53 protein-coding genes and 1 pseudogene (1 of these 54 only partly in view) are annotated in these 55,350 nt (G+C 65.6%); 37 read left to right on the top strand and 17 right to left on the bottom strand.

Annotated elements, in window-relative coordinates; genetic code table 11:
* Positions 1-826 carry the 3' portion of an aldo/keto reductase gene (locus tag BW39_RS09105; RefSeq protein ID WP_043821244.1) on the top strand. Its footprint begins 200 nt before the window's first position, so 826 of the gene's 1,026 nt are visible here — the last part of the coding sequence; its start codon lies beyond the left edge, outside the window; the stop codon is at positions 824-826.
* Between the two features lie 16 nt (positions 827-842).
* Here the strand turns inward: BW39_RS09105 and BW39_RS09100 are convergent, their stop codons facing one another.
* Complete coding sequence (locus tag BW39_RS09100; RefSeq protein WP_235264182.1) at positions 843-1,358, bottom strand: nuclear transport factor 2 family protein; 516 nt, start codon at positions 1,356-1,358, stop codon at positions 843-845.
* Between the two features lie 446 nt (positions 1,359-1,804).
* Here BW39_RS09100 and BW39_RS09095 point away from each other — a divergent pair, with 446 nt between their 5' ends.
* From BW39_RS09095 to BW39_RS32285, 6 genes and pseudogenes are all read left to right on the top strand, one after another.
* On the top strand, positions 1,805-3,043 hold the full coding sequence (locus tag BW39_RS09095; RefSeq protein WP_043821241.1) for an MFS transporter: 1,239 nt from the start codon (positions 1,805-1,807) through the stop codon (positions 3,041-3,043).
* Positions 3,044-3,294: 251 nt separating this feature from the next.
* Positions 3,295-4,041, top strand: coding sequence for a class I fructose-bisphosphate aldolase (locus BW39_RS30230; protein WP_081816168.1), 747 nt, complete (start codon positions 3,295-3,297; stop codon positions 4,039-4,041).
* Positions 4,034-5,044 carry a 3-dehydroquinate synthase II gene (locus BW39_RS30225; RefSeq protein WP_161786982.1) on the top strand — a complete coding sequence of 337 codons (1,011 nt, stop codon included), beginning with the start codon at positions 4,034-4,036 and terminating at the stop codon, positions 5,042-5,044. The genes BW39_RS30230 and BW39_RS30225 overlap by 8 nt, the downstream gene beginning before the upstream one ends.
* Positions 5,044-5,883, top strand: coding sequence for a shikimate dehydrogenase (gene aroE / locus BW39_RS30220; protein WP_097202012.1), 840 nt, complete (start codon positions 5,044-5,046; stop codon positions 5,881-5,883). The genes BW39_RS30225 and aroE overlap by 1 nt, the downstream gene beginning before the upstream one ends.
* Before the next feature lie 30 nt (positions 5,884-5,913).
* Positions 5,914-6,291 carry a hypothetical protein gene (locus tag BW39_RS31650; RefSeq protein WP_141441589.1) on the top strand — a complete coding sequence of 126 codons (378 nt, stop codon included), beginning with the start codon at positions 5,914-5,916 and terminating at the stop codon, positions 6,289-6,291.
* A gap of 106 nt (positions 6,292-6,397) precedes the next feature.
* Positions 6,398-7,147, top strand: a pseudogene (locus BW39_RS32285) (IS110 family transposase); the annotation flags it as partial.
* A 256-nt stretch (positions 7,148-7,403) separates the two neighbouring features.
* Here the strand turns inward: BW39_RS32285 and BW39_RS09085 are convergent.
* Positions 7,404-8,174: an IclR family transcriptional regulator domain-containing protein gene (locus tag BW39_RS09085; RefSeq protein WP_013801825.1), complete on the bottom strand. Its 771-nt coding sequence runs from the start codon at positions 8,172-8,174 to the stop codon at positions 7,404-7,406.
* A 259-nt stretch (positions 8,175-8,433) separates the two neighbouring features.
* Here BW39_RS09085 and BW39_RS09080 point away from each other — a divergent pair, with 259 nt between their 5' ends.
* The 6 genes from BW39_RS09080 (at position 8,434) to BW39_RS09055 (ending at position 14,863) form a co-directional block, all read left to right on the top strand.
* Positions 8,434-9,822, top strand: a complete 1,389-nt coding sequence (locus BW39_RS09080) for an MFS transporter (protein ID WP_013801826.1) — start codon at positions 8,434-8,436, stop codon at positions 9,820-9,822.
* A gap of 33 nt (positions 9,823-9,855) precedes the next feature.
* A complete protein-coding gene (locus BW39_RS09075; RefSeq protein WP_043821238.1) occupies positions 9,856-10,689 on the top strand; it encodes a shikimate dehydrogenase family protein in 834 nt (277 codons plus the stop codon).
* A gap of 91 nt (positions 10,690-10,780) precedes the next feature.
* Positions 10,781-11,932, top strand: a complete 1,152-nt coding sequence (locus tag BW39_RS09070) for a porin (protein WP_043821236.1) — start codon at positions 10,781-10,783, stop codon at positions 11,930-11,932.
* A gap of 10 nt (positions 11,933-11,942) precedes the next feature.
* Positions 11,943-13,001 carry a Gfo/Idh/MocA family protein gene (locus tag BW39_RS09065; protein ID WP_043821233.1) on the top strand — a complete coding sequence of 353 codons (1,059 nt, stop codon included), beginning with the start codon at positions 11,943-11,945 and terminating at the stop codon, positions 12,999-13,001.
* Positions 13,002-13,057: 56 nt separating this feature from the next.
* Positions 13,058-13,495 (top strand): type II 3-dehydroquinate dehydratase, encoded by a 438-nt coding sequence (gene aroQ / locus BW39_RS09060; RefSeq protein WP_043821232.1) that lies wholly within the window; start codon positions 13,058-13,060, stop codon positions 13,493-13,495.
* Between the two features lie 84 nt (positions 13,496-13,579).
* Positions 13,580-14,863 carry an MFS transporter gene (locus tag BW39_RS09055; protein WP_043821230.1) on the top strand — a complete coding sequence of 428 codons (1,284 nt, stop codon included), beginning with the start codon at positions 13,580-13,582 and terminating at the stop codon, positions 14,861-14,863.
* 6 nt (positions 14,864-14,869) lie between these two features.
* Here BW39_RS09055 and BW39_RS09050 read toward each other — a convergent pair whose 3' ends face one another.
* A complete protein-coding gene (locus BW39_RS09050) occupies positions 14,870-15,526 on the bottom strand; it encodes a GntR family transcriptional regulator (RefSeq protein ID WP_043821229.1) in 657 nt (218 codons plus the stop codon).
* A 188-nt stretch (positions 15,527-15,714) separates the two neighbouring features.
* Between BW39_RS09050 and BW39_RS09045 the strand changes: the two genes are divergently transcribed.
* Genes BW39_RS09045 through BW39_RS09035 form a run of 3 tightly spaced genes read left to right on the top strand, consistent with a single transcriptional unit; the run spans position 15,715 to position 18,360 of the window.
* The gene (locus tag BW39_RS09045; RefSeq protein WP_081816164.1) at positions 15,715-16,611 is read left to right on the top strand and encodes an NAD(P)-dependent oxidoreductase; all 897 of its coding nucleotides are present in this window, start codon (positions 15,715-15,717) and stop codon (positions 16,609-16,611) included.
* A gap of 47 nt (positions 16,612-16,658) precedes the next feature.
* The gene (locus BW39_RS09040) at positions 16,659-17,645 is read left to right on the top strand and encodes a Bug family tripartite tricarboxylate transporter substrate binding protein (protein WP_043821225.1); all 987 of its coding nucleotides are present in this window, start codon (positions 16,659-16,661) and stop codon (positions 17,643-17,645) included.
* Positions 17,646-17,685: 40 nt separating this feature from the next.
* On the top strand, positions 17,686-18,360 hold the full coding sequence (locus tag BW39_RS09035; protein WP_043821223.1) for an RraA family protein: 675 nt from the start codon (positions 17,686-17,688) through the stop codon (positions 18,358-18,360).
* 44 nt (positions 18,361-18,404) lie between these two features.
* Here the strand turns inward: BW39_RS09035 and BW39_RS09030 are convergent, their stop codons facing one another.
* Complete coding sequence (locus tag BW39_RS09030) at positions 18,405-18,743, bottom strand: DUF6616 family protein (protein WP_043821222.1); 339 nt, start codon at positions 18,741-18,743, stop codon at positions 18,405-18,407.
* Between the two features lie 145 nt (positions 18,744-18,888).
* Between BW39_RS09030 and BW39_RS09025 the strand changes: the two genes are divergently transcribed.
* From BW39_RS09025 to BW39_RS09000, 6 genes are all read left to right on the top strand, one after another.
* Positions 18,889-20,004, top strand: a complete 1,116-nt coding sequence (locus BW39_RS09025) for a saccharopine dehydrogenase family protein (RefSeq protein WP_013801836.1) — start codon at positions 18,889-18,891, stop codon at positions 20,002-20,004.
* Positions 20,001-20,576: a DUF4166 domain-containing protein gene (locus tag BW39_RS09020; protein ID WP_043821221.1), complete on the top strand. Its 576-nt coding sequence runs from the start codon at positions 20,001-20,003 to the stop codon at positions 20,574-20,576. The genes BW39_RS09025 and BW39_RS09020 overlap by 4 nt, the downstream gene beginning before the upstream one ends.
* Positions 20,573-20,962: a thiol-disulfide oxidoreductase DCC family protein gene (locus BW39_RS09015; RefSeq protein ID WP_013801838.1), complete on the top strand. Its 390-nt coding sequence runs from the start codon at positions 20,573-20,575 to the stop codon at positions 20,960-20,962. Before BW39_RS09020 ends, BW39_RS09015 begins: the two co-directional genes overlap by 4 nt.
* 188 nt (positions 20,963-21,150) lie before the next feature.
* Complete coding sequence (locus BW39_RS09010) at positions 21,151-22,575, top strand: leucyl aminopeptidase family protein (RefSeq protein WP_235264181.1); 1,425 nt, start codon at positions 21,151-21,153, stop codon at positions 22,573-22,575.
* A 115-nt stretch (positions 22,576-22,690) separates the two neighbouring features.
* Positions 22,691-24,361 carry an ABC transporter substrate-binding protein gene (locus BW39_RS09005; RefSeq protein WP_043821218.1) on the top strand — a complete coding sequence of 557 codons (1,671 nt, stop codon included), beginning with the start codon at positions 22,691-22,693 and terminating at the stop codon, positions 24,359-24,361.
* Positions 24,362-24,471: 110 nt separating this feature from the next.
* Positions 24,472-25,341, top strand: a complete 870-nt coding sequence (locus tag BW39_RS09000; RefSeq protein WP_043821216.1) for a DMT family transporter — start codon at positions 24,472-24,474, stop codon at positions 25,339-25,341.
* Between the two features lie 66 nt (positions 25,342-25,407).
* Here BW39_RS09000 and BW39_RS08995 read toward each other — a convergent pair whose 3' ends face one another.
* A complete protein-coding gene (locus tag BW39_RS08995) occupies positions 25,408-26,295 on the bottom strand; it encodes a LysR substrate-binding domain-containing protein (protein ID WP_043821215.1) in 888 nt (295 codons plus the stop codon).
* 201 nt (positions 26,296-26,496) lie between these two features.
* On the opposite strand from BW39_RS08995, the gene BW39_RS08990 reads away from it, so the two are divergent.
* Complete coding sequence (locus BW39_RS08990; RefSeq protein WP_043821213.1) at positions 26,497-32,523, top strand: DUF4011 domain-containing protein; 6,027 nt, start codon at positions 26,497-26,499, stop codon at positions 32,521-32,523.
* Between the two features lie 138 nt (positions 32,524-32,661).
* On the opposite strand, the gene ppk2 is transcribed toward BW39_RS08990, so the two are convergent.
* A complete protein-coding gene (ppk2, locus tag BW39_RS08985; RefSeq protein ID WP_043821211.1) occupies positions 32,662-33,582 on the bottom strand; it encodes a polyphosphate kinase 2 in 921 nt (306 codons plus the stop codon).
* 114 nt (positions 33,583-33,696) lie between these two features.
* On the bottom strand, positions 33,697-34,671 hold the full coding sequence (gene corA / locus BW39_RS08980) for a magnesium/cobalt transporter CorA (RefSeq protein ID WP_012206223.1): 975 nt from the start codon (positions 34,669-34,671) through the stop codon (positions 33,697-33,699).
* Positions 34,672-34,895: 224 nt separating this feature from the next.
* On the opposite strand from corA, the gene BW39_RS08975 reads away from it, so the two are divergent.
* Positions 34,896-35,597 (top strand): alpha/beta fold hydrolase, encoded by a 702-nt coding sequence (locus BW39_RS08975; protein ID WP_161786981.1) that lies wholly within the window; start codon positions 34,896-34,898, stop codon positions 35,595-35,597.
* Between the two features lie 274 nt (positions 35,598-35,871).
* Positions 35,872-36,765, top strand: coding sequence for an amino acid ABC transporter substrate-binding protein (locus BW39_RS08970; RefSeq protein WP_013801845.1), 894 nt, complete (start codon positions 35,872-35,874; stop codon positions 36,763-36,765).
* 31 nt (positions 36,766-36,796) lie between these two features.
* Here the strand turns inward: BW39_RS08970 and BW39_RS08965 are convergent, their stop codons facing one another.
* The 6 genes from BW39_RS08965 to BW39_RS08940 all read right to left on the bottom strand — a co-directional run bounded on the left by BW39_RS08965 (position 36,797) and on the right by BW39_RS08940 (position 42,810).
* Positions 36,797-38,164 (bottom strand): LLM class flavin-dependent oxidoreductase, encoded by a 1,368-nt coding sequence (locus BW39_RS08965; RefSeq protein WP_043821210.1) that lies wholly within the window; start codon positions 38,162-38,164, stop codon positions 36,797-36,799.
* A gap of 47 nt (positions 38,165-38,211) precedes the next feature.
* Complete coding sequence (locus BW39_RS08960) at positions 38,212-38,937, bottom strand: ABC transporter ATP-binding protein (RefSeq protein ID WP_043821209.1); 726 nt, start codon at positions 38,935-38,937, stop codon at positions 38,212-38,214.
* A complete protein-coding gene (locus BW39_RS08955) occupies positions 38,934-39,797 on the bottom strand; it encodes an ABC transporter permease (protein ID WP_043821206.1) in 864 nt (287 codons plus the stop codon). Before BW39_RS08955 ends, BW39_RS08960 begins: the two co-directional genes overlap by 4 nt.
* A 19-nt stretch (positions 39,798-39,816) precedes the next feature.
* Positions 39,817-40,809 (bottom strand): ABC transporter substrate-binding protein, encoded by a 993-nt coding sequence (locus tag BW39_RS08950; RefSeq protein ID WP_034395739.1) that lies wholly within the window; start codon positions 40,807-40,809, stop codon positions 39,817-39,819.
* Between the two features lie 112 nt (positions 40,810-40,921).
* Positions 40,922-41,227 carry an NIPSNAP family protein gene (locus BW39_RS08945; protein ID WP_012206218.1) on the bottom strand — a complete coding sequence of 102 codons (306 nt, stop codon included), beginning with the start codon at positions 41,225-41,227 and terminating at the stop codon, positions 40,922-40,924.
* A gap of 26 nt (positions 41,228-41,253) precedes the next feature.
* Positions 41,254-42,810: a methyl-accepting chemotaxis protein gene (locus BW39_RS08940; protein ID WP_043821204.1), complete on the bottom strand. Its 1,557-nt coding sequence runs from the start codon at positions 42,808-42,810 to the stop codon at positions 41,254-41,256.
* Positions 42,811-43,016: 206 nt separating this feature from the next.
* Here BW39_RS08940 and BW39_RS08935 point away from each other — a divergent pair, with 206 nt between their 5' ends.
* Together BW39_RS08935 and BW39_RS08930 are read left to right on the top strand one after the other, a co-directional pair.
* Positions 43,017-43,280, top strand: coding sequence for a VF530 family DNA-binding protein (locus BW39_RS08935; RefSeq protein ID WP_043821202.1), 264 nt, complete (start codon positions 43,017-43,019; stop codon positions 43,278-43,280).
* A gap of 103 nt (positions 43,281-43,383) precedes the next feature.
* Positions 43,384-43,884 (top strand): hypothetical protein, encoded by a 501-nt coding sequence (locus tag BW39_RS08930; protein ID WP_152547208.1) that lies wholly within the window; start codon positions 43,384-43,386, stop codon positions 43,882-43,884.
* Positions 43,885-43,919: 35 nt separating this feature from the next.
* Here BW39_RS08930 and BW39_RS08925 read toward each other — a convergent pair whose 3' ends face one another.
* Positions 43,920-44,621 carry a pentapeptide repeat-containing protein gene (locus BW39_RS08925; RefSeq protein WP_043821199.1) on the bottom strand — a complete coding sequence of 234 codons (702 nt, stop codon included), beginning with the start codon at positions 44,619-44,621 and terminating at the stop codon, positions 43,920-43,922.
* Between the two features lie 435 nt (positions 44,622-45,056).
* Here BW39_RS08925 and BW39_RS08920 point away from each other — a divergent pair, with 435 nt between their 5' ends.
* From BW39_RS08920 to BW39_RS08895, 6 genes are read left to right on the top strand one after another with little or no spacing between them, the layout of a single operon-like run.
* Complete coding sequence (locus tag BW39_RS08920) at positions 45,057-45,899, top strand: STAS domain-containing protein (protein ID WP_043821197.1); 843 nt, start codon at positions 45,057-45,059, stop codon at positions 45,897-45,899.
* A 7-nt stretch (positions 45,900-45,906) separates the two neighbouring features.
* Positions 45,907-46,281, top strand: a complete 375-nt coding sequence (locus tag BW39_RS08915) for an STAS domain-containing protein (protein ID WP_012206213.1) — start codon at positions 45,907-45,909, stop codon at positions 46,279-46,281.
* Entirely contained in the window at positions 46,271-46,675 is a 405-nt protein-coding gene (locus BW39_RS08910; RefSeq protein ID WP_012206212.1) for an anti-sigma regulatory factor, read from the top strand. Before BW39_RS08915 ends, BW39_RS08910 begins: the two co-directional genes overlap by 11 nt.
* A 47-nt stretch (positions 46,676-46,722) precedes the next feature.
* Entirely contained in the window at positions 46,723-47,709 is a 987-nt protein-coding gene (locus BW39_RS08905) for an ATP-binding protein (RefSeq protein WP_235264180.1), read from the top strand.
* A complete protein-coding gene (locus BW39_RS08900) occupies positions 47,706-48,566 on the top strand; it encodes a sensor histidine kinase (RefSeq protein ID WP_043821193.1) in 861 nt (286 codons plus the stop codon). The genes BW39_RS08905 and BW39_RS08900 overlap by 4 nt, the downstream gene beginning before the upstream one ends.
* A 45-nt stretch (positions 48,567-48,611) precedes the next feature.
* The gene (locus tag BW39_RS08895) at positions 48,612-50,573 is read left to right on the top strand and encodes a hybrid sensor histidine kinase/response regulator (RefSeq protein WP_043821191.1); all 1,962 of its coding nucleotides are present in this window, start codon (positions 48,612-48,614) and stop codon (positions 50,571-50,573) included.
* Here BW39_RS08895 and BW39_RS08890 read toward each other — a convergent pair.
* Entirely contained in the window at positions 50,545-51,441 is an 897-nt protein-coding gene (locus tag BW39_RS08890) for a LysR family transcriptional regulator (protein WP_013801859.1), read from the bottom strand. The two genes, BW39_RS08895 and BW39_RS08890, sit on opposite strands and share 29 nt — an antisense overlap.
* A gap of 140 nt (positions 51,442-51,581) precedes the next feature.
* Between BW39_RS08890 and BW39_RS08885 the strand changes: the two genes are divergently transcribed.
* From BW39_RS08885 to BW39_RS08870, 4 genes are all read left to right on the top strand, one after another.
* Positions 51,582-52,577 (top strand): NAD(P)H-quinone oxidoreductase, encoded by a 996-nt coding sequence (locus tag BW39_RS08885; protein ID WP_097202034.1) that lies wholly within the window; start codon positions 51,582-51,584, stop codon positions 52,575-52,577.
* Positions 52,578-52,744: 167 nt separating this feature from the next.
* On the top strand, positions 52,745-53,050 hold the full coding sequence (locus BW39_RS08880) for an antibiotic biosynthesis monooxygenase family protein (protein ID WP_043821188.1): 306 nt from the start codon (positions 52,745-52,747) through the stop codon (positions 53,048-53,050).
* Between the two features lie 217 nt (positions 53,051-53,267).
* Entirely contained in the window at positions 53,268-53,543 is a 276-nt protein-coding gene (locus tag BW39_RS08875) for a type II toxin-antitoxin system ParD family antitoxin (RefSeq protein WP_043821187.1), read from the top strand.
* Positions 53,540-53,848, top strand: a complete 309-nt coding sequence (locus BW39_RS08870) for a type II toxin-antitoxin system RelE/ParE family toxin (RefSeq protein ID WP_043821185.1) — start codon at positions 53,540-53,542, stop codon at positions 53,846-53,848. Before BW39_RS08875 ends, BW39_RS08870 begins: the two co-directional genes overlap by 4 nt.
* A 49-nt stretch (positions 53,849-53,897) precedes the next feature.
* Here BW39_RS08870 and BW39_RS08865 read toward each other — a convergent pair whose 3' ends face one another.
* Together BW39_RS08865 and BW39_RS08860 are read right to left on the bottom strand one after the other, a co-directional pair.
* A complete protein-coding gene (locus tag BW39_RS08865; RefSeq protein ID WP_013801864.1) occupies positions 53,898-54,536 on the bottom strand; it encodes a LysE family translocator in 639 nt (212 codons plus the stop codon).
* Positions 54,533-55,350 (bottom strand): MFS transporter (locus BW39_RS08860; RefSeq protein WP_235264179.1); only part of this gene is annotated, 818 nt, incomplete at its 5' end. The genes BW39_RS08860 and BW39_RS08865, both read right to left, overlap by 4 nt.

Below are 55,350 nucleotides of genomic sequence, written 5' to 3'. Positions count from 1 at the left end.
CGGCCCCGTGCTCAAGTCCCACCGCAACCACATCACCCTGGCCAGCAAATGCGGCATGGCCGGCGTGCGCGGCGAAGACGGCGTGGTGCGCCGCGTGATCGACGGCCACCCCAGGACCCTGCGCCGCAATTGCGAAGACAGCCTGCAGCGCCTGGGCACCGATGTCATCGACCTCTACTACCTGCACCGCTGGGACCGCCGCGTGCCCATCGAGGAATCGGTGGGCGAGATGTCGCGCCTGGTGGAAGAGGGCAAGGTGCGCGCCCTGGGCCTGTCCGAGATCGGCGCCGACGCGCTGCGCCGCGCCCATGCCACCTTCCCCATCGCCGCGCTGCAAAGCGAGTATTCGCTGTGGTCGCGCAATGCCGAGCTGGGCACGCTGCAGGCCTGCAAGGAACTGGGCATTGCCTACGTGGCCTTCAGCCCGCTGGGCCGCGCCTTCCTCACGGGCAAGCTCCAGGAGGTCGAGGGCCTGGTCAAGGGCGATATCCGCGCCGCCATGCCGCGCTTCGCGCCCGAGGCCTATGCGAAGAACCTGCAACTGCTCGCGCCCATGCAGTCCATTGCCGAGCGCGCCGACTGCACGCTGGCCGAGCTGGCCATCGCCTGGGTGCTGCACCAGGGCGAGCATGTGATTGCCCTGCCGGGCACCACCAGCGTGGACCACCTGCACGAAGACCTGCGCGGCGGCGCCGTGCGCCTGGATGCGGCCCTGCTGGCCGAACTGGACGACCTCTTCAAGCCCGAGCGCATCCAGGGCGACCGCTATGCCGTGGCTTCGCAGCGCGAGGTGGATACGGAAAAGTACGCGTTCGAGACCGTCTGAACACGCCGCAGGCCGCTCATGGCATGGATGCGGCCAGGTCGAATGGCGCCGTGGGCGTGCCCTGGTGGAAGCGCATCTGCCAGCCCAGGGCCGTGCGCAGCCAGACCGAGGAGCGCAGCGTATGCCGGCCGGCCGTTCCATCCTCGGCCACGCTGGCCGAGCGGTAGGTCAACAGTGCGCTGTCCGGCCCCAGGCGCGCCAGCGCAAAGCCGCCTGACACCAGCCGGGCAGGGGGCCCTGCTGGCAAGGCGGCCGCCAGGCTGTCCACGGTGGCGGCCCGGTCGTGCACGCCGCCCGATCGGCCGAATTCCAGGAAGTCTTCATGCAGCAGCGCCTGCAGCTGGCCTGCATCCGATCGCACCTGCGGATCGTGCAGCCGCACTTCCAGTGCCTGCAGATGCTGCAGCAGACGGTCGTCGCCGCCATGCACGCCGGGGGTCGTGACCTGTGCCGACGTGCGTGCGCCCAGCACAGGGCAGTGGGCAGCGTCGGAGGGTTGGGGCGGTGGCGAGGGGACATGGCGTGGGTGCATTGGGCGTGTCAACAGGGTAGCGGCGCGGGGATGTCGAGATCAACTATGCACGATCCGTAGCGGCACTAGGCGCGCATGCCCGGATGTCGCGACCGCGCGAAGCTTGTGGAAGTGGCAGCGTGCTTGATTTACAACGACAAGCCTTCGGTACTGCGCGGTGCGCGGATCGTCGCCTGCGATCGCCGGTCCGAAACCCCCGCCCTGACGTGCGGCGGTTGTGTGGCCGGCACCACTGCGATGACTCCACACGGATAGTTTTCGGCATTCGCTGGCTTGGGATAAACCCGCAATCTGAGCGATCAATGGACTATTGTGTTCGATGAGCGAACGCGAGCCGCTGCTCCATGCTAGGAGAGCGCGGTCTTCGTTTCTACAGTCGTGCTCATGCATCTGCTTTTGCACTTCCACGTTCGACGCGTTCTGCGCGGTAACCAAGCTCCATTGAAATGAGCTGTACCGACTACGGCCCGTGCCGCACCGTCTCCTTTGCATTACTGCTGCCGCTGCTACTGGCCGCGCAGGTGGTTGCCACCGATAGTTATCTGCCGGCGTTGCCTGAGGTCGCCCGTGACCTGGGCTCGGCCAGCAGCAGCCTGACCGTGTTCATGCTGGCCTTCGGCGTCGCCCAACTAGCATGGGGGCCGTTGGCCGACCGCTTCGGGCGCCGGCCGGTGCTGCTAGTGGGGCTGGCCTGCTATGCGGTCGCGGCGGCCGGCTGCGCGCTGGCGGGCAGTGCGAACGCCCTGGTGGCCTGGCGGGCCCTGCAGGGCGCGGCCATGGCGGCCATACTAGTGTGCGCACGGGCCGCGGTGCGCGACCTATATCCGGCCCATGAAGGGCCGCACATCATGGCCCGCGGCCTGACGGGCTTGGGCATAGTGGCCCTGGTGGCTCCGATAGCCGGCGCATGGGGCGTCCAGACGGCCGGTTGGCGGTGGGTGCTGGGGGCGATGGGGGTCTACTCGCTCGCGTTGCTGGTGCTGTGCTGGCGCACCTTCAGCGAGACGCAGCAAGCGGAGGAGGAGGTGGCCCCTGTCTTCGCATCTGTATCCACTGGCGGAGTGCGCCAGGTGTTCGCCAGCCCCAGCTTTCGCGCCTGGACGGCGCTGGCCGCAACCACCTACGGCGGCATCTTTTGCTTTTTGCTGCTGTCGCCAATGGTGTACGTCGACCTGTTTGGCCTGTCGCCTGCGCGCTATGGCTGGATTCCAGCGGGCGGCTCGCTGGTTTACATCCTCAGCACCACATGGTGCCGGCGTTTGCTGTCACGGCGCGGTCCGGTGCGCACGGTGCAGTTGGGCGCTTCGCTCAGTCTGCTAGGGCCGTGCATTCAGATCACCGGCTGCGTACTGGCGCCGACCTCGCCCATTCCATTGTTGTTAGGGCATGCGGTGTACGCGTTGGGAAATGGCATCCACCAGCCTTGCGGCCAAGCGGGCGCGGTGGGTGAACTGCCGCCGCAGCTGGCCGGGAGGGCTGTGTCGTGTTCGGGCTTTGTGATCATGTGTGTGGCCTTCTGTGCCGGCCAGCTGGCGGCGCAATTTGTTGATCCGACGATGCCCCACGGTGCCTGGCCGATGGTGTTGCCTATGGCGCTGGCGGGCGTTGTGCTGGTTCTGATCGCCTTTGTCTGGCTGCCGTGGTTGTATCGGGCGCGGGCGGCGGAAATGGTTCAGCCATCATGAGTTTGCTGCTGTAGTTCAAATCCGATAAAGCCTTGGCTTTGCTCAAACTAAAGGAGTATTCGGCTCGAAAAATTAATAAAAGATATTTTTTATAGTCCGCGCCTGATTTATGTTAGTTGTATTTGTGTAGAACTATATTTCGCCTAAAAGTGAATTAAGATCGGGCTTTAAAATCTTAAAAAATGGGAGGTTTCAGGAGTATCAGAGGTCTGATCTATTTTTGAGAGATTCTGTGTGGAAATATTGTTTAAATGGAATTAAATATGTTAAATCATAATTCAAGTTATATTTTTGTGGCACTTGATCATGGCATATCTATGGGGTCAATAGATGGGTTGCATGATATGGGTAAAACGATAGGAGACATCCTAGATGGGCCGGTGGATTTTTTGGTTGTCAATAAAGGCACGTTCCGCCGGTACAGGAATATCATTGAAGACGCTCGTTGTTTCATAAATATTTCTGCGGCTTACCGGAACTCTCTCGAAAAGGTATTGGTTGCAACACCTGAAGAAGTGGCGGCGATGGGTGCTTATGGCGTTTCTGTACATGTTAACCTTGGAAACGAGCATCAAAGTAATATGCTCAGAGACTTAGGTGGCGCTGTGGAGCAATGTGCAAGGTTGAATCTAAAATTATTGGCAATGATGTACCATCGTTCCTATAGTCAGAACGGCGAAGTGGTCGAACTACGGGACCCCGAAACCTTGAGCCATCTCTGCACCGTTGCTGCAGAGCTAGGTGCAGATTTTGTGAAAATTGCAGCTCCAAACCCAGCCTCTGGGTTAAGCGAAGTTGCCCGTAGTTGCCCTATCCCGATTTTAATCGCCGGTGGATCCAAAACAACTACGAATGAAGTAATTTGGAATGTGAAGCAGGCGATTAAAGCGGGTGTTGCCGGTGTGTCATTCGGCCGAAACATATTTCAAAGCGAAAACATTGCGCTAGTTCTCGAGAATATTAAAAATGCGATGCGAGAGGAAATTTGTCATGGCTAGGGAATTTTGGCTTCTGGTAAAAGATTGGAAGAAAGAAGTTGTAATGGATGCGATAGAAATTGGATTCAATGGTATCTTCACGCCACCGGAATATATAGCTCAAATCAGAGAATTGGCTCGCGTGAAAATAATCTCTGCCGATCCTGAAGCCGACATGATTTTAGGTACCGACGTTTTTGAGTTGCACCTTGACGAGAAAAACGCAGGATCAACGCTCAAGACCTCAAGCAGTGATGCTCCCGTTATTCTTTATAGCGATGATTGGCGTGTGATACCAATGGAAAATCTTTTGGCTTCTAGGTCAAATGTTATTCAGCATGTTCGGTGTTATGAAGAAGCGGAATTAAGCCTTGAGTCGCTTGAGCGAGGCGCCGATGGTATCCTTCTTGAAACTAGCTCGGTAGAAGAGATTAGGCGGGTCGGTCAACTTATTACAAGAGGAAATACTGAACGCGTCTTGTTCGACACGGCGCAAGTAACTTCGATTTCTCAGGTTGGTGTTGGCGATAGAGTGGCAGTTGATTTTTGCTCGCTACTTGAGGATGGTCGGGGGGTGCTGGTTGGTAATTCCTCTTCTTTTCTTTTTCTAGTTCAGAACGAAAATGTCGATAATCCTTATTGCGATAAAAGGCCGTTTAGAGTCAATGCGGGTGGCGCACATTCTTATGTGCGTATGCCATTTGATGAAACAAAATACCTCATAGAGCTTCAGACTGGTATGTCAGTTTTGACAGTTGATCCCAATGGGGAATCTAGGTCGACCCTGGTTGGTAGAAGCAAGATGGAAAAAAGATCTATGTTGCTTATTAATGCTAAAGTTGGTGATAGATTAGGTTCCATCTTGCTTCAGAATGCGGAAACCATAAGGCTAACGAAGCCTGGTGGTGAAAGTGTTTCGGTTACTAAAATTGAACCTGGAGACGAAATCTTGGTTCAGTTGGATGCACTTTCTTTTGGGAGGCATTTTGGTAAAAGGGTAAAAGAAACGATTAGGGAGAAGTGATGAATGTAAAGATTGCTGGACATACTTCTATTTGTGTGGTTGTTGGTGATCCGATAGAATTTACCTTGTCACCAAAAATGCACAATGCAGCTTATCGTACTCTTGGTATCGATGATAAATTTGTATTTGTTTGCTGCGAAGTCAATAAAGAATATACCTCGAAGATTGCAGATTTTGCTCGCGTAATGGGTGTTTGTGGGCTAGCAGTTGCAAACCCTCACAATACTAAGATTGTCCAGTACCTAGATGAAGTCGACCCTGTTGCTGAATTGATCGGTTCGGTCAATACTGTTGTGAATAGAAAAAACAGATTGATTGGGTACAATACCGACTGGGTCGGCGCTGTTACTGCTCTTGAGCTAATCACCACGCTAGATAAGAAGAAGGTTGCTATTCTTGGCGCGGGCGGGGCTGCTAGAGCGATTGCGTTTGGATTGCGCGAGCGTGGATCGGATATTTCTATTTTCGCGCGAGACATCAAAAAAGCTTCGGCCTTAGCAAGGCGCGTCGGCGCTGTCTCATTGACGTTCGAGGAGATAGCTGGTGTGGCTGACTATGACATTATCGTCAATGCGACTCCCATTGGTAAATCTCCATTTCAAAATATATCGCTGGTGCCAGCTTCTTGTCTTAATTCCGATCAGGTTGTGATGGATGCAGTTTACCTTCCCCTGAAAACTCGACTCCTGGTCGAAGCGGAAAAAATAGGTGCAAAAATAGTACCTGGGATGGAAATGCTTTTGCACCAAGGAGCGGCGCAATTTGAGATACATACAGACTGCAAAGCTCCTCTTGATGCCATGCGAAGCAGCTTACTGAATATTTTTCAGGCCGTTTAATCTAACTGCAAAGGGAGCCTCCTCGGCTGTGTGCAACTCACATTCAAGGATGCCGCATACCAGAGCACAGGAACCAGTCGAATTTTGGCCGATGGTGTTGTCTATGGCGCTGGCGGGCGTTGTGCTGAGCAAAATGGATGGGCACCTCGCCGCAATCCGCTCAAGGGCGCGCTGGGCGATGCACTGCATGCAGTGATGTGCGTCGCCGAGCACAACCTGCGCCTGAACCTGGCCGCGCCGCGGCTTTATTGCACCCGCTTCGGGCTACCGATGCAGTGGGCCATTGCTGCACTGGCCCCGCGCCCGGTGAGCGCAAACCTGCCTGTGGCTGAGAACGGAATTGTTCAGTGCGTACTCTTTAAGTATCGGACCGGCTCGGGTAGCCCTAGTGGGCTCTGGGATTTTTGAAGCCTATGACTGAGCACTGGGTGCCTGAGCCGTACCGTCCTTATCTGCAGCCCAAACGCTTGTAGGAACTTGAAGTTCGCATAGACAAGCATGGGAGTGAGAAGACGTGTCCGACTCTGTTTTTATCGGTATTGATGTCTCCAGCCACACGCCGGAGATCGCCAGTAGCGACCAGTTCAAGACCTGGCAGGTCGCCAACGACGTCAGTGGCATCGAACAACTCGTCCACCAAGCCATAGCCCTGGCGCCGGCCCTGGTGGTGCTGGAGGCTACCGGCGGCTACGAGTTCGAGGCGGCCTGCAGGCCGCGGGCCTGGCGGTGGCCGTGGTCAACCCGTGCACGGTACGTGACTTCGCCCGCGCCACGGGGGCATTGGCCAAGACCGACGCACTGGTTGCGCGCATGTTGGTGGCCTTCGCCCACGTGCTGCACCAACATGCCGAGCGCAAACGCTTCGTTAAGCCGCTGGCCGACGCCGAGCTCCGCACGCCCGAGCATCGAGCGGGTCATCGAGTTCCTCAAGCACGAAATCGGCGATAGCGAAGCGCAGGCGACCACGCATTTGCAGCGCCTTCATGCCGCGCTGGTCGGCGTGGCGCCCTTGAACCGCGACTCTGGCCAGATGCGTGGGCAGCGTTGCATCTGGGGTGGGCGCGCCGATGTGCGACAAACGCTGTACATGACCACCATCACGGCAGTACGACACAACTCGGCACTCCACGCCTGCTACGAGCGCCTGCGGGTGGCCGGCAAGCGCAAGAATGTTGCCCAGGTCACCTGCATGCGCAAGCTGCTGACGATGCTCAACGACATTGCCAAACATGGCTCAATGTGGGATTCGACTATGCATAGTGCTTGGCGAGCAAGACGGTTGCTCAGTCGCACCAACGCGACCCCTCTGACACAGGCGCTGGACAAGCCCTCGGTCCCCAGGCTGCTCACGATGTTGCCCTGGGCATGTAGGCCGGTCGAGCTGACGAACTACAGGAAGAGCGGCAGCAGTCCGGAGGCGTCGCAGTGCAGTCCCAGATTGTGCAATCGCTGTCCCATCGCCTGAAGATGCAGCAAAAGCGCGAGGTCGCAGTCGCATCCCTGCCTAGCCGGCGCATGCATCAGATCAGATCCCGCATGGCCTGCGCCGTCTCACGCAGCACGGGCAGCACGCGGGCAACGGCGTCCTTGCCGGTTTCGTGGCCCATGGGCATGGTTACGTTGAGCGCGCCCGCCAGCGTGCCGTGGCGGTCACGCAGCGGCACGGCAATGCCGCGCGAGTCCAGGTTGAGCTGCTGTTCGCACAACGCCCAGTCCTGTGAGCGGATCAGCGCCAGCTCACGGCGCATCTGGCTAGCGCTGGTGATAGTGTGAGGTGTGAAGACGGTAAGCGTGTGGTTTCCTAACCAGTGCTCCAGCTCATCGTCGGGGCGTAAAGACAGCATCAGCATACCTGCGGCCGTGACCTGGGCCGGCACGCGCGCGCCCAGCACATAGCCGGTATTCATGTTGCGGTTGGGGCCGTTACGCGCGATGTAAACCACCTCGTCGTCGTCCAGCATCGCCAGGTAGGCAGTCTCATAGGTGCCGGCCGCAACGCGCTGCAAGAAGGGCTGGACGATGCGCGGCAGCCGTGCCGACTCCAGGTAGGACTGCCCCAGCCGCAGCACGCGCGGCGTAAGCCAGAACAGCTTGCCGTCCCCCGCGACATAGCCCATGTGCTGCAGCGTCAGTAGATAGCGCCGCGCAGCTGTGCGCGTCATGCCCGTACGCTGGCCGGCCTTTGTCGCCGTCATGCGTGGATGCACGTCGTCGAAGGCTTCGATGATGGAGACACCGCGCTCCAGGCCGGCAATCCAGTCGCGGGGATCGAGTAAGGGGGCAGTGGTCATGCAAGGCGTGGCTTCGGTATTAACCCTGAGTGTGTTCGATCATCGAACCGTGCTGAACGATCAGTGCACAAGCTATGGCAAATGGTCTTTGATTTGTCCATAGTAGAAAACTATATTTTCCACGACCCGTCGGCCTACCAGCAAGCATCCGTCAAAGGTTTTCCGCTGAGATGCTTTGAGACAAAAAGCTGTCGCCCTGGTGCCGCGGACCTTGCGCAGCATGGGGGCGCGGGGGCATTTTTCATGGAGGAGACAAGACATGAGCGCAACATCGATCGACACGCAGCAAGGCCTAAACCAGCCTGGGAAGGCCGCGACCAGCGGCTGGATTGGCTCGGCCCTGGAGTACTACGACTTCTTCATCTACGCCACGGCGGCTGCGCTGGTCTTTCCGCAGATCTTCTTTCCGCAGGGTGATCCGGCGATTGCCATCATCGCCTCGCTGGCCACCTATGGCGTGGGCTATGTGGCGCGGCCCATCGGCGCCTTCGTGCTGGGCCACCTGGGCGACACGCACGGGCGCAAGCAGGTGCTGGTGTGGTGCATGTTCCTGATGGGCTTTTCCACCATCGCCGTGGGCCTGCTGCCCACCTATGACCAGGTCGGCCTGTGGGCGCCCGCGCTGCTGGTGCTGATGCGGCTGATCCAGGGCTTCGCGGTGGCCGGCGAGATCTCGGGAGCCAGCGCCATGATCCTGGAGCATGCCCCCTTCGGGCGGCGTGGCTTTTTCGCCTGCTTCACTCTGCAGGGCGTGCAGGCCGGCCAGATCCTGGCGGCGGCCGTTTTCCTGCCCCTAGTCCACTACATGCCCGCCGAGCAGTTCAACAGCTGGGGTTGGCGCGTTCCCTTCATCCTGAGCTTCGTCGTCATCATTGCGGGCTGGATCATCCGCCGCGAGGTCAACGAGACGCCAGCATTCACCCATGCAGGAGCTAGGAAGGAGCGCGCGCCCTCGCCCGTGGTCGATGCGTTCCGCCACCATTCTCCCGACATGCTGCGCGTGGTCTGCATGGCGCTGATGAACGTGATCCCCGTGGTGGCCACCATCTTCGGTGCCACCTATGCGGTGCAGCCCGCCTACGGCATCGGCTTCGCCAAGGACATATACCTGTGGATTCCCGTGGTGGGCAACATTGTGGCCGTGCTGGTGATTCCCTTCGTGGGCAGCCTGTCCGACCGTATCGGACGGCGCCCACTCATCATCGTCGGCGCGCTGTTGTCGGGCCTGCTGGCCTTCGGATACCTGTACGCCATCAGCATTCGCAACATGCCGCTGGCCTTCGTGATGTCCATCCTAATGTGGGGCGTGGTCTACCAGGGGCACAACGCGGTGTATCCCAGCTTCTATCCTGAGCTGTTCCCCACCCGCACGCGAGTCTCGGCCATGGCCATCTCGCATAACATCGGCACGGCCATCACTGCCATGCTGCCCGCGCTGTTCACCGCCGTCGCGCCTCCAGGCTCGGCCAACGTCTGGCTGACGGTGGGCGCCATCACCTTCGGCATCACCATTCTGGCAGCCCTGGCCGCCTGGAGCGCCCGCGAGACCTATCGCATCCGCATGGAGGAGCTGGGCGAGCCCGGCGCCCGCGCCGTTGAAGCCTCCGAATACGACCGCCTGCGTGCCCAGGCTATGGCCCGTCGCTGAACCTCGACAACCGAAAGCAATGAGCTCCAGGAAATGATTTCCGGAAAAACCACCCTCATCGCCCACATCGGCGACCCGACCGAGACCTTCAAGTCGCCCATGATCTACAACCCGTGGTTCGACAGCCGGGGCATTGATGCCTGCGTCGTGCCCATGGGCGTGAAGGCGGCGCATTTCGCCGGCGACTTTGCCGCCATCATGCGTTTCACCAACCTGCGCGGCGCGCTGATCACCATGCCGCACAAGGTGTCCGTGGTGGACCTGGTGCACGAGGTCACGCCTGCCGTGCACATTGCAGGCGCCTGCAATGCCGTGCTGCGGCGCGAGGATGGCTCGCTGCTGGGCGACCAGTTCGACGGCGCGGGCTTTGTGCGCGGCGTGCTGCGCAAGGGCCGGCAACTGCAGGGCGCGCGGGTGCTGATTTCCGGCGCGGGTGGCGTAGGGTCGGCGATTGCCGCCTCGCTGGCGGCAGCCGGCGTGGGCGAGCTGATGCTGTTCGACACGCGGGCTGAGAGCGCGCAGGCCCTGGCAGGGCGGCTCGCTGCCTACTACCCGAGGATGAAGGTGGGCACGGGCTCCAGGGACCCGCAGGGCTTTGACGTGGTCGTCAACGCCACACCGCTGGGCATGAAGGACGATGACCCGCTGCCGTTCGATGTGCAGCGCATCGCGCCCACCACCTTTGTGGGCGAGGTGGTGATGAAGTCCGAGTTCACGCCCCTGCTGCGCGCCGTGCGCGACAAGGGCTGCGACTTCCAGGTGGGCACGGACATGCTGTTCGAGATGATTCCCGCCTACCTCGAATTCTTCGGCTTCGGCAGCGCCACACCCGACGAGCTGCGCGCCACCGCCCACATCTCCTACTGATCCAGCCGACAGACAACCGGCCCTGAATGCGTCCAGGGCAGGGCGCAGCCACGCCCGAAAAAGCATTTTTCACAGAGAAGGAGACAAGACCATGCAACAGCAAATGCACCAGACACCGCGAGTGCCGCAGCGCGGGGCCCTTCGCATCCTGGCCCTCGCCACCGTGCTGGGCGCCTGGGGCGCGGGCGCCCACGCCCAGTCCTCGGTCACCATCTACGGCAGCGTGGACCAGTACATCAACCACATGCGCAGCAGCTCGGGCGCATCCATGACCACGCTGGAGGACGGTGCCCTGCTGCGCAGCCGCCTGGGCTTTCGCGGACAGGAAGACCTGGGTGGCGGCCTGTACGCGAAGTTCCAGCTGGAGATGGGCATCAACGCCGACAACGGCACGCAGGCCGACAGCACGCGCGGCTTCGACCGCCAAAGCTGGGTGGGCCTGGGCGGCGGCTGGGGCGAGGTGCGGCTGGGCCGGCAGAACACCGTGATCTTCGGGCGCGGCGACTACATCGACTTCACCTCGCGCACGTTGGGATCGATGGTCAACAACTTCGGCGTGCCCTCGCGCTTCGACAACGACATCTCCTACACCTCGCCGCGCGTGGCCGGCTTCCTGTTCGAGGCCCACTACGCCATGGCCGAGACCGGTGCTCCAGCGCGCCAGGCCATCTACCAGCTGGGCCTGGACTACCTGAACGGCCCTTACCGCGTCGGCTATGCAGGCCTGTATGCGCGTGCGCCGCAGAACGCGGCCTATACCGACGCGGTCCGCTACGACAACCTCTACGCCAACTACGACTACGGCAAGGGCAAGGTCCAGCTGGCCTTTGTGCGGTCCAACAACAGCACGGCGGGCTCGGCGGGCAACAACACGGGCACGGTGCTGGGCAATGTGGGCGGGCTGGTGGCGGGCACGAATGCCGATGTGCGCCGCTTCTACCGCGTCTGGCAGCTGTCGGCCGACTACCGCGTGACGCCGCAGCTGCGCGTGGGCGCGCTGTGGGGCCGCATACAGGATGGCTCGGACAGTGGGCGCGGCGCATCGGGCGGCGCGGTCGCGGCCTACTACGACCTGTCCAAGCGCACCATGCTCTACGCGGTGGCCGAGCAGTTGAAGAACGACCGCAATGCGGGCTTTCGGCTGGCGGCATCGGGCGGCATGAAGCCCAACTTCACATCGGCCGACGACGTCAACGGCCGCACCATCAAGGGCGTGCAGCTGGGCGTGCTGCACCGCTTCTGAGGGGCATGCCATGGCACAGCTGCACCCGCTTCGCATTGCCGTGGCCGGCGCCGGCGCGATCGGCCAGGCGCATATCGTCGCCATCGGGGCCCAGGCGGACTGCCGTCTGTCCGCCATCGTGGACCCGGCGCCCGCAGCCCGGGAGCTTGCCCAAAGGGCCGGAGTGCCGCTGTGGCGCGACCTGGGCGAGCTGATCGCCCATGACCGGCCCGACGCCGTGGTGCTGGCCACGCCCAACCGCCTGCATGCCCCGCAGGCGGCGCAGTGCATGCATGCGCGCCTGCCCATCCTGCTGGAAAAGCCCGTCACCTCCACCGTGGCCGAGGCACAGCGCCTGGCCGCGCTGGCCGAGCGCAGCGGCGCCCGCGTGCTGGTGGGCCACCACCGCGCCCACAGCCCGATCATGGCGCGGGCCGCAGCCCTCATCGCCCAGGGGCGGCTGGGCCGCCTGGTGGCCGTGACAGGCGCGGCCCTGTTCTACAAGCCGGACGCCTATTTCGAGGAAGGCCCCTGGCGCCGCGAGGCCGGTGGCGGCCCCATCCTGCTCAACATGATCCACGAGGTCCACAACCTGCGCATGCTGTGCGGCGACATCGTGGCCGTGCAGGCCTTCGCCTCGCATGCCACGCGCGGTTTTGCCGTGGAAGACACGGTGGCCATCAACCTGCGCTTTGCCAGCGGCGCGCTGGGCAGCTTTGTGCTTTCGGACACGGCCGCCAGCGCGCGCAGCTGGGAGCAGACCTCGCAGGAGAACAAGGCCTATGCCAGCTATGAGGACGAAGACTGCTACCTGGTGGCGGGCACCTTCGGCTCGCTGGCCATACCGAGCATGCGGCTGAAGACCTATGCATCGGCCGGCCAGCGCTCCTGGAATGAGCCCTTCGACCTGGATGTGGCCGCCGTGGAGCGCGAAGACCCGCTGGTGCGCCAGATGGCGCATTTCGCGCAGGTGGCGCGCGGCCTGGCGCAGCCCCTGGTCAGCGTGCACGACGGCCTGCGCAACCTGCAGATCACCGAGGCCATTGCAGAGGCTGCCCGCATGGGCGCCGCCATCGACACCACGGCGTGACCCGGACACCACCGGCGCGCCATCCTCCATCCATGACATCAAGCCACGGAGCCTCCATGAAAAAGATCCTGATGCTGCACGGCATCAACCACAACATGTTCGGCCAGCGCGACCCCGCCCAATACGGCACGGTCACGCTGGCCGAGATCGACGCCTCGCTGCGCAGCCTGGGCAGCCAGCTGGGCTGCGAGGTGGACAGCTTCCAGACCAATTGCGAAGGCGCCATGTGCGATCGCATCCACCAGGGCTTTCGGGACGGCGTCGATGGCGTGCTCATCAACGCCGGCGCCTGGACGCACTACAGCTACGGCATCCGCGACGCGCTGGCCATGCTCACCGTGCCCTTGGTGGAGATCCACATGAGCAACATCCACGCGCGCGAGCCCTTTCGCCACCACTCGGTGTTTGCCGACATCGCCCGGGGCCAGATCTGCGGCTTCGGCGCGGACAGCTATCTGCTGGGCCTGCAGGCCGTGCTGTCCGCCGTCGCATAGGATGCATGGCGCGCAACTGGCCATGTATCGTCCTTCGAACTCCCTCGCTCGACGCGCTGCATGCCGTGACCAGGCTTCATTGAGATGAACTTCGCCGATCCCGGCCCGCGCCGCTCCGTTTCCTTCCTCCTGCTGCTGCCGCTGCTGCTGGCCGCGCAGCCGGTCGCCACCGATGGCTATCTGCCGGCGTTGCCCGAGATCGCGCGCGACCTGGGCTCGGCCAGCAGCAGCCTGACCGTGTTCATGCTGGCCTTCGGTGTCGCCCAGCTGGTGTGCGGGCCGCTGGCCGACCGCTTCGGGCGCCGGCCCGTGCTGCTGACGGGTTTGGCCTGCTACACGGCAGCGGCGGCAGGCTGTGCGCTGGCGGGCAGCGCGGACGCACTGGTGGCCTGGCGCGCCGTGCAGGGCGCGGCCATGGCGGCCATCCTGGTGTGCGCACGGGCTGCGGTGCGCGAGTGGTATCCGGCCCATGAAGGGCCGCGCATCATGGCCCGCGGCCTGATGGGCCTGGGGCTGGTGGCCCTGGTGGCGCCGATTGCCGGTGCATGGGGAGTCCAGGCCACCGGCTGGCGCTGGGTGCTGGTGGCGATGGGCGTCTACTCGCTGGCTTTGCTGGCACTGTGCTGGCGCACTTTCAGCGAGACGCGGCAAGCGCCGGCGGAGTCTGCTCCGGTCCTCGCATCCGTATCCGTATCCGTATCCGTATCCGTATCCGTATCCGTATCCGTATCCGCTGGCGGTGTGCGCCAGGTGATCGCCGACCCCGGCTTTTGCGCCTGGACGGCACTGGCCGCAGCCACCTACGGCGGCATCTTCTGCTTTTTGCTGCTGTCGCCGATGGTGTACGTCGACCTGTTCGGCCTGTCGCCCGTGCTCTACGGCTGGATTCCAGCGGGCGGCTCGCTGGTCTACATCCTGGGCATCACATGGTGCCGGCGCCTGCTGTCGCGCCACGGGCCGGTGCGCACGGTGCAGCTGGGCGCTTCGCTCAGTCTGCTGGGGCCGTGCATCCAGATCGCCGGCTGCATGCTGGCGCCGGCCTCGCCCTTTCCACTGCTGCTGGGGCACGCGGTGTATGCGCTGGGCCATGGCCTGCACCAGCCTTGTGGCCAAGCGGGCGCGGTGGGTGGCCTGCCGCCGCAGCTGGCCGGGCGGGCCGTGTCGTGTTCGGGCTTCGCGATCATGTGCGTGGCCTTCTGCGCCGGCCAGCTGGCGGCGCAATTTGTCGATCCGACGATGCGCCACGGTGCCTGGCCGATGGTGCTGCCCATGGCGCTGGCAGGCGTTGTGCTGGTCCTCATCGCCTTTGTCTGGCTGCCGTGGCTGTACCGGGTGCAGTCAGCGCAAAGGGTTCAGCCCCGGTCATGACACTGTTCATGCATCCGCGCGGTATTCCCCCCGGTGCTTCATGAACCGGTGGTAGGACATGCGCAGGTGCAGCTGCATCACCTGGCGTGCCAGCTCTCCATCCCTGGCGCGTACGGCGATCACCAGATCGCAGTGGTGGTGCAGGCTTTGCACCAGCTCTTCGGGCGTGTAGATGTAGAACGACCGCTTGATGATCGGCATGTCGATCATCGTCGCCAGCATGGTCTTGAGGCGCGGCGAGCCCGATGCCTCGATCAGCGCGTGGTGAAAATCCCGGTTGGCTGACTGCACCTCGCCAATGCCGTCGTGGCCAGCGGCAATGCCGGCCTCCATGCGCTGGTTGCTGGCCTCCAGCTCATCGGCCAGCCCCTCGCCGCCGCGCGTGGCCGCGAGGAATGAGGCGTACGGCTCCAGCAGCATGCGCAGCTGGAAGGTCTCCTCCACATCCCAATCGCTCCACTCCGACACGCGGATACCCTGGCCCGCGCCATCGGTGGCCAGGCCATCTTCCACCAGGCGGTGCAGCGCATTGCGCACCGGCGTGCGGCTCAGTCCCAGGTCGCGGGCAATGGGCTCCTCCTTGAGCTGTTCGCCGGGTCGGTAGTGGCCGCCGATGAGCCGCTGCCGCAGAACCTCGTACGCCTTGTCTTTCACGTTTTGCACTGTGTTTGCACCAGGTGGGTGGGGATGGTGCGCCGATTCTAGGTGACGACGGAGGAGCTGGCTGCGCTGCGCTTCATCCGAAAAAATACAAAACAAGTACAAATATCCGCAGTTCTACGGGAAATCTCTATGAATGGATCGGAGATGCACTTCATAGACTGCGCTCAATGTTTTAAATTTGTACTTTTATGAAGTTCGCGATACTGGGTGGTGGAATGGTCGGCGCCTGCTACATGCAGGCCTTTGTGGAGCAGGGACACAGCCTGGTGGGCCTGTGCGACCTGCAGCCCAACGCTGCGGTGGCCGACGCCGTGCAGGCCGCTGGTGCGCAGGTGCATACCGCGCCCGGTGCCTGGCTGGCCGAGGCCGACGTGGTGGTGAGCGCCGTGTTCGGCACCGTGGCGCGCAGCCTGTTCGAGGCCTGCCTGCCCCATCTGCGTGATCTGCGCGATCTGCGCGATGGCGTGGTCTATGTGGACATGACCACGGCCGACCCGCAGGAGATGCGCGAATGCGGCGAGCTGGCCCGGCGCGTCGCCCAGGGCAGGGCGGTGCACTTCGTGGACGTGGCCATCACCGGCGCGGTCAACCTGGGCGGCAGCAAGACGCCGCTGCTCGTGGCCGGTGGCAAGGCCGGTTTTGTACAGGAATTGTTCTTGCCCCTTGGCGGCTCGGTTCGCGTGGTGGGCGGACAGCCGGGCGATGCTGCCGCGCTCAAGCTCCTGCGCAGCATCTACACCAAGGGGGCCGAAGCGCTGGCCGTGGAGTGCCTGGTGACGGCCCAGCAGATGGGCCTGCGCGAGCAGCTGCATGCCGTGCTGCAGGACATCGACGAGACACCGCTGCGCACGCTGATGGAGTCCATGGTGCGCACGCACATCCCGCATTCCGCGCGCCGCCGCAACGAGGTGGCCGAGGCCCGGCAGCAGATGGCCCGCAACGGCCTGGCGCCCATCGCCTTGCCCGCTGTCGAGGCGCTGTTCGCCGCTACGGCCCGGGCGCATGCGGCCCAGCCGTTCACCGGCACCTCTACCGACGAGGCCATCGATTGGCTGGGCAGCCACGTGCTCGCCAGCCAAGCCTGATCAACGTACCCCTGCGCCAACCGACACCACCAAAGGAGACATCCGCAATGACGACCTCGACCCGACGCCGCCTGGCCCTCGCCAGCCTGCTGGCACTGACCGCTGCCGCCATGGCCCCGGCCCATGCCCAGGGCACCTATCCGCAGCGGCCCATCAGGTTCATCGTGCCCTTTCCGGCCGGTGGCGGCACCGACAACCTCACGCGGCTGGTCGGCACCAAGCTCACCGAGGCCCATGGGTGGGCCATCGTGGTGGAGAACAAGCCCGGTGCCGGTGGCAACCTGGCCCTGGACCAGGTGGCCAAGGCCCCCGCCGACGGCCTGACCCTGGTGATGGCGCAGACCGACAACGTGGTTCTCAACCCGCTGCTGTACTCCAAGCTCACCTACAACCCCGACAAGGACCTGCGCGCCGTGGCCCTGGTCGCAGCCGGCCCGGCCGTGCTCGTGGTGAATGCCGATTCGCCGTACAAGTCCCTGGACGACATCGTCCAGGCGGCGAAGAAGGACCCCGGGCGCCTGAGCTTTGCCACGCCGGGCACCGGCACCATTTCGCACCTCATCAGCGAGGCCTGGCAGAAAAGCTCGAATGTGAAGTTCACCCACGTGCCGTTTCGCGGCATGGCGCAGGCCATGCCCGACCTGCTGGGCGGGCGCATCGACATGTACATGGGCTCCGTCCCCACGCTGCTGTCGCACATCCAGTCGGGCAAGGTGCGCGCCATCGGCGTGACCACCGCGAGCCGCTCCAAGCTGCTGCCCAACGTGCCGACCTACACCGAATCCGGCATCAAGGGCGTGGAGCTGGCCAGCGTGTGGGGCGTGATGGCCCCGGCCGGCACCTCCGACGCCATCGTCAAGCAGCTCAACGAAGCCATCAACAAGGTGGTGAACGCACCCGACACGGCCAGGAAGATCGCCGACTCAGGTGCCGAACTCATCACCGGCACACCGCAGGACATGGCCAGGCTCTACGCCAGCGACCGCGCACGCCTGGCACCCATCGTCAAGAGCTCTGGCACCACGCTCGATTGAGCGGCACGGCTTTCATTCCATCCACTCTGAGAACCACACCATGATCGGTCTTCAAATTCTGAAGCGGCAACGCGCTGTCAGCCTCGATATTGCCAGGCGCTATCTCGAGGTGCCTGTTGCCAACGTCAGCGACTGCATGGCCCGCATGACGGCGGGCGGCGCGCGGTTGCGCCCCATGCACGGCGGCGGGCGCATGGCCGGCCCCGCGTTGACCATCAAGACACGCCCGGGCGACAACCTCATGCTCCACAAGGCACTTCAACTGGCCAGCCCAGGTGATGTGATCGTGGTGGATGCGGGTGGCGACCTCACCAACGCACTCATCGGAGAAATCATGGTCGGAGACGCCATGCGTCGCCAGCTGGGCGGCATCGTGATCAACGGCGCGATCCGGGACGCGGCATGGATTCGTGCTGGCAGCTTCCCGGTATTCGCCGCGGGCGTCACGCACCGCGGACCCTACAAGGACGGCCCGGGCGAAATCAATGTGCCTATCGCCATCGATGGCATGGTGATCGAGCCCGGTGACCTCATGATTGGCGACGACGATGGCTTGCTGTGCGTACCGTATGCGCAGGCGCAGGCCTTGCTGGATGCAGCACACGGAAAGCAGGTCGTTGAGGCCAGGATGGTGGCCGACATCGCTGCCGGTACTTACAGCGCGCCATGGATCGACGAGACGCTCAAGCGTCTGGGGTGTCCGATTCAGCCGTAGGGCCGGCGCGGCATCACCCATACAGCACCCATGGCTCGTCCGCCTCAGGCCTCGGCCAGCGCCTTCAGATGGCTTTCCAGGCCACCCGTGCCGCTGGCCGCGTTCACATGGTCGAAGTAGCCGTACCAGCCGCTGGCCTTGATACCCGCCAGCAGGGCATCGCGCGCGGCGGTATCGGGAAAGCGCCAGATGCCAAGGAAGCGGTGCGGGCTGGCCTGGTCCAGGCCGCGCTCGGTCTCGGCCAGGGCCAGCACCTGCACGCCCATGGCAGCCAGCCCGCCCATGGCTCTGGCAACCCCCTCCAGAAACTGCTGGCGCTGCGCGGCGGGCAGGGCCAGCCAGGCGGGGTTGGGGGAATAGAGCTCGACCAGATAGTGGGACATGGTGTTTCCTGGGGTTGAGGCGCTGTGCGCCAGGTGTGGTGCCGGCATATTGTATTGTGGCTAACCATATATTTTCCTGATGAAACACCTTGGAGGGAAATGCTGCCACCGCCGTCCTGGCGACCGGTCGGCCCTACACTGGCGCATGCACGAATTCAGGGTGATGGTTGTCGGGGGATATGGCTTTTTCGGCAGCCGGCTGGTGCGCCGGCTGGCACGGCAGAAGGCGCTGCACATCGTGGTGGTGGGCCGCTCGGGCGCCAAGGCACAGGCCTTGGTCGATGCGCTTTTGCCTGATGCCCATGCCGGGCTGTCCGCCGTGGCGGTGGACGCCATGGACCCGGGGCTGCAGGCCCGGCTCCAGGAGCATGGCATCCATCTCCTCATCCATACCTCAGGCCCTTTCCAGGGGCAGGACCATCGCGTGGCACAGGCCTGCGCCCATGCGGGCGTGCACTACGTGGACCTGGCCGATGGCCGCGACTTCGTCGGCGGCATCACCGCCCTGCAAGCCGCTGCGCTGGCCCGGGGCGTGCTGCTGACCAGCGGGGCCAGTTCCGTCCCCGCACTGTCCACGGCGGTGGCCGATCGGCTGGCAGGCGGCATGGCCTGCGTGGATTCCATCGACATAGGCATCAGCCCCGGCAACCGCACGGAGCGCGGCCTGTCCACGGTGGCCGGCATCCTGAGCTACTGCGGCAAGCGCCTCGCGTCCGCTGGCCCGCAGCCGGTGTTCGGCTGGTCGGGCAGCTGGCGCCACCGCTATCCCGAGCCTGTGGGGGCGCGGCTGCTGTCGCCCTGCGATGTGCCTGATCTGGTACTGCTGGCACCCCGGTATGCGGGCAAGCCTGGCGTGCGTTTTGGCGCGGGGCTGGAGTTGGCATTTCTGCACAGGGGCATGAATGCCATGGCCTGGCTGGCGCGCCTGGGCCTGGTGCGCGACTGGTCGGTGCACGCCGCGTGGCTCAAGCGCGCGGCGGACTGCTTCAAGGACTGGGGCAGCGATGCGGGTGCCATGCATGTGTGCGTGCGTGGGCGGGACGCACAGGGCTTCGTGCAGGAGCGCCTCTGGGTGCTGGTCGCCGGGTCGGGCGACGGCCCCTATGTGCCCACGCTGGCCGCCTCGGCCCTGGCGCGGAAGCTGGCGGCAGGCCAACTGCCCGCCGTGGGCGCCATGCCCTGCATGGGCCTGCTGACCCTGGAGGATTTCGAGCAGGAGGCCCGTGGCCTGGACATCCGCATGAGGGAGATCCATCCATGAGCCGGAGGCTGTCCATGTACGAGCAGGCCATGGGCGAGCGCTTTGCCCGGCTGGACCCCGCCGTGCAGGCCTTCCACCGCCTGACGGGCCGCCATGAGCTCCATGGCTGGGTCCGCACCCAGGCGCCGCAGTCCCTGGCGGCCCGGCTGCTGGCGCTGTGTCTGGGCACGCCGCTGCGCGCCAGCGAGGGGCCCATCCGCTTCGCGCTGCATGCCCAGCCCCAGCGTGAGGTCTGGACCCGCCACTTTCCCGCGCAGACCATGCGTTCCAGCCTGCGCCTGCAGGACGGGCAGATCATCGAATCCCTGGGCGCAGCGCGGCTGAGCTTCGGGTTGGAGGCCGATGGCAATCGGCTGGTGATGCGCCTGCGCAAGTTGCGCTTTCTGGGCATGGCCTGCCCGGCCTGGCTGGAGCCGCGCATCGTGGCCGAGGAGCGCGGCGAGGGGGATCGCCTGCATTTCCACATCGAGGCAGCCGTGCCCTGGGTGGGCGTGGTCGCCAGCTACAGCGGGCATCTGCAATTGCCCACGGTGCGGCAAGACACTTCAGTGCCCAAGGAGGGCGAATCATGATTGTGGTGTTCGACGGCCAATGCCTGCTGTGCAATGGCTGGGTGCAGTTTCTGCTGAGGCACGACAGGCGCGGCAGGTTCCGCTTTGCCTCCATCCAGGGCGAGGCCGGCGGCAGGATGCTGGCCGATGCAGGCCTGCGGGTCGAAGGTCTGCAGACGCTGCTGCTGGTGGATGGGGACCGTTCCTGGCAGCACACGGACGCCATCCTGCGCGTGCTCCATGGCCTGGGCTGGCCCTGGCGGCTGGCATGGGCGGCGTGGCTGATTCCCCGCCCCCTGCGCGATGGGCTGTACCGCTGGCTGGCTCGCAACCGCTACCGCTGGTTTGGCCGCAGCGCGCAGTGCATGGTGCCCGATCCGCAGGTGGCCGCGCGCTTTCTGGACTGAGCGGCTGCGGCCCGCCTGCACGTAGACGTCCACCAATCATTTCTGCTTTGCATATGCGGCAGGCGTGTTTGCGCCAAGCGGAGTCGGCCCTTAGGCTGGCGCGCTTTGCCAGCACCATGTCCAGCCCTGCCACAAGCTCCCCTTCCCAATCCGGCGCATTCGCCACTTCCCCCCAACCCGCCACGGCGTTGCACCGCGCAACGCCCGTCACGCTGGCGGCCGTGCTGGAGCAACTGCCCTCGGCCCAGGCCCGATGGGCGCGCGCCGCAGGCTTTGATGCGCAGCCGGGCCGCATCCTGCTGTTGCCCGGCATGCAGGCTGAAGTGCAGAGGGAAGGGCAGGGCGATGGCACTGCCCTCGCTGGCGTGCTGGTCGGCGTGGACCCGGATCAGCCGCTGTGGCAGCTGGCCGGCCTGCCGGCGGCGCTGCCGCCAGGCACCTATGCGCTCGCCGATACGGATGAGGCTCAGAGGCCGCATCTGCTGCTGGGCTGGGCACTTGGCGCGTTGCCATCGACCCGCCAGGCGCGGCAGTCGGATGCGGTAACCGCTCCATCACTCGCTCTATCACTCGCTCGGTTGGTGGCAAGCCCCGATGAGCAGGCCGCCGTCGCGCCAATGGCCGCCGCCATTGGCGAGGTGCGGCGGCTGGTCAACCTGCCTGCCAACCAGCTGGGGCCCGAACAGCTGGCCCAGGCCGTGGCCGACCTGGCCGCGCGCCATGGCGCGCGTTACCGGCAATGGGTGGGCGACGAACTGCCTGCCGCAGGCTTTGCCCTGGTGCATGCCGTGGGCCAGGCTGCCCAGACGGCGGCCCAGGCGCCGCGCGTGGCCGAGCTGACCTGGGGCGATGCCGCGCTGCCCCATGTGGTGCTCATCGGCAAGGGCGTGTGCTTCGACTCCGGCGGGCTGGACCTCAAGCCCGCCGCAGGCATGCGCTGGATGAAGAAGGACATGGGCGGCGCCGCGCACGCCCTGGCCCTGGCCGATCTGCTGATGCAGGCGGGCCTGCCCATCCATCTGAAGCTGCTGGTGCCTGCGGTGGAGAACGCCGTGGGTGCCGGTGCGCTGCGGCCCGGCGACATCATCGAGGCCGGTGACGGCCGGCGCGTGGAGATCGAGAACACCGATGCCGAAGGCCGGCTCCTGCTGGCCGATGCGCTGCACCACGCCATTCGCAGCGCGCCCACGCCTCCCGCGCTGCTGATCGACCTGGCCACGCTCACGGGCGCTGCGCGCACGGCGCTGGGGCCGGACCTGCCCGCGCTGTTCAGCAACCATGACGGCTGGGCTGAGGCCCTGCTGACCCAGGGCCGCGCGCAGGCCGACCCGCTGTGGCGCCTGCCCCTGTGGGCCCCGTACCGCCGCATGCTCCGCTCCGACCAGGCCGACCTGCTCAACGCCGCCAGCACGCCGCAGGGCGGCGCCATCACGGCCGCGCTGTTCCTGGAGAGCTTTGTGCCGCCCGAGCTGCCCTGGCTGCACCTGGACCTGTTCGCCTGGAATCTGGAGGAGCGCCCCGGCCGGCCCAGGGGCGGTGAGGCCCAGGGCCTGCGCGCGCTGTACGCCCTGCTGTCGCAGCGCTTTGCATCTGCGCGCAGCGCATTTGCATAGGCGCAATCGGGCTTTGCGGCGGGCTGGTGGCTCCACACAATCGGCCGTCTGGTGCAGCCGGCGCGGCACCCGCCGCCGCCTTCCTGCGATCTTGTTCCGGCTGCCAGGACACTTCATGACCCAAAGACGCTTCCTGCCTCGCCTTTCCCTGCTGCGCACCCACTTGCGCACCCTGCGAACTTCCGCACTGCTTCCCGCCCTGGCCGCAGCCCTGCTGTGCGCACCGCCCGCCCAGGCCGAAACCCTGCGCTGGGCGCGCTCCACCGACGCATCCATGCTGGACCCGCATGCGCTGAACAACGGCCCCAACCACAACCTGCTGCACCAGATCTACGAGCCGCTGATCATCCGCACGGCCGATGGCAAGCTGCTGCCCACCCTGGCCACGTCCTGGGCGCTGACTGCCGACCCCTCGGTCTGGGAGTTCAAGCTGCGCAAGGGCGTGAAGTTCCATGACGGCAGCCTGTTCACGGCCGACGACGTGCTGTTCTCGCTGCGCCGCGCGCGCTCGGCCACCTCGGACATGCGCTCGCTGCTGACCTCGATCACCGACGTGACCAAGGTCGATGCCTTCACCGTGCACATCAGGACCAACGGGCCCAACCCGCTGCTGCCGGCCAGCCTCATCAACATCCAGATCCTGAGCGCCGCCTGGGCCAAGGCCCATGGTGCCGAGCAGCCGCAGAACGCGCTGGCCAAGGAAGAGAACTACGCCACGCGCAACGCCAACGGCACGGGGCCCTACGTCATCGCCTCGCGCGAGCAGGACACGCGCACCGTGCTGCGGCAGTTTCCCGGCTACTGGGGCAAGGGGCTGTTCCCGCTGGAGATCGACGAACTGGTCTACCTGCCCATCAAGTCCCAGGCCACGCGCGTGGCGGCGCTGCTGTCGGGCGAGGTGGACTTCGTGCAGGACCTGCCCATCCAGGACATTGCGCGCCTGAGCGCCGACCCGCGCTTTCGCATCAACCAGGCCGCCGAGAACCGCACCATCTTCCTGGGCCTGAACGTGGGCGCCGCCCCGCTGTCGCATTCCGATGTGAAGGACAAGAACCCGCTGGCCGACCTGCGCGTGCGCCAGGCCTTCCAGCTGGCCATCGACCGGCAGGCCATACAGCGCGCCGTGATGCGCGGCCTGTCCGTGCCCACCAACATCATTGCGCCGCCCTTTGTGCACGGCTACGAGAAATCCTTTGGTGCCGTGGGCAAGGCCGACTTGACCCAGGCCAGGAAGCTGCTGGCCGAGGCCGGCTATCCCAACGGCTTCGGCATCACCCTGCATTGCACGAACGACCGCTACCTGAACGACGAGGCCATCTGCCAGGCCATCGCCGGCTTTCTGGGCCGCATCGGCGTGAAGACCGCCGTGTCGTCCCGGCCGCTGGCCATCCAGACGGCGGCCATCAACAACCAGGAAACGGATTTCTACCTCTACGGCTGGGGCGTGCCCACCTATGACTCGGCCTATGTCTTCGACTACCTGGTGCACACGCGCGGCAAGAACGGCCGGGGCAACACCAATGCCACGCGCTACAGCAATGCCGAGCTGGACAGCCAGATCGTCTCCCTGGCCTCCGAGGGCGATGCGCGCAAGCGCGATGCCACCATCCACTCCATCTGGAGCACGGTGCAAAAGGAGCTGATCTACCTGCCGCTGCACGACCAGATCCAGACCTATGCCATGGTGCGCAAGTTCGACATCCCGGTGAATCCGTCGAACACGCCGTACTTCAAGCTGTTCAAGCAGCCCGGTGCGCGCCAGGCTGCGGTGGCCGGCGCGCAGTGATGCCCGCGCATTCATGAGCGCGATTGCGCAATCGCCGCACAGGTCTCAGCAATGCCTGCAGCCATCGCTCCTACGCTTGCACCCTTGTCAATGCAGGAGTGCAGGCGGATATGGACTGGATGGTGTTGGGGCTGCTGGCCGGCCTGGTGTTGGGGGCATATGACTTTCTGACCAAGCTGGCGCTGGGGGAAAAGTCCGTGCTGGAGGTGGTGTTCTGGTGCTCGGCGCTGGGCGCGCTGCTGTGGCTGCCTTTCGTGGCGATGGGCGATTCCTCGTCCGCCGTGCTGGACCTGCGCCAGCAGATGCTGCTGCTGCCCAAGTCGCTGATGATGGTGGCCACCTGGGTGCTGTCGTACTACTCGGTGAAGGCCTTGCCGCTGTCCATCTCTGCGGGCGTGCGTGCCAGCGGGCCGCTGTGGACGGCGCTGGGCGCAGTGCTCCTGCTGTCCGAGCACCTGGGCTGGTGGCAATGGCTGGGTCTGGCGGTGTCCATGGCCTCGTACTACCTGTTCTCCCTGGTCGGCCGGAAGGAGGGCATAGGCTTTGGCCGCAATCTCTGGGTGCTGTGCATGCTGGCGGCCACGCTGCTGTCCTCGGCCAATGCCCTGTACGACAAGCACATTCTGGCCACGCTGCGCATGGACCTGGTTGCCGTCCAGGCCTGGTCTGCGCTGCAGCGCGGCGCCCTGGCCTTGCTGCTGTTGCCCTGGATCTGGCGCGGGCTGGAGCTGCGCAGCCTGCTGGGGCGCAACTGGGCCGTGCCCGCCATTGCGCTGGCCTATGTGCTGGCCGAGTCCATCTACCTGGCCGCCGTGCAGATGGAGGGCGCGCAGATTGCCGTGATCTCGGTGCTGCGCCGCGCCAATCTGGTCATGGTGTTTGCGCTGTCGGCACGGTTCTTTGCCGAACGCCATCTACGGCCCAAGGCGGCAGCCATGGCGGGCGTGCTGCTGGGCATTGCGCTGACCATGGCGCGCTGAGGATGTGAGGGCGTGAGCGTGCGAACGTGTGAAGCGTGAGCGCGGGTGGCGGGTGGCGGCGCCCGGCTATCCGGCCTCGGCCGCCACCGCACGAATCCAGTCCATGACGGCTGCGCCATGACGCGAGACCATGGCGCGCTCGGAAGCCAGCAGGAAATAGCTCTGGCTGCAGGGGATGGCCGTGTCCGAGACGCGCACCAGGCTGCGCTCGGCCAGCAGGCGCTGGACCAGGGAGCGGCGGCCCAGCGCAATGCCTTGCAGGTTCAGCGCCGCGTCCAGCATGAAGCCCGTGTCCGAGTAGCTGAGCTGGCGCTGGGCTGCCGAGATGCGCAGGCCCGCGGCCTGCAGCCAGGGCTCCCAGGGTTGGCGGCTGTGCGAGAGCAGGTTGGCCCGCCGGAACAGCCCCGCCAGATCCAGGCCCTCGAACTGCTCCAGGTAGCGTGGCGCGGCCACGGCAAACCATTCGTCGTCCAGCAGGCGTTCGCAGTGGAATGCCAGAGGTGCCTGAGGCGCCTGGTGTGCAAAGCGGATGGCGATGTCCGCCTCGCCCTGCTGGAGGTTGACGGTGCGCGTGGTCGGATCGATGGCGATGGACACCTCCGGGTGGCTGCGCTGAAAGGCCGTGAGCGACGGCACCAGCCGCAGCCGTGCGAACGAGGGCAGGGCGCTGATGCGCACCACGTCGCGCCCCTGCACCAGGCTGCCGAAGGTGGTCTCCAGCGCCTGCAGCGGGGCGCGGGTCTGCTGGTGCAGCCAGGCCCCCTCGGCGCTGAGCGTGACCACGCGCGTGGTGCGGTGGAACAGCGGGGTGCCCAGCAGCTTTTCCAATTCGCGGATGCGGTGGCTGACGGCGCTGTCCGAAAGGTTCAGTTCTTCGGCCGCCTGCTTGAAGCTCTGGCTTCGCGCCACGGCATCGAAGGCGGCGATGAGGTGAAGGGGCGGGATGTTGCGCATGGCTGGCCGGCATCGTACTGGAGCCGGGCGCGCCGATGGCCGGCGCCTTCATCCGTGCTCTCATTTTTTGCAAACAGTGACCCCTGAAAACCTCCCATCTCGGACACGGCGCCCCATTCGCAGCGGACAATCGTCGGGCCAGGAATATGACGGGATTTCGACAGTTCCCGCCGCCTGCTGGCCAGCCAAGGACTACCGCGCATGACAGAAGACCCCCGCCGAGATTCCCCCGCAGATGCCGCCGCCGCCCAGGCGCCGCAGACGGCCACGCAGCTGCGCATCGGCACCGTCGCCAAGCTCAATCTCGCCGACTTCCAGAACGCCGTGCCCGCGCTGCTGGAGCTGGCCATCGTCAACGAGGGCGAGCTGCCGCTGCAGGCCCTGAGCCTGCACCTGGCCTCGGAGCCTGCCTTCATCAAGCCGCGCACCTGGCGCCTGGAGTCGGTGGCCGCGCACAGCACCTATGCGCTGACCGACCTGGATGTGGCGCTGGACGGCGCCTTGCTCTCGCGCCTGACCGAGGCCGAGCCTGCCGTGCTGCGGCTGGAGCTGCGCAGCGGCCAGCCGGCAGAGACGGTGCTGGCCCGGCACGAACACCCGCTGGAACTGCTGGCACGCAACCAGTGGGGCGGCCTGGGGCATTTGCCCGAGATGGTGACGGCCTTCGTGCAACCCAACGATCCGGCCGTGGACCGCATCCTCAAGGGCGCGGCGCAGGCGCTGGAGGCGGCGGGCAAGTCCGGCGCCATCAACGGCTATGAACAGGGGCCGCAGCGGGCCTGGGAACTGGCCTCGGCCATCTGGACTTCCGTGCTCCAGAAGAAACTCAACTACGCGCTGCCGCCGGCCAGCTTCGAGCATGCGGGCCAGAAGATACGCGGCGCGTCCCAGGTACTGGATGCGGGCCTGGCCACCTGCCTGGACCTGACGCTGCTGTTCGCCTCCTGCCTGGAGCAGGCGCACCTGAACCCGCTGCTGGTTTTCACGCGCGGCCATGCCTTCGTGGGCCTGTGGCTGGGCAGGCAGGAATTCTCGACCGCCGTGGTCGATGACATCACGGCCGTGCGCAAGCGGCTCAAGCTGCAGGAGCTGGTGGTCTTCGAGACCACGCTGGCCGCGCAAGGCCAGGCCGTGGCCTTCAGCCAGGCCATTGCCCAGGGGGCGCGCCAACTGGCCGAAGAGCATGAGGACCAGTTCGAGCTGCTGGTGGACGTGCGGCGCGCGCGCATGCAGCGCATCCGCCCGCTGGCGCTGGCCCAGCCCCAGGACGCCGCGCCCGAGGCCGGCGAAGGCCAGGCCGAGCCCCGACTCACCGTGGAGCCGCCGCCCGAACTCCTGGCGCAGGCGCAGACACGCGAAGTGCCCACCTCCCAGCTCGATCCCAAGGACAGGCTGGCGCGCTGGCAGCGCCGGCTGCTGGACCTGTCGCTGCGCAATGCCCTGCTCAACTTCAAGCCCGGCAAGAAATCGCTGCTGCTGCAGGTGGCCGCGCCCGCGCTGGAGGACACGCTGGCCCGGGGCCAGGTGCTCAAGCTGCTGCCCAGCCCCGAGCTCATGCAGGGCAAGGACCCGCGCAGCCAGCCATTGCACGAGGCGCGCAGCCTGGAAGACCTGCGCGGCGCGCACGCCGAAGAGGCGCTGCAGCGGCGCGAGGTCTTCATCGACCTGGAGCCGCTGGAGCTGGACAGCCGCTTTGTGGAGCTGTTTCGCGGCGCGCGCAACGCGCTGCAGGAAGGCGGCGCCAACACCTTGTTCGTGGCCCTGGGCTTTCTGGTCTGGAGCCGGCCCGACAAGCCCGATGTGCGCGTGCGCGCGCCGCTGATCCTGCTGCCCGTCACGCTGGAGCGCAAGAGCGCGCGCTCGGGCTTCACGCTGCAGGCGCATGAGGACGAGCCGCGCTTCAACCCCACGCTGGTCGAGATGCTGCGCCAGGACTTCCAGCTGGAGCTGGGCGTGCCCGCAGGCGACCTGCCGCGCGACGAGGCCGGGCTGGACATCACCGGCATCTGGGCCCGCGTGCGCGAGGCGATCAAGGACGTGCGCGGCTGGGAGGTCAGCGAGGACGTGGTGCTGTCCATGTTCTCCTTCGCCAAGTACCTGATGTGGAAGGACCTGGCCGAGCGCGCCGACCAACTGCGCAGCTCGCCCGTGGTCGCCCACCTGATCGACACGCCGCGCGAGCCCTATCGCTCGGAGATCGCCTTTCCCGACACGCGGCGGCTGGACCAGGAGTTCGCGCCGCAGCAGGTCTTCAGCCCGCTGCCGGCCGATTCATCGCAGCTGTCGGCCGTGATGGCCGCTGCGCGCGGCAAGGACTTCGTGCTCATCGGCCCGCCGGGCACGGGCAAGAGCCAGACCATTGCCAACCTGATCGCGCAGTGCCTGGCCGAGGACAAGCGCGTGCTCTTCGTGGCCGAGAAAATCGCCGCGCTGGACGTGGTCTACCGCCGCCTGCGCGAAGTGGGCCTGGGCGAGTTCTGTCTGGAGCTGCACTCCAACAAGAGCCGCAAGCTCGATGTGCTGGGCCAGCTGCAGAAATCCTGGGACTCGCATGGCCAGGTGGATGCCGAGGCCTGGGCCGCCAAGGCCAGCCAGCTCGGCCGCCTGCGCGAGCAGCTGTCGGCCTATGTGGAGCGCCTGCACCGGCGCCACGCCAACGGCTGGACCATCTACCGCGCCATTGGCGCCGTGGCCGGTGGCCAGGAGCTGCCGCGCCTGGGATTTCACTGGCACACGCCCCAGGCCCATGACGAAGCGGGCCTGGCACTTTTGCGCGAGACTGCGGGCCGCCTGCAGGCCAATGCCCAGGCCGTGGGCGCGCAGCATCTGAAGGACGGGCCCCTGGCCACGGTGCAGGCCAGCGACTGGTCCGTGCGCTGGCAGCAGCAGATGGTGGATGCCGCCCAGGCGCTGCACGATGCAGGCCAGGGCTTTGCCGAGGCGGCGCAGCAGCTGGGCCGGCTGCTGCGCATGGAGTGGCCGGCGCTGGGGCGCCAGGCGCGCTCGGCGCTGGGCGTGATCGCGCGCGCGCTGCCTGCGGCCGCAGGCCGCAACCTGGCTTTCTGCGTGCTGCCTGAGGGCTCGCGCATTGGCGAATCCCTGCAATCGGGCCTGCAGCTGCTGGCGCAGCACGGTGATCTGTCCGCACAGATTCCGGCGCCCTGGCCGGCCGAGCTGCAGACGCGCCTGGCCCAGGCGCTGGACCTGCTGGCGCAGCGCCGGCGCCTGCAGTCCGGGCTGGGCACCCCCTGGCCCGTGGCCCTGGGCGATGAGCTGGAGCGCGGCCTGCAGTGCATCGACGAGATCGCGGCGCTGCGCCAGGGCCTGTCCGTCAAGTACGGCCCGGGCGTGGGCCAGCTCAATGTCTCGCAGCTGCAGCGCGAATGGGCCAGGGCCGGCAAGTCCTTGTGGCCGCTGTCCTGGCTGGGCCGGCGCAAGGTGCGCGCGGCGCTGGAGGCCACCATCGAAGGCGCGGGCGAGCCGCGCGTGGCCGATGACCTGGCCGCCCTGGTGCGCATCCGGGGCCTGCGCGAGGAACTGGACCAGATCCAGCCGGGCGCCGCAGCCGACGGCCTGTGGGCCGGACACCGCACGCGCACCGACCATGCGCGCAGCGCCTTGAAGGCCAATGCGGCCCTGCTGGCCGCGCGTGCGCAGAAATCCTTCTCGCTCGATGGACTGGAGGCCGTGGCCGAAGGCCATGGCGGTGAGCGCTGGGCGGCCGAAGTGCAGCGCCTGCAGGCCCTGTACCAGATCGACCGCCAGCTCGATGGCTACCTGCCGCTGGCCGATGCCAGCCACGGCCTGTGGCGCGGCCTGGAAACCGATGCCCAGGCCTTGCAGGACGCGCTGGCCTTCGAGCGCGAGCGCCTGCAACTGACGCGGCGCGGCGGCCTGATGGCATCGCACGCCGCCGTGGCCCAGGGCCGCTGTGGCGCGGCGCTGCAGCAGGCCCATGCGCAGCTGGCGGCCCGCAGCGCCATCGAGGAACAGCTGCTGGCGCTGGACGAGCTGCGCTTGCGCTGCCCCGGCGTCTGGGACGGCCTGGACACGCGCCCGCAAGCCGTGGAGCATGCGCTGCGCCTGCAGGGATCGCTGCAGGCAGGGCTGACCGGGCTGGGCTGGCAGGAGGCCGAGCTGGCCCAGGCACGCCAGGCCCTGCACCAGGTGCTGGCCTTGCGCAGCGCCGAGCTGGGCGAGGGCGCCGCGATCGGCATGGCCTGCCAGCAGTTGCTGGACAGCCTGGCTGGCCTGCACGCGGCCATAGACCCCTTCAGCGCGGCGGCAGCCCATGGCGAGCCGCAGCAGCGTGCCCTGGCCCAGCGCACGGCCGAGCAGCTGGCGGCCACGGCGGGCGGCGTGCTGGCCGGGCAGGGCGGCCTGCATGCCTGGTGCGCCTGGCGCAATGCCCAGGCCGCGGCCCGCGCGGGCGGGCTGGGTGCGCTGGCCGACGCCATCGAGTCCGGCAGCCTGGAACCGGCTCAGGCACCCAAGGCCTTCGAGGTCAACTACGCGCGCTGGTGGCTGGCGCTGGCCGTGGACGAGGACGAGGTGCTCAAGCGCTTCGTCTCTGCCGAGCATGAGCGGCGCATTGCCGACTTCCGCGCGCTGGACGATGAATTCACCTCGGTCACGCGCCAGTGGATACGTGCGCGGCTGTGCGCGGGCCTGCCGTCGGCCGACAGCATCCAGCGCAACAGCGAGTGGGGCATCCTGCGGCGCGAGATCACCAAGAAGCGCCAGCACCTGCCGCTGCGCCAACTGCTGGAGCAGATCCCCTCGGCCGTGCTGCGCCTGACGCCCTGCCTGCTGATGAGTCCGCTGTCCATTGCCCAGTACCTGAGCGCCGAGACCAGCAACTTCGACATCGTCATCTTCGACGAGGCCTCGCAGATCCCCGTCTGGGACGCCATCGGCGCCATGGCGCGTGCCAGGCAGGTGGTCATGGTGGGCGATCCCAAACAGCTGCCGCCCACCAGCTTCTTCGGCCGTGCCGACACCTCCGACACCTTCGACGAGGACACGCAGGGCGTGGAAGGCGACATGGAAAGCATCCTGGACGAATGCCTGGGCGCCAGCCTGCCCACGCGCAACCTGTCGTGGCACTACCGCTCGCGCCATGAAAGCCTGATCGCCTTCAGCAACCACCGCTACTACGGCGGCGGGCTGGTGACCTTTCCCTCGCCCGTCACCGATGACCGCGCCGTCAGCTTCCACGCCGTGCAGGGCCGCTATGAGAAGGGTGGCGCCCGCATCAACCAGCCCGAGGCCAAGGCCCTGGTGGCCGACCTGGTGGCGCGCCTGAAGTCGCCGGGGTTTGCGCAGTCGGGTGCCACCATCGGCGTGGTCACCTTCAACTCCGAGCAGCAAAGCCTGATCGAGGATTTGCTGGACGAGGAGCGCCGCAAGGACCCGGGGCTGGAGCCGTTTTTCTCCGATGCGCTGCTGGAGCCCGTCTTCGTCAAGAACCTGGAAAGCGTGCAGGGCGACGAGCGGGACATCATGTACTTTTCCATCACCTACGGGCCCGATATCTCGGGCGCCGTGTCCATGAACTTCGGCCCGCTCAACCGCGACGGCGGCGAGCGGCGGCTGAACGTGGCGGTGACGCGCGCGCGGCAGGAGCTTCGCATCTTCTCCAGCCTGCGTGGCGAGCAGATGGACCTGTCGCGCACCCAGGCGGCGGGCGTGCGCGATCTCAAGCACTTCCTGGAATTTGCCGAGCGCGGCCCGCGCGCGCTGGCCGAGTCGCACCATGGCAGCCAGGGCGATTTCGACAGCCCGTTCGAGGCCAGCGTGGCCCAGGCGCTGGAGCGCAAGGGCTGGCGCGTGCACACGCAGATCGGCGCATCCTCATTCCGCGTGGACCTGGGCGTGGTGCACCCGGACCATGCGGGCAGCTACCTGGCGGGCGTGGAGTGCGACGGCGCCACCTACCACCGCTCGGCCACGGCGCGCGACCGCGACAAGCTGCGCGAGCAGGTGCTGCGCGGCCTGGGCTGGCAGATTCTGCGCATCTGGTCCACGGACTGGTGGGTCAACCCGGGCGGCACGCTGGAGCGCATCCACGCGGCGCTGACCGCGCTGCTGGAGCAGGACCGGCGCAAGCGTGCGGCCGAGGTTGTCGAGGCGCCGCAGGCGGCTGCAGTCGCCGAGGCAGAGCCAGCGCCAGAGACGCCTGAGGCGTCCGAGGCATCCGTGGAGGACGGCGAGGCGCATAAGGTCTGAAAGTCGGCCGTGCGCATGAAATGGGCACTTGCTGAAGCCAGAGACACCAAGGAAGGGCCGCCCCCGCACCGAGGGTGTCGTCCCCCTCCCCCGCAAAGCGGGTAGAGAGGGGGAAGGCGCGAAGCGCCTCAGGGGGTGTCAGTACTTGTCCGGAACGTACATGTGCTGGGGAACGGGGTTGCGTGTGTATTCGGGATTGCGCGTGCGCTCTGGCAGCACGATGGCCGGGTGCTCTATCTCTTCGTAGGGCAGCTGGGTCAGCAGGTGGGAGATGCAGTTGAGCCGGGCCTTCTTCTTGTCCACGGCCTGCACCAGCCACCAGGGCGCCTCGGCGATGTGGGTGCGCTCCAGCATGGCTTCCTTGGCCTTGGTGTAGTCCTCCCAGCGGCGGCGGCTCTCGAAGTCCATGGGACTGAGCTTCCACTGCTTGAGCGGGTCGTGCACGCGGCCGAGAAAGCGCAGGTGCTGCTCGTCGTCGGTGATGGAGAACCAGTACTTCACCAGCGTGATGCCCGAGCGCACCAGCATCTTCTCGAACTCGGGCACGGAGCGGAAGAACTCCTCGTACTCCTCGTCGGAGCAAAAGCCCATCACGCGTTCCACGCCCGCGCGGTTGTACCAGCTGCGGTCAAAGAGAACGATCTCGCCGCCCGCAGGCAGGTGGGAGACATAGCGCTGGAAATACCACTGCGTGCGCTCGCGGTCATTGGGCGCGGGCAGGGCGGCCACGCGGCACACGCGAGGGTTCAGGCGCTGGGTGATGCGCTTGATCACGCCGCCCTTGCCGGCCGCATCGCGGCCCTCGAAGAGGATGACCACCTTTTTCCTGTGGTGCTGCACCCAGTCCTGCAGCTTGACCAGCTCGCCCTGCAGGCGCAGCAGTTCGCGAAAGTAGGTCTGGCGGCTCACGGAGTCGGCACCGTCCAGATCGTCGCCACCGCTGCTCAGGCGGGCGTCGTCTATCTCCATCTCCAGTTCTTCGTCGTAGCTGTCGAGCAGATCGCGTTCGATGCGCTGCATCAGCGAATCATGGTGGTCAGGCAGAAGTTCGTCGTACATGGTGGGGAATCCGGGCGTCCAGGAGTTGGCGCCTGGGATGGTGGCGTGGATGTGTGACGCGGCTGTGACGGTGCGGCTGGGTGAATACCCTGGCACCGCTCGCCTTCCCGCCGCCTACAGCCACCCCGCCTTGCGGAACTTGTAGTAGAGCAGGCCGCAAACACCCAGCACGAACAGCAGTGCGGCCGGATAGCCGTATTGCCACTTCAGTTCGGGCATGTTCTCGAAGTTCATTCCCCAGACGCCGAAGAAGGCCGTGCAGATGGCGAAGATACTGGCCCAGGCTGCCAGCCGCTTGGTGACTTCGTTTTCCTCGATGGACACCATGGACAGGTTCACCTGGATGGCCGTGCCCACGGTGTCGCGCATGGTGTCGATCTGGGCGTTGATGCGGCCCAGGTGATCCATCACATCGCGGAAGTAGTCCCTGGAGCCCACGCAGATCTGGGGGACGCGCCCGCCGTTGAGCTTGCCCACGGCTTCCAGCAGGGGGGCCACGGCGTGCTTGAGGTCCATGGCGCGGCCCTTGAGTTCATACAGCTGCTTGATGTTGTCGCGCGCCGCGCCCTTGGTGAAGATCTGCTGCTCGATCTGCTCGAGCTCCACCTCCAGCGCGTCGATGATGGGAAAGTAGCGGTCCACCACCGCATCCATCAGCGCATACAGCACAAAGCCCGAGCCGTGGCGCAGCAGCTCGGGCTCGCTCTCGCAGCGCTCGCGCACGCCCAGGAAACCGCGCTTGCTGCGGTTGCGCACCGACAGCACGTAGTTGGAGCCCACGAACACATCGACCTCGCCGTGGTTGAAGTGCCCGGGCCGCTCGGGCTCGGGCTCCAGCAGGTGCATCACGGCAAACAGCGAGCTGCCGTACTCCTCCAGCTTGGGCCGCTGGTGGCCGTGCAGCGCATCCTCCACGGCCAGGGCGTGCAGGCCGAACTCTTGGCGCATCTCCTCCAGCTCGGCCGGCGTGGCGTCCGCCAGCGCCACCCAGACGAAGCAGCCGGGCCGCTCTATGTAGTTGCTGATGTCGGCGACGGGAATGTCCGCCAGCTTGGCCCCGTTTTCGTAGGCGACGCAGTTGATCAGCATGGGATATCCCTCGGTAATTCTGGTGCTGGTGATCCTGCCACAACGGGGGAGGGCGGATAGCCTGGAGCAGGTCCGGGGCTGCCGCACATGCGGGCGCCAATCAAGGGCGTGCTTCGGCTATGGTTGGGCCTTTGAGGGAGCGATGTCCGATGAGGGGAGTGAGTGCTGGAGCGGGTGAGAACAAGGGGCAGAGCCATGGCCAGGGCCAAGATTTGCCCAGACTGGTGATCCTGCCTGGTCTGGACGGCACAGGCTTGCTGCTGGCGGAGTTCGCGCAGGTTCTGTCCACGTTCTTTCAGGTGCAGGTCATCACCTATCCGACGGATGAGCCGCTTTCCTATGACGAACTGCTGGGCCATGTGCGAGCCCGTCTGCCCGCCGGGCCGTTTTTGCTGATCGGCGAATCGTTCTCGGGACCGTTGGCGTTGCGCCTGGCGGCGGAGCACCTCACGCGGGTTCGGGGCGTCATTCTGGGAGCCTCGTTCGCACGCCTGGATTTGCCCTTGAAGTCAGTCCTTTCTAGCCTGTCTGGGCTATTGGCATGGGTCCCGGCGGCATGCGCTCCGATGTGGCTGCTCGATGGAGTGCTGAGCAATGGCCATGCGACAGCGTCCGGGCGCGCCTTGCTCAAGCAGGCCCTGCAGACGGTTGCTCCGGTGGTTTGGGCGGGCCGCGTCCGGCAGGCTCTGGAGGTTGATCTGCTGGCGCAGGGCGTTCGTGTGCGGCAGCCCTTGCTTTATCTGCGAGCCAGCCACGACAGGCTGATGCCAGCCAATGCGGCGGGCCTTGTGGCATCCATATCCGGCAATGCGCGCATTGAAAGCATTGCCGGGCCGCATTTCATTTTTCAGGCGGAGCCCCAGGCTTGCACGAAGGCCATCGTGGCGTTTCATGAGGCCTGTGTTGCCATGGCCGCGCCACGATAGGTCGGCTTTGCCTCAGACAGCCAACGCCTTCTCCCACTCGCCGCCCCTGCCAGCTCCCCGAGCCCGCAATGCCCGCGCAGCATGCGGCTGTCGTCTTCCTTGCGGAACAGGCCGCGCTTTTGCAGCATGGGGAGGACTTCGCTGGCGAACGATTCGAACTGCTGGATGAGGATGGGGGCGCGTAAGCCCAGGTTTGCACATCTGGTAACAATACGTGTATAACCTGTCACGACACTGCTGGGCGCCGCCCAGCGCCTGCGATCCAAGGACTTCGATGATCTTTCGCCAGTGGGGAATTGCGTTGGGTGCGTTGGGCCTGTCGGCCTTGAGCGGTGTATCTGCAGCCGGTGTGCTGGACAAGGTCCAGGCCGGTGGCGCGCTGGTGATCGCGCACCGGGAATCGTCGGTCCCCTTCTCCTACATCGACACGCGCAGCGGCAAGCCCGTCGGTTACGCGCTGGATCTGTGCCTTCGCCTGGCCGAGGCGGTGCGCAAGCAGACAGGCAGGAAGGACATGAAGGTGGAGTTCCTGATGGTCACGCCCGCCAATCGCATGGCCGTGATCGAGCAGGGCAAGGCCGACATGGAGTGCGGCTCGACCACGAACAACGCGCAGCGGCGCCAGACCGTGGCGTTCACGGTTCCCCATTTCATCACCGGCGCCCGGATGCTCGTGAAGGCCGAAAGCACCATCAACGCGATGGAGGATCTCAAGGGCAAAAAACTGGTTTCCACCAAGGGCACCAGCCCGATGGCCCTGGTGACGCAGGCCAACAGGCAGCGCCTCATGGGCATCACCATTGTGGAGGCCCCCGATCACGCGAGGGCCCTGGAGATGGTGGAGAAGGGCGAAGCCGACGCGTTCGTGATGGATGACGTGCTTCTCAACGGGCTGGCCGCTGCACGGCCCGATCCACGCGCCCTGAAGGTGGTGGGCAAGTTCCTGTCCACCGAACCCCTGGCCATCATGCTGCCGAAGGCCGATACCGCGTTCAAGAAACTGGTCGATGAAGAGATGAAGCGGATCATCACCAGCCGCGAAATCCACCCCATCTACGAGAAGTGGTTCCTGCAGCCGATTCCACCCAGCTCCACGAATCTGAACCTGCCGATCAGCTACCTGCTGCGCGACTTCTGGAAGTACCCCACGGCGGACATTCTGCTGTAGGCCTGTCTGTGCAGCCGCAGCGCCGCATCGGTCAAGCCGCCAGCGCTTGCTCCCTTGGGCGCGCGGCTGGGGCATCACCTGCCCCCGTCGCCGCCAGCTCCCCCAGCCCGAAATGCCCGCGCAGCGTGCGGCTTTCGTATTCCTCGCGGAACAGGCCGCGCTTGCGCAGGATCGGCACGACTTCGCTGGTGAACAGCTGGAACTGCTGGTTGAGTATGGGCGGCATGACGTTGAAGCCGTCGGCCGCGCCGTGCCTGAACCAGTCTTCGATGATGTCGGCCACCTGTTCGGGCGTGCCGGCCACGGCCAGGTGGCCGCGGGCGCCGGCCAGGCGCTTGAGCAGGCCGCGCAGGGTGAGGCCGTCGCGCAGGCTGGTTTCCACGTAGCCCACGGCGCGGCTGCGCGAGGCTTCGACCTTGTCGGGATCGGGGAAGTCGTCGCGCGTGAGCAGGCGGTCCAGCGGCACGGTCGAGAAGTCGTGGCCGCCAAAGCGTGCGGACAGGCGGGCCAGGCCGACCTCGATGCTGGTCAGGCTGTCGAGCTCTTCCCAGACCTGGCGCGCCTCGTATTCGGTGGAGCCTATGGCGGCGCTGATGCCGGGCAGGATCACGATGTCCTGCGGGCGGCGGCCCAGCTGCTGCGCCTGTCCCTTGATGTCGGCATAGAAGGCCTGGGCCGATTCCCGCGAGCCGTGGGCCGTGAAGATGGCCTCGGCCCATTGCGCGGCAAAGGCGCGGCCGGACTCGGACTGGCCGGCCTGCACGAAGACGGGCCGGCCCTGCGGGCTGCCGGGCACGTTGAGCGGGCCGCGCGTGCGGATGTATTTGCCCTCGAAGTGGACGGGCCGGATCTGCGATGCGTCGAGGAACTGGCCGGCCGCCGTGTCGTCCAGCAGGGCGCTGGCCGGAAAGCTGCGCCACAGCGCATCGACGGCGGACACGAATTCCTCGGCGATGCGGTAGCGGTCGCCGTGGTCCACGTTGTCGGCCAGTCCGAAGTTCAGGCCCGCGTTGGGCGCCCAGGAAGTGACGATGTTCCAGCCCGCCCGCCCCTTGGACAGATGGTCCAGCGAGGCGAACTGGCGCGCCAGCGTATAGGCATGGCTGTAGGTGGTGGAGGCGGTGCCGATCAGGCCGATGCGCTCGGTGCGCAGTGCCAGTGCCGTCAGCAGCACCAGGGGGTCCAGCAGGCCCGAGGTGATCTGCTGGCCGTTCTCGGGCCCGACCAGGCTGTCGGCCAGGAAGACGGCGTCGAATTTGGCGGCCTCGGCGATGCGTGCGGCATCGACGTACAGCTCCAGGTCGGTGAGCGCCTTGCGGTTGGCGCCGGGATGGCGCCAGGCGCCTTCATGGTGGCCGCGCGTCATGAGGAACAGGTTCAGGTGCAGTTGCCGAGACATGGGAGCAGTCCTTTGTTGTGTGGGTTGTTTCGCGGGCGGGGCCGGCGTCAGGCGATCTCTGTCTCGACGCCCAGGCTGCGCAGCAAGGTGGCGCGCAGCTGCACGAAGGCAGGATGGTCGGGGCGGCGGGGATGGGGCAGGTCCACGGCGTGGTCCTCGGCGATGCGGCCATCCCTGAGCACCAGGATGCGGTCGGCCAGCAGCAGGGATTCGTCCACGTCGTGCGTGACGAGGATGACCGTGGGCCGTATGCGCTCGACCAGGCGCAGCAGCAGGCCGTGCATGCGCATTCGCGTGAGCGCGTCCAGCGCGCCGAAGGGCTCGTCGGCCAGCAGCACGTGCGGGTCGCGCAGCAGGCTGCGGGCCAGCGAGGCGCGCTGCTTTTGCCCGCCCGACAGCGTGGCGGGCCAGGCGCCGGCCTTGTCCTGCAGGCCCACATCGGCCAGGATCTGCTCGGCTGCAGGCCGCACGGCGCGGGCGTCCAGACCCAGCGTGAGGTTGTCCAGCACCGACAGCCAAGGCAGCAGGCGAGCATCCTGGAACAGCACGGACACATTGCCCTGCGCACTGGCCGCGCCGCTGGACTGCGCATGGCCGTCCAGCCCGGCGAGCGCGCGCAGCAAGGTGGTCTTGCCCGAGCCGGACTCGCCCAGCAGGGCCACGAACTGGCCCGGGGCAATGTCCAGGTCGATGGCGTCCAGCACGTTCTTGCCGCCAAAGCTGCGCGTGAAGCGCTGCAGCCGCACGGCGCCCGGGGTGGGGTGATGGCTCATGATCCCAGCGACCTCCGGTAGGACAGCACGTGCGCCTCGACGCGGCGCACCACGGCGTCGGACAGCAGGCCCAGCAGGGCGTAGATGAGGATGCCCACCACGATCACATCGGTCTGCCCCCAGTCGCGGGCGCGGTTCATGAGGTAGCCGATGCCGGTCTGCGTGTTGATCAGTTCCAGCACCACCAGCGCCGTCCAGCACAGCGACACGGCAATGCGCAGGCCCACGAAGAAGCCCGGCAGCGCGCCCGGCAGCGCCACCTTGCGGATGAATTCGGCGCGCGACAGGCCCAGGGTCTGGGCCAGCTCCACATGGCCGATGTCGATGCCGCGCAGGGCCGCGTGGGTATTGATGTAGACGGGCACCAGCACGGCCGTGAAGATCAGAAAGATCTTCATGGACTCGCCAATGCCCAGCCAGATGATGGCCAGGGGAATCAGCGCCAGCGTGGGCACGGCGCGCTTGATCTGCACCAGGCCGTCGAGCAGGGCCTCGCCCGTGCGCGTCAGGCCCGATGCCAGGGCCAGCAGCACGCCAGCCACCACGCCCAGCAGCAATCCGCTGTAGGCACGGCCTGCCGATGCCAGCAGGTGGGGCAGCAGGCTGCCGTCGGCCACCATGCCGTAGCCGGCGACCAGGGCCTGCGAGGGCGCGGTCAGCGTCTCGGGCGACAGCCAGCCCAGGCGCGAGGCCGCCTCCCACAGCACCAGCAGCAGGCCGGGACCCACCAGCAGCGCGCCCTGCGACAGGCGCGCGGGCACCAGTTGCACGGCGGCCCGGGGGGCGGGCGCGGATTGAGCGGTGGCTGCGGTGGCCGGTGCCAGACCGGCCGCGTTGATGTCCAGTTGCGCTTGCGTCATCGTGTGTTTTCTGGCCGGTTCATCGGTTGGCCACGATCACGCGGTCGTAGGTGGACACGAAGGAGCCGGCCGCATCCAGCCGCTGCGGCAGGCTGCCGGCGGCGTGCAGGATGTCGATCAGCTTCTGGTGGTGCGGCTGCGCCTCGGCGGCCGTCTGGAACAGCAGGTCGGACTGCGATGCCAGGATGGCCGCCGTGCTCTCCGCATCGATGCGCTGGAACTGCGTGTAGTAGTGGCGGCCCCATTCCTGCTCGTGGCCATTGCTCCACTTGCCTGCGCGCACGAAGGCGCCCAGGAAATCGACGATGGCCTGGGACTTGGCCGGGTCGGCCAGCACGTCGGGCCGGGCATAAAGGTACGAGGTGGCGGGCAGCAGCGTGCGCTCCTGAGGATCGGGCACGGGCCGCGCGCCGATCTGCTTGCCCAGGCGCGTGACATGGGGCTCCATGAGCACGGCCACGTCCACGGCCTTGGCGCGCAGCGCGTCGTTGAGTTCGGCCACGCGCAGGTTGACCAGCTTCACGTCGGCCAGCGTCAGGCCCGCGCGTGTCAATGCCTCGATCAGGAAGACCTGGCGGCCCGAGCCTTCCACATAGCTCAGGCGCTTGCCGCGCAGGTCGGCCAGGCGCTCTATGCCTGCATCGGCGCGCTGCACCAGCCGGTACTGGGCGCGCTCGCGCGTGAAGGTGGCGATGATGGGCAGCTGCACGCCGGCGGCGCGCGCCTGGATGGGCGGCGTGTCGCCCACATAGGCAATGTCCAGCGCGCCTGCGCGTATGGCCTCGAAGATGGCCGGGCCGCCCGCGAAGTTGGGCAGCTCCAGCTGAAAGCCCAGGCGTTTGCGCTCGCCGCTGGCGTCCAGCAGGTGGCGCAGCAGCTCGCTCTGGTCGGCAACGACCAATCGGGTCCTGGGGTCGGCCGCAGCCCGTGCGGCGGTGGTGGAAGCCAGGGCGGCAGCGGCCAGCAGAGACGGGCCGGCCAGCAGGAAACGACGCTTGTTCACGCGCTCCATCCTCAAAAGATTGCAATGGGATGGATGCTAGTTAGCGTGCTTCAGTTGTGAAAATACCGATTCCGTATTTGCAAACGCGCGCCACGCACATGGGCGTGGCGCGGGGGGAGGTTCAGCCGAACACCGGGCGCATGAAGCTGCGCTCGTAGCTCAGGATGCAGCGCGTGTCCTCCGCGTAGCGGAAGGCGGCCTGGCACTCGGGGTCCTGCATGGACTTGATGCGGTACTCCTCGTACAGCGCCATGCTGGGGAAGCTGAACATGGCCAGCGCCACATTGTTGGCGCCTTCGGACGGCAGGAAGTAGCCGTGGTGCTTGCCGCCGAATTTCTCGACCAGAGGAATCCAGGTTTTGCCGTACTCCTCGAATTCCTTGGCCTTGAACGGGTCGATGATGTAGCGCAGGTAGCAGGTGATCATGTCTGAAAAGAGAAGGGAAGCGAAGCCTAGAGTTTGAACGATGCCGTCAGGCGGGAGAGCTTCTCCGACTCCTGCTGCAGCACCTGCGTGGCGGCCGAGGACTGCTCCACCAGTGCGGCGTTCTGCTGGGTCACGCGGTCCATGTCGGTCACGGCATGGCCCACCTGCTCGATGCCGGTGCTTTGCTCGCGGCTGGCCGAGGCGATCTCGGTCACGATGCCTGTGATGTTGCGCACCGTGGTGACCACTTCGCGCATGGTCTGCCCGGCCTGGTCCACCAGGGTGGCGCCGGCATCCACACGCTCCACCGAGGCCTGGATCAGCGTCTTGATCTCGCGCGCGGCCGAGGCGCTGCGCTGCGCCAGGGTGCGCACCTCGCCCGCCACGACCGCGAAGCCGCGCCCCTGGTCGCCAGCGCGCGCAGCCTCCACGGCCGCGTTCAGCGCGAGGATGTTGGTCTGGAAGGCGATGCCGTCGATCACGCCGATGATGTCCACCACGCGGCGCGACGAGGTATTGATCTCGCCCATCGTGCTCACCACCTGGTCCACCACGGTGCCGCCGCGCTCGGCCACCGCGCAGGCGCCCGAGGCGATCTGGCTTGCCTGCTGCGCGTTTTCCGCGTTCTGGTGCACGGTGGCGGTCAACTGCTCCATGGACGCCGCCGTTTCCTCCAGCGAGCTGGCCTGCTGCTCCGTGCGCTGCGACAGGTCCAGGCTGCCCGTGGCAATCTCGCCGGCCGAGCGGTGGATGATGCCCGCCGTGTCATGGATGCGCGTCACCAGTTGGCGCAGCTGCTCGCTCATGCGCTGCACCGCCGCGATCACGCTGCCTTCCGGTGCGTGCGATGCCCCCTCCAGCCCGGTTTGCGACAGATCCCCGGCGGCGATGCGGTTGGCGATCGCTGCCGCCACGGCCGGCTCTCCGCCGATGGCCTGGAGCACGCTGCGCGTGGCCATCCAGGCGATCAACGACAGCAGTGCGCCCAGCACCGCCAGCGCCGCCACCGACTTGATGATGGTGGCGATGAAGGCCTGCTGGATGTCGTCCACATAGTCACCCGCGATCAGGTCCCAGTTCCAGGAGGTGGATCGCTTGGCATAGGCCAGCTTCTCGCTGGGCTCCTTCGCGCCGGGACGGGGCCACCAGTAGGTGAGGTAGCCGTTGCCCTGGGCAGAAGCGCCCACGGCGGCAATGCTGCGGTAGAGGTAGCTGCCCTTGGCGTCCTGGAATCCGGCCATGTTCTTGCCGTTGATGCCCGGGCTTGCGGGGTTGTTCAGCACCACGGAATCCGTCGTGATGCTGGTGATGTAGCCCGCACCACCGGCATAGCGCAGCTGCCCCACGCGGGCAATGGCCGTGGCCTTGGCGTCTTCTTCAGGCAGCTTGCCGGCCTTGGCCTCTGCCGCAATGGCGGCAATCAGGCTGTCTGCCGAATCGACAAAGTCCCGCAGCGCCTGCTGCCGGGCCTCATAGGCCTTGCTGCGTGCCTGGTAGGCGTTGAACAGGGTCAGCGCAAGCAGCGCCAGCAGGCAGAAAACCAGCGGAGCCAGCAGTTTCTGGCGAAGGGACAGGGCAGGCATGGAAGCGGGTTCGAAGAAGAGGCAGGGACGCCGTGAATGCTACAGAAACTTCTTCTTTGGTTTCATGTGTTTACAAATTTTTCCGCGCTCGCACAGTGCCGGCGCGGCCCCGTTTCTGTGGAACCTGTCCTGCCGCTGCCAACCTCGGCACCAGCGCGTGCACCGCACTGCCAGGCTTGCGGTTCATCACAAGGGAGAATCACCCCATGCAAGAAACTCCGCCCCCCGCCGCCCAGCCCCGCAATCCGCTGCACGGCCTCACGCTCGAAGCCATCGTCCGTGCCCTGGAGGCCCGCTATGGCTGGCCCGCCCTGGCACGGCAGGTTCCGGTGCGCTGCTTCACGCTGGACCCCAGCGTCAGCTCCAGCCTCAAATTCCTGCGCAAGACGCCCTGGGCGCGCGAGAAGGTGGAAGCGCTCTATCTGGACATGCTGCGCAAGGACAGGCGCAGGCCCGCTTCCACAGACTGAAGGCGCAAGCCGGATGCCACCGGACAAGATGTCCAGTGCGCAGGCACAGGCTGTGCCTATCATCGGCACCGTCTCCGATCCCGCAACCCTTTCAGACACCACCATGACCCAGAGCCAGAACCCTGTCGCCGTGATTGCCTCCGCCATGAAGACGCACGGCATCGTGCCTGCGGATTTCGACATCGCCTCCATCGAGGACGAGTACGCCTTGATGGCGGCACTGCGCCAGCACACCAAGGCCGCCCAGGTCAAATTGTTCGATAGCGGCATTGGCGAAGACAACGAGGCCGACGAAGACTACGTGGCCCTGCTCAAGCGCTTCGCCAAGGCTTGCGGTGGCGCCATCGGCTATGAGGGCATCGAATCCGGCATGGAGGGCGACACCGTCACGCTGCGCTTCCAATCGGGCGGCCAGGAACACAGCTGGTCCTTCGAGCAGGACGGTGACCGCGTCAGCGAGGAGTTCCTGGACTTCATCATTGACCACTCCAAGTCCTGCACGGCGGGGGAGTTCATCAATCTGCTGGACGAGAACTCGCTGCTGACAGGCTTTGTGCCCAAGGACATCTCCAGGCTGCTGTACGAGCACGACATCGTTTACTGAGTGCGGATGGCGGTGGCGGCACGCCCGCCGCGACTTCACATCACGCGCACGCCCAGCCCGCCCACCAGCTCGGCAGCCTGCTCATGCGAGATCAGGCTGCCCTTGAAATGCTGGCTGAGCGAGGCAATCGTCAAGCCGCGCAAGTCCGCCGAGCGCAGGTCCGCGCCATCGAACCGGGCATTCTTGAGATGGGCATCGCGCAGGCTTGCCTTGTGGAAAACGGCATCGCGGAAGTCGCAGCCGGCCAGATCGGCATCGCTGAAGTTCAGGCCTTCCAGCGTTTTCTTGCGGAAGGACATGCCGCGCAGATCGGCACCAATCAGCAGGGACTCATGAAAATCAATGCCCAGGGTTTGCGCACCGCCAAACCTGGCGCCGGTCAGCTTGACTTCAAGAAAGCGCGCTGAGGCCAGCTTGGCCAATTCCCAGTTGGTGTTGTTCAGGTCGCTCTGGCAAAACAGGGCATCCGTCAGGTTGGCCAGCCGAAAATCGGCGCGGCCCGCCTTGCAATGCAGCCAGCGGGTGCCGGCCAGTTGGCAGCTTTCAAAGCAGGTGTCGGCAAAACTGCACTCCACAAATTGCGCGCCCTGCAAATCGAGTTGATAGAGATTCAATCCATCGAATTCGCATTGCTCGAAACCCAGGCCATGAGAGGCTTCTTGTTTCAATAGCTCCGACAAACGGTCCTCATCAAAAATCTGATTGACGATGGTTTTTGTGGAAGGCGTTGTTTGCATGGTCAATATCAGGCATGGCGTATTTCAGAAAGGCTGGGCAGTGTATGGCCTTGCCGCGCCCAGGTGTGAAATGTCCTTGGGATTTTCCAAGGGCATGCATTGCGCAGTTTGACGGATGAGAAAACCTGTGAGCAAACGGGTTGCGGGCTGCTTCCGGTGCCGGCTCCGCCCTCCAGGAAGGGGGGAGCCGGCGTGCCCGCGTCCCCCGTGGCTGCGTACCGGGGGCTTGCTGACCAGGTCGCGGCTTGGCGGACATGCATCTGTCGAAAAACCCCTACAGGAAGATGCTATTTGATATTACAAAATGTGTCTCTCGTGGCGAGGGTGCCAGTAAATAATCTGCAGAAAACATGGTTGGCACGCCAGCTGTATTTTCACCAATGCAGTTCTCTGGCAGCCTCAACGAATAATTTATTTGAAATCCAGCAAATATCTATGACCGGAATTATCCAGCAAACACTCCAAAATGATATTGATGCCTTGATCCATGATTGGATGGCCCAGGCCAGCGCGGGTGATTCCACGCTCGGGAAGAATGCTGAAAAAGATGCGCGCGGGATTATCAACGCCATTGTGGGCGCCTTCGCCTCCGGCGCCGATCCGCAAAGGTTTTCGGACGAGGGCTGGAATCCCGCGCGGCGCCTGCTGGCCGAGCTGTCCCGCACCCGCGCCGCCCAGGGCCAGCGTGCCGGTGAAACCAGCCAGTTCATTCTGTCGCTGAAAAAGCCGCTGTTCGCACACATCCAGCGCGGGCTGTCGGGCGATCCTGCTGCGGCCATCCAGGAAATCTGGAGGGCCACCGTGCTGGTGGACAACATGGCCCAGCACACGGTCAGCAGCTTCCAGCAGGCACGCGAGGAGATCATCATCCGCCAGCAGGAAGAGCTGCTGGAGCTGTCCACCCCCGTCGTCAAGCTGTGGGAGGGGGTGCTGGCCATTCCGCTGATCGGCACGCTGGACAGCAACCGCACCCAGGTGGTGATGGAGTCCTTGCTGCAAAGCCTGGTGTCGACCGAGTCGGAGCTGGCCATCATCGACATCACCGGCGTGCCCACGGTGGACACGCTGGTGGCCCAGCACCTGCTGCGCACCGTGACGGCCATTCGCCTGATGGGCGCGGAATGCATCATCAGCGGCATCCGGCCCCAGATTGCCCAGACCATCGTGCACCTGGGCATCGACATGCGCGACATCACCACCAAGGCCACGCTGGCCGAGGCGCTCAAGCTGGCCATGGGCAAGGCCGGCTGGCGCATCACCCGCCAGACACAGGAGTGAGCCATCCATGGACCGCATTCCAATCCTGCGCATGGGCGATGTGCTGCTGGTTTCCATCCAGATCGACATGCAGGACCAGACGGCGCTGGCGCTCCAGGACGACCTGGCCGAGCGCATCGCGAGCACGGGCGCCAGCGGCGTCATGATCGATATCTCGGCGCTGGAGGTGGTGGACTCCTTCGTCGGGCGCATGCTGGTGACCATCTCGGGCATTGCCCGCATCCTTTCTGCCGCCACCGTCGTGGTGGGCATGCAGCCTGCCGTTGCAATCACCCTGGTGGAGTTGGGCCTGTCCCTTGGCGGGGTCAGGACGGCGATGACCGTCGAGAGGGGAATGGCCCTTTTGCGGGCCCAGCAGTCGGGAGCCACCCTTGGAACATGATCGCAGCGGCCAAATGCCGTTACAAAACGAGCAGCAGATTGTTGCCACGCGCCAAACGGTGCGCTCGCTTTGCCAGATGCTGAAGTTCTCGCTGGTCGATCAGACAAAGATGATTACCGCTGCAAGCGAGCTGTCCCGCAATACGCTGATTCATGGAAAAGGTGGCCACATGAACTGGGCCATCATCGAAGTCAATGGAAAACAGGCCTTGCAATTGATTTTTGAAGACACAGGGCCTGGAATCAAGGATCTGAAAATGGCCATGACCGATGGTTTCACCACCGGCATGGGAATGGGCCTGGGCCTGCCGGGAAGCAAGCGGCTGGTGAATGATTTCAAGATAGAAACCGAGCTGGGTCAGGGCACACGAGTGAGTATCACCAAGTGGAAGTAATCCGGGGCTGGACCCATCGTTCATTTCCAATAGGCGATGCGAGCCGTGTGGGCGAGGTCAGGCGCCATGTGGTTGCACTGGCCTCCGACATGGGCTGGGGCGACGAGGACATGGGCCGTTCGGGGCTGGTGGCGACCGAGCTGGCCACCAACCTGGTGCGGCATGCCCGGGATGCTGAAATCTGGATAGCCGCGCGGCCGCCCCTGCATGACATCGAAATCATCTGTGTCGACCGCGGCCCGGGCATCGAGGACATCGCCACCGCCATGCAGGACGGGGTGAGCACCGGCTCGGGCTCGCCGGGCACGGGCCTGGGGGCCATCTCCAGGGTGGCCGACGACTTCTTCGTCGTCTCCGAAGCCACCGGCACGGTGAGCCTGGCGCGGCTGCGCGAAGGCCGCAGGGCGCCGTCGGCACTGTCGCTGCGCATGGGCGCCGTTTGCCTGGCCGTTGCGCCCGAGACCATCAGCGGCGACGCCTGGGCGGTCAGGTCGGGCGCGGGGCTGGCCGAGGTGCTGGTGGCCGATGGCCTGGGCCATGGGCCGCTGGCGGGCGAGGCGGCCCGGGCGGCGGTAGATGTCTTTGCGTCGCAGAACTGGAATGGGAAAGGGAACGGCGGTGCCGATGCCGCCATGCCGCTGGACGAGTTCGTGGCCCAGGCCCATGCAGCGCTGCGCGGCACGCGCGGGGCAGCCCTGTTGGCGGTGCGCTTCGGCGCACAGGCCGTGCACAGCTGCGGTGCGGGAAACATCAGTGGCAGGCTTTTCAATGGCGTGGCCAGCCTTTCCCTGAGCAGCCAGCACGGCACGGCAGGTGTACAGATCTCGCGGCCCAGGGTGGCCGACTGCTCCAGCCTCGACCATGGCGTTCTGGTACTGCACTCCGACGGCGTGTCTGCCCGCTGGAAGCATGAGGACTATGCGGGCCTGCTGGGCAGGGACCCCGGCCTGCTGGCCGCCTGCCTTCTCTGGCACAACACCCGCAGCAGGGATGACGCCACCGTGGTCGTCCTCAAGGCCGAGGAAGAACAATGAACGAAGACGAGCTCAAAGCCGAACTGGAACTGTGCCGCGCCGAGATCAGGTCCTTGCGCGAGGAGCTGGACGAGACCAATCGCGGCGTGGTCGCGCTTTACGGCGAGCTGGATGTGCAGGCCGAGAAGCTGCGCAAGGCCACCGAACTCAAGAGCCATTTCCTCTCCTACATGAGCCATGAGTTCCGCACGCCCATAGGCGCCATCCGCAGCAACGCGCGCCTGCTGCTGGACCATGTGGATGGACCGCTCACCACCGAGCAGACCCGGCAGGTCGGCTTCATCCAGGAAACCGCCGCCGAGTTTTCCGAGATGGTCAACGACCTGCTCGACCTGGCCAAGATCGAGGCGGGCCGCCTGGAAATCTCGCCGGGCTGGTTCGAGATGATGGATTTGTTCGCTGCCTTGCGCGGCATGTTCAAGGCCATGGCGGACAACGTGGAGTTGAGCCTGGTGTTCGAAGAGCCCGGTGATCTGCCGCGCTTCTACACCGACAACCGCAAGCTTTCGCAGATCCTCAGAAACTTCATCTCCAATGCCCTGAAATTCACGCCGCAGGGTGAGATCAAGGTGTCGGCAGAACTGGTGGGGGACATGCTGGTGAAATTCTCGGTGGCGGATACCGGCATAGGCATCGCCTCGGAATTCCACGACGCGATTTTCAATGACTTCACCCAGGTCGACTCACCCATCCAGAAGCGCCTGCGGGGCACGGGCCTGGGCCTGGCCCTGTCCAAGCAGCTGGCACAGCTTCTGGGAGGCTGGGTGGAAGTGCAAAGCGCCCTGGGCGAAGGCTCGACTTTTTCCGTGATCGTTCCCGCGCATCTTCCGGTCGATACCAAGGATCTGAAGGCCTGATACGGCCAAGCCGGTCTTCATCCCATCAAAAACAACAGGAACATCATGCCCAAGAACACGACTGGAATGATTCTTCCCTCATTCGACCGAAGCCTGCACACCATTCTTGTCGTTGACGACAACCCTGCCACGCGCTACTCCACGGCACGGGTCATCAGGGCGGCGGGATTCCAGACGGTCGAGGCGGAAACCGGGGAAAAGGCCATTGCCCTGTCGGAGACCGGCGTGGCAGCCGTGGTGCTGGATGTGCACTTGCCCGATATCTCGGGCTTTGACGTATGCCGCACCATCCGCGGTGCGCGGCACACCAGCCTGATTCCCGTGGTGCACCTGTCGGCCGAGTATGTGAAAAGCAACCACCAGGTGGCGGGCCTCAACGCAGGGGCCGACGCTTACATGGTGCACCCCGTGGAGCCGCAGCTGCTGATTGCCACGCTGCATGCCCTGATCCGCGCACGCCTGGCGGAAGACGGGCTGCGCCGCAGCGAGTCACGCTTTCGCGCCATCTATGACCAGGCGCCGGCGGCCATGATGCTGGTCAGCGCCGACGGCCTGATCAGCGATGCCAACTCCCAGGCGCAGGCACTGCTGCAGCGCGGCATTGACGACCTGGCGGGCAAGCCGCTGATCGGCTTTGTTCCGCAGGCCGTTCGGGAAAAAGCTACGCAGCAATTGGCCGAAGACCCCGAAAAGTCCTGGCGCGGCGAGTTCCCCATCCTCCCGGCAGACGGGCAGGAGCGCCTGATCTCCTGGAAGTTCTCCGATCCCATCGAGCCCGGCATCCGCCTGGCCGTGGCTCAGGACCTGACGGAGTCCCTGGAGTTCGAGAGGCAGCGCCAGCAGATGCTGGAGCAGGAGCAGGCGGCGCGCGTGGCCGCAGAGCGCATCAGCCGCACCAAGGATGATTTTGTCGCCGTGCTCTCGCATGAACTGCGCACGCCGCTGTCCCTGCTCAACGGGGGCACGCATTTGCTCAAGCGCGCCAACCTCAGCGAGGCCATGCTCAAGAAGGGCATAGATGCCATCGAGAAAGGCGTGAAGGCACAAAGCCGCATCATTGCGGACATTCTGGATATCTCGCGCCTGACGACGGGAAAACTCAATCTGCACCGCGAGGAGGTCAATGTCTGCTCATTGGCCGTGCAAAGCCTGGAGCCGTTGCGCGACAACGCCGCCGACAAGAACATCACCCTGCAGTTCGAGGCGCCGTCCGATGACATCATGGCGTGGATCGATGTCACGCGATTCCAGCAAATCCTGTGGAACCTGGTCTCCAACGCCATCAAGTTCTCCAATGCGCGCAGCGTGGTGAAGGTGGGCCTTGAAATCAGTGACGAAAGCCTGGTGATGAGCGTGGCGGACGAGGGCGTGGGCATCGCGCCAGAATTTCTTCCCCATGTCTTCGAGCGCTTCTCGCAGGCCTCCGCCCCCGCCACCCGTGGGCATTCCGGCCTGGGATTGGGGCTGTCCATCGTCAAGCACCTGGTGGAGCTGCATGGGGGCACCGTGCGTGCCCACAGCGAAGGCGTGGGCCGTGGCGTCACCATGCGGGTGGAGATTCCGCTGCACGAGGCAAGCGCCTCCCAGGCCGACCCGATGAATGCGCATCTTGAAAATGGCGAATCCCTGGAAGGCAAGGACATCGTCATCGTTGAAGACAATGCGGACACCAGCGAAATGCTGAAAGTGGTGCTGACCGACCAGGGCGCCACCGTCAGGAGTGCCGAGAACTTCGACCAGGCCATGGCCCTGGTCCAGGCGCAGTGGCCCAGCCTCATCGTCAGCGACATAGGGCTGCCGGGAAAGGACGGGTTCCAGCTGGTCAAGGCCCTGCGCGAAGCGGAGGCCGCGCACTTTGGCGGAACAAGACAGGTGAAGATCGTGGCGCTCAGCGCCTTTGCCCGGGAGCAGGACCGCACCCAGGCGCTGCAGGCAGGCTTTGACCACTATCTGGAAAAGCCGCTGCAGCCGCACCTCCTCATCCGGGTGCTGCTGGAGCAGGGCTGATCGTCTGGCCCAGCGCCTGGGCCAGGAACTCGGCCGTGACGCGCACCCTTGTCGTGCGCTGCAGATCGGGGTGCATGACCTGCCAGACCTCGTAGTCGTCCGAGCGCTGGCGCTGGGGCCAGATGCGCAGCAGGCCTTCGCGCTCGCCCATGCTCACGGGCATTTCGCCCAGGCCGATGCCGGCCGCCACGGCCTTGCGCACCAGCAGGCTGGAGTTGGCGGCCATGGCAATCCGGGCCTGGCGCGCGGGCACATCGACCATGGTGGGAACGGGCCGCTGTTCCAGAAAAGGGCCATAGACCACGAGGTGGTGGCCGCGCAACTCGTCCTCTGCCGACGGCTGGCCAAAGCGCGCCACGTAGGCTGCGCTCGCAAACAGTCCCACGGGCCAGGCGACCACGCGGCGCACCACCAGCTCGGGTGCCTCGGGGCGAACGTTGCGAAACGCGATATCGGCCTGGCGGCGGCCCAGGTTCAGCATGTGCGTGGATACCTCCAGATCCACGCGGATGCCGGGCCAGCGCTGCTGCAGGCGCTCTATGGCGGGCAGCAGGAATTCGGTGGCGATCGAGTCGGTGCTGGTCACGCGCACCAGGCCGGCCGGGCTGTCGTCCAGCCCCTCGATGCGCGTGCGCAGGTCCAGCGCCGCGCCTTCCATGCGCCGCGCGGCGCCCAGCGCGGCCTCGCCGGCGGCGGTGAGCAGGTAGCCATCCCTGGCGCGCAAAAACAGCTTGCTGCCCAGCTCGGCCTCCAGCGCGTTCAGGCGCCGGCCCACGGTGGCCTGGTCCACGCCCAGGCTGCGCGCGGCGGCGCGCAGGGAGGGCGTGCGTGTCAGCGCGAGGAAGATGCGGGTGTCATCCCAGTTCATGGCGGTTTTGGTGATGCAGATTTGCAGCACTGTAGAGCGAAATCGCTGCGTTTGAGCGGCTTGAAGCAGTCGTAAGCTTTGGGTATCGGACCGTCAACCCTTTTTTGAATACTCACTGCGCAATGAAAGACAGCACAAGCATGCAAGCCATTGTTTTCGACGACTTCGGCGGCCCCGAAGTGCTCGTGGCCCGCGACGTGGCCCGGCCCGAAGTCCGGCCCCATGACCTTCTGGTGCGCAACGCCGCGATTGGCGTGAACCGTGCCGATGTCTCCCACCGCAAGGGCGCCTATGGCCGCGCCCACTTTGGTGAATCCGACCTCATGGGCCTGGAGATCGCCGGCACCGTGGTGGAGGTGGGCGCGCAGGTGCAGGGCTTTGCCGTGGGCGACCGCGTCATGGGCATCGTGGGCGGCGGCGCTTATGCCGAGCTGTCGCGCATCGACTACCGCATGGCCATGCATGTGCCCGAGAGCCTGTCGCTGACCGACGCTGGCGCGGTGGCCGAAGTCTTCGTCACCGCGCATGAGGCGCTGTTCCACCTGGCCAGCCTGCAGCCCGGCGAATCGGTGCTGATCCACGCGGCGGGCAGCGGCGTGGGCTCGGCGGCCGTGCAGCTGGCGCATGCGGCCGGCGCGCGCGTGTTTGCCACGGCCAGCGGCGACAAGCGGGACGCCGTCACGGGCCTTGGCGCCGACGTGTTCATCGACTACCGCAGCGAAGACTTCCAGGCCGTGGTGGCCGACAGGACGGGCGGCAAGGGCGTGGACGTGGTGGTCGATTTCATTGGCGCCCCCTACCTGGAGCGCAATATGCGCTCGCTGGGCATGGGCGGGCGCATGGTCTGCGTGGGCCTGCTGGGCGGCGCGCTGGCGGCGGCCGTGCCCATGGATGTGCTGCTGTACAAGCACCTGCGGATCTTCGGGACGGTGATGAAGTCGCGCCCGCCCGAAGTCAAGCAGGCCATGGTCCAGCGCTTCGCCCAGCGTTGGCTGCCCGCGCTGGCGGCCGGCACCATCCGCCCGGTGATCGACAGCACCTACCCGCTGGCCGAGGCCGCGCAGGCGCACCGGCGCATGGAATCGGGCCAGAGCGTGGGCAAGCTGCTGCTGATCCCTGAGCAGGCAGGGCAGTAAGGCGCCTGCCCGGGGCGCGCATCCCCTGGGCAGGAATCCTCAAGTTCTGCAATATTCCAAGTCTCTGGATGCGCGCAGCCCCTGCGCGCATCCAGTCTCTCAACCAGGAGCGATGACCCCGGCCGCCCTCCTGCGCCGACATCGAGCCGCCTCTCCAGGAGATATCCATGATTGTTGAAATTGCCGAACTGAGGGTCGATCCTGCCAGGCACGAGGAATTCGGCCAGGCCCTGACCCAGGCCGTGGCCGACGTGCTGTCCAAGGCCGGTGGATACCGTGGGCACAGCATTCTTGCCTGCATGGAAACGCCCGGCCGCTACGTGCTGCAGGTGAACTGGGAGACCCTGGAAGACCACACCGTGGGCTTTCGCGAGTCACCCGCTTTCGCGCAGTGGCGCGCCATCATCGGCCCGTACTTTGCGCAGGCACCGCATGTGGAGCATTTCGTGGTGAGGGATGCGCGGGCGAACTGAGCCTGGCATCTGCGGCCGCGCCGCCCGCCCTTCGTGGGCGTGGCGGGCGTTGCGGGCGTGGCGGGCGCTGGGGGCGGGCTTGCATTCGCCTCATCCTCTTGCATACGCAGCGTTTCAGGGCTGGTATGGCACGTCGGCAGCAATGTATTGATTTGATAACTGTTGATAAATGCGCTAGGCTTTGTTGCAGTTTCAAATCCCACGAGGAGGGCGCAGCATGATTTCTGCAGATTTGGGCAAGCAACTCGAAGGCTATGTCCAGCAGCTTGTCGACACCGGGCGGTATGGATCCAAGAGCGAAGTGTTGCGTGAGGGGGTTCGGCTGGTGCAGGACAGGGAAACCAGGCTGACTGCGCTCGACGCGTCCATCAGGCGCGGATTGGCTGACGCGGACGCGGGGCGCACAAAGCCAGCTGGCGCTGTGTTCGACAGACTGGAAGCCAAATACCGCGCAATGACCGAACAGGCCGAAAAGAACAACCAGTCCGCATGATTGTTGAATTCACGGGCAATGCGGAATGCGACCTGGAGCACATCGCTGACTACATAGCTCAGGACAATCCGCGCCGCGCACTGTCATTCGTGCAGGAGTTGCGTGACAAATGCGAAGCCCTGGCACGCAGGCCATTCGCTTTTCCGCTGGTACCCCGGTATGAAGGCCACGGCATTCGTCGGCGCGTGCATGGCAACTATCTGATCTTCTACCGCGTGGCCGAGGAAGAAGAGCGGACCATCATTCTTCACATCCTGCACGGCGCAATGGACTACGCCGCTGTTTTGTTCGAAGAGGGTGAGTAGCAGCGGGCCAGCCCGTGCGAGCAATTGCGAGCAAGGGCTGCGCACGCACTCAGCCCAGCTTGTGCCGTGTCCTGAGCAGTCCCACACCCAGCGCGATGAAGGTGCCGCCCACGATGCGGTTGAACAGCTTGGCGTGTGCCACCAGGTGGCCCTTGATCAGGGAGATGAGCAGCACGTAGCAGGCGTGCGAGATCAGGGCGCAGACCGCGAAGGTGGTGGTCAGCACCAGGTACTGCGTGAGCAGCGGCTCGCCCGGGACGACAAACTGGGGAAACAGCGCCGAGAAGAACAGGATGGCCTTGGGATTGGTCAGCGACACGCCCATGCCCTGGGCCACCAGTTGCCAGTTCTTGCGCTCGCGCCGCTGGGTGGGGGCCAGGCCCGCATCGCTGCCCAGCAAGCCGTCCTTGCTGCGCCAGCGCTTGACGCCCAGCCAGATCAGGTACATGGCGCCCGCCACCTTCATGGCCAGAAATGCATGGGCCGACATGGCGAGGATGGTCCCCATGCCGATCATCGCCAGCCCGGACACCACAAAGATGCCGACCGAGCTGCCCAGCGAGCTCAGTGCCGTTCGCCTTGCGCCCACGTCCACCGAGTTGGAGATGGCCAGCAACACGGCGGGGCCGGGGGTGAAGCACATCAGCAGCGAGACGCCGCAGAAAACAAGCCAGTGGGCGATGGTCATGATCGGGGGGAGGTCGGTGGGGGAAGACAGCCAACATTCTCGTGCAATTGGGGGGTCTTCGCGGCCTTGGCGTTGCCAATGGCACCGGCCCGTGCAAACAGCTGCATGGCCCAGCCCGCGCAGGCCGCCGCACAAGCCCAGACCAGCCCCCAGCCCTGGGCCGACAGCAGATGCGGTATGGCCAGGGGCACCAGAAAGCAGACCGCGAACACGGAGGTATTGGCCATGCCCAGCGCCGTGCCCGCGCGGGCCGCACCGGCCAGCCCGGCCAGCTGCGTGTAGGCCACGCCATGCCAGGCGGACACGCAGATGCCGCAGATGCCCAGCATCACCATGAGAGCCCCACCCATCGCAGCAGACCCGGCCGGGTGGCCGGCCCAGCTCAGAACCGCAAGGCCCGTGAACAGCGCCAGGGTGAGCTGGCAGCAGGCGCGCAGAAAGGCGGGCCTGTTCCGGTGCCTGTCGGTCCAGCGGCCGCTCCAGATCCGCAAGGCCATGGAAGCCAGTTGCACGACCGACATGAGGGCCGCTGCCGCGCCCAGCCCCAACTGGGCATGGTCATGCAGGAACACCGTACCGAAGGACAGCACGGCGAACTGCGGGGCGCACAGGATGCCGATGCCAGCGGCCATGCGCCAGGCCTGCAGATCGCGCAATGGGCCGGGCGTGGTGGTTATGGCATGGTCCGGCGCGGCGGCCTTGCTTCGAAGCGGTGACTGCGGCGGCTCCTGAATCCACAGCGCGGCGCGGCCCAGGATCAGGTCCATGGACGGCAGGGCCGGCAGGCCAAGGGCCTGCGCATCCAGCGGCCTGA

The sequence above is a fragment of the Delftia sp. RIT313 genome (assembly GCF_000632165.1).
GTDB lineage: Bacteria > Pseudomonadota > Gammaproteobacteria > Burkholderiales > Burkholderiaceae_C > Comamonas > Comamonas acidovorans.
The sequence above is the reverse complement of the archived record's forward strand: the minus strand, read 5'-3'. Positions and strand labels throughout refer to the sequence as shown.

Excerpts from the sequence above, each read along its gene's own strand:
- BW39_RS08925 (WP_043821199.1), bottom strand. The coding sequence starts at position 44,621 with ATGCAAACAACGCCTTCCACAAAAACCATCGTCAATCAGATTTTTGAT.
- BW39_RS08880 (WP_043821188.1), top strand. The coding sequence starts at position 52,745 with ATGATTGTTGAAATTGCCGAACTGAGGGTCGATCCTGCCAGGCACGAG.
- BW39_RS08865 (WP_013801864.1), bottom strand. The coding sequence starts at position 54,536 with ATGACCATCGCCCACTGGCTTGTTTTCTGCGGCGTCTCGCTGCTGATG.
- BW39_RS08945 (WP_012206218.1), bottom strand. The coding sequence starts at position 41,227 with ATGATCACCTGCTACCTGCGCTACATCATCGACCCGTTCAAGGCCAAG.
- aroQ (WP_043821232.1), top strand. The coding sequence starts at position 13,058 with ATGAAAAAGATCCTGATGCTGCACGGCATCAACCACAACATGTTCGGC.
- aroE (WP_097202012.1), top strand. The coding sequence starts at position 5,044 with ATGAATGTAAAGATTGCTGGACATACTTCTATTTGTGTGGTTGTTGGT.
- BW39_RS08955 (WP_043821206.1), bottom strand. The coding sequence starts at position 39,797 with ATGACGCAAGCGCAACTGGACATCAACGCGGCCGGTCTGGCACCGGCC.
- BW39_RS08965 (WP_043821210.1), bottom strand. The coding sequence starts at position 38,164 with ATGTCTCGGCAACTGCACCTGAACCTGTTCCTCATGACGCGCGGCCAC.
- BW39_RS08870 (WP_043821185.1), top strand. The coding sequence starts at position 53,540 with ATGATTGTTGAATTCACGGGCAATGCGGAATGCGACCTGGAGCACATC.
- BW39_RS08970 (WP_013801845.1), top strand. The coding sequence starts at position 35,872 with ATGATCTTTCGCCAGTGGGGAATTGCGTTGGGTGCGTTGGGCCTGTCG.
- BW39_RS08935 (WP_043821202.1), top strand. The coding sequence starts at position 43,017 with ATGCAAGAAACTCCGCCCCCCGCCGCCCAGCCCCGCAATCCGCTGCAC.
- BW39_RS09035 (WP_043821223.1), top strand. The coding sequence starts at position 17,686 with ATGATCGGTCTTCAAATTCTGAAGCGGCAACGCGCTGTCAGCCTCGAT.
- corA (WP_012206223.1), bottom strand. The coding sequence starts at position 34,671 with ATGCTGATCAACTGCGTCGCCTACGAAAACGGGGCCAAGCTGGCGGAC.
- BW39_RS08915 (WP_012206213.1), top strand. The coding sequence starts at position 45,907 with ATGGACCGCATTCCAATCCTGCGCATGGGCGATGTGCTGCTGGTTTCC.
- BW39_RS09045 (WP_081816164.1), top strand. The coding sequence starts at position 15,715 with ATGAAGTTCGCGATACTGGGTGGTGGAATGGTCGGCGCCTGCTACATG.
- BW39_RS09015 (WP_013801838.1), top strand. The coding sequence starts at position 20,573 with ATGATTGTGGTGTTCGACGGCCAATGCCTGCTGTGCAATGGCTGGGTG.
- BW39_RS09005 (WP_043821218.1), top strand. The coding sequence starts at position 22,691 with ATGACCCAAAGACGCTTCCTGCCTCGCCTTTCCCTGCTGCGCACCCAC.
- BW39_RS08920 (WP_043821197.1), top strand. The coding sequence starts at position 45,057 with ATGACCGGAATTATCCAGCAAACACTCCAAAATGATATTGATGCCTTG.
- BW39_RS30230 (WP_081816168.1), top strand. The coding sequence starts at position 3,295 with ATGGAATTAAATATGTTAAATCATAATTCAAGTTATATTTTTGTGGCA.
- BW39_RS08995 (WP_043821215.1), bottom strand. The coding sequence starts at position 26,295 with ATGCGCAACATCCCGCCCCTTCACCTCATCGCCGCCTTCGATGCCGTG.
- BW39_RS09000 (WP_043821216.1), top strand. The coding sequence starts at position 24,472 with ATGGACTGGATGGTGTTGGGGCTGCTGGCCGGCCTGGTGTTGGGGGCA.
- BW39_RS08895 (WP_043821191.1), top strand. The coding sequence starts at position 48,612 with ATGCCCAAGAACACGACTGGAATGATTCTTCCCTCATTCGACCGAAGC.
- BW39_RS08885 (WP_097202034.1), top strand. The coding sequence starts at position 51,582 with ATGCAAGCCATTGTTTTCGACGACTTCGGCGGCCCCGAAGTGCTCGTG.
- BW39_RS09080 (WP_013801826.1), top strand. The coding sequence starts at position 8,434 with ATGAGCGCAACATCGATCGACACGCAGCAAGGCCTAAACCAGCCTGGG.
- BW39_RS08990 (WP_043821213.1), top strand. The coding sequence starts at position 26,497 with ATGACAGAAGACCCCCGCCGAGATTCCCCCGCAGATGCCGCCGCCGCC.
- BW39_RS09095 (WP_043821241.1), top strand. The coding sequence starts at position 1,805 with ATGAGCTGTACCGACTACGGCCCGTGCCGCACCGTCTCCTTTGCATTA.
- BW39_RS09070 (WP_043821236.1), top strand. The coding sequence starts at position 10,781 with ATGCAACAGCAAATGCACCAGACACCGCGAGTGCCGCAGCGCGGGGCC.
- BW39_RS30225 (WP_161786982.1), top strand. The coding sequence starts at position 4,034 with ATGGCTAGGGAATTTTGGCTTCTGGTAAAAGATTGGAAGAAAGAAGTT.
- BW39_RS09030 (WP_043821222.1), bottom strand. The coding sequence starts at position 18,743 with ATGTCCCACTATCTGGTCGAGCTCTATTCCCCCAACCCCGCCTGGCTG.
- BW39_RS09085 (WP_013801825.1), bottom strand. The coding sequence starts at position 8,174 with ATGACCACTGCCCCCTTACTCGATCCCCGCGACTGGATTGCCGGCCTG.
- BW39_RS09065 (WP_043821233.1), top strand. The coding sequence starts at position 11,943 with ATGGCACAGCTGCACCCGCTTCGCATTGCCGTGGCCGGCGCCGGCGCG.
- BW39_RS08890 (WP_013801859.1), bottom strand. The coding sequence starts at position 51,441 with ATGAACTGGGATGACACCCGCATCTTCCTCGCGCTGACACGCACGCCC.
- BW39_RS09075 (WP_043821238.1), top strand. The coding sequence starts at position 9,856 with ATGATTTCCGGAAAAACCACCCTCATCGCCCACATCGGCGACCCGACC.
- BW39_RS09040 (WP_043821225.1), top strand. The coding sequence starts at position 16,659 with ATGACGACCTCGACCCGACGCCGCCTGGCCCTCGCCAGCCTGCTGGCA.
- BW39_RS08950 (WP_034395739.1), bottom strand. The coding sequence starts at position 40,809 with ATGGAGCGCGTGAACAAGCGTCGTTTCCTGCTGGCCGGCCCGTCTCTG.
- BW39_RS09025 (WP_013801836.1), top strand. The coding sequence starts at position 18,889 with ATGCACGAATTCAGGGTGATGGTTGTCGGGGGATATGGCTTTTTCGGC.
- BW39_RS09100 (WP_235264182.1), bottom strand. The coding sequence starts at position 1,358 with ATGCACCCACGCCATGTCCCCTCGCCACCGCCCCAACCCTCCGACGCT.
- BW39_RS08900 (WP_043821193.1), top strand. The coding sequence starts at position 47,706 with ATGAACGAAGACGAGCTCAAAGCCGAACTGGAACTGTGCCGCGCCGAG.
- BW39_RS09055 (WP_043821230.1), top strand. The coding sequence starts at position 13,580 with ATGAACTTCGCCGATCCCGGCCCGCGCCGCTCCGTTTCCTTCCTCCTG.
- BW39_RS08930 (WP_152547208.1), top strand. The coding sequence starts at position 43,384 with ATGACCCAGAGCCAGAACCCTGTCGCCGTGATTGCCTCCGCCATGAAG.
- BW39_RS08940 (WP_043821204.1), bottom strand. The coding sequence starts at position 42,810 with ATGCCTGCCCTGTCCCTTCGCCAGAAACTGCTGGCTCCGCTGGTTTTC.
- BW39_RS08960 (WP_043821209.1), bottom strand. The coding sequence starts at position 38,937 with ATGAGCCATCACCCCACCCCGGGCGCCGTGCGGCTGCAGCGCTTCACG.
- ppk2 (WP_043821211.1), bottom strand. The coding sequence starts at position 33,582 with ATGTACGACGAACTTCTGCCTGACCACCATGATTCGCTGATGCAGCGC.
- BW39_RS08875 (WP_043821187.1), top strand. The coding sequence starts at position 53,268 with ATGATTTCTGCAGATTTGGGCAAGCAACTCGAAGGCTATGTCCAGCAG.
- BW39_RS09020 (WP_043821221.1), top strand. The coding sequence starts at position 20,001 with ATGAGCCGGAGGCTGTCCATGTACGAGCAGGCCATGGGCGAGCGCTTT.